The organism is Verrucomicrobiota bacterium (genome assembly GCA_021413925.1).
Classification (GTDB): domain Bacteria; phylum Verrucomicrobiota; class Verrucomicrobiia; order Chthoniobacterales; family UBA6821; genus UBA6821.
Map to the genome: position 1 here is coordinate 57672 of JAIOPL010000015.1, position 57671 is coordinate 115342.

Consider the following 57671-nt stretch of genomic DNA (forward strand, 5'->3'; position numbering starts at 1 on the left):
AAATACCCCCTCGATCGCCTTCGGGTCTACGTGAACAACGTCCCGGTCAATGGCCGTGACGGGGAACTCCTCCGCGACCAGAAGACTCAGAGCTTCGAGAAGACCATCCCCATCAAGCTCGCTGCTGGCCGGAACAAGATACAACTCTCTGTCCTCAACAGCGCCGGTGCGGAATCTCTCTATGCCAATGCCGAGGTGAACTGCACGGCTGAACGACCCAAGCCGATGCTCTACGCCGTAGCCCTGGGAGTCTCCCAGTATGACCGCCCCGAGTGGTGCCTGAAATACGCTGCCAAGGATGCCACCGACCTGATTGGCAAGCTCAAGGCCAAGTCCGGATCCAGCTACAGCGAGGTGAAGCCCCTGCTCCTGACTGATAAAGAGGTCACCAAGGAAAGCGCCGCCAAGATCAAGGAGTTCCTCTCCGGGGCTACCATCGACGATACGGTCCTCATCTTCATGGCCGGCCACGGACTGCTGGATGACAAGTACGACTACTACTTCGGCACGACCGACATCGATCCCGCCAAGCCATCTGAGAGAGGTATGCCCTACGAGGCGATCGACACCATCCTTGCCGAAGTACCCTCCCTCAAAAAGGCCCTCCTCATGGATACCTGCCATGCTGGAGAACTCGACGAAGACGAGAAGAAGGATCTCGCCGCATCAGATGGATCGGCAACACCCGCCGCGATCCCTGCTGCAGACACCAACTCATCTCCAATGGCTGGCAAGGTCGCCATGCGAGCCATCGGCACCCGAGGGATGAGTGTAAAGGCGCTCCAAGGAGCTAAGGGGAAGAGCGACTGGTACGAGAAGCTCCAGGACATGTTTGTCGATCTGCGTAGAGGCAGCGGAGCCACGGTGATCTCCTCATCCCAGGGAGCTGAATACGCCTTCGAGAGTAGCGAGCAGTCCAACGGCCTCTTCACCTACTCGCTCATGGAGGCCCTCGACGGGAAAGCCACCCCGAACAAGGATGGCCAGATCACCATCAGCAGCATCGGCGACTACGTCAAAAAACGCGTCCAAGACCTCACCAAAGGCAAACAGAACCCCAACCTCCGTGGTGTGAACCTAGAAGAAGACTTCAGTTTGGGCAAAGCCGAGAACTTTTTGCCATCTTCATCCACTTCCTCATTATCTGATGAGACTTCAAAGCTGTCCGAAGAGATGCTGCCAGACCCTTCGGCTCTTCCCAAAGCGGGTTCCTTAGAAACTGATAGCTCGTTTTCTCAGTCTGCTACAGGTCACAATAAGGTCCTAGAATTCGACGAGGCTCTGAGCCGTGCCGATGCAGGTGATGCCTACGCACAGGGGGTCCTCTCGATTTACTATGGTCTTGGATACAAGACCGAGAAGGAACTTGCCAAGGCCGTCGAGTATGCCTCGAAGTCTGCGGGCCAGAATAATCCGCTAGGTCAGTATCAGCTTGGCGTCCTGACCGCAGGAGGGGAGGGGGTTGAGAAAGATCCGGAGAAAGGCAAGTCGCTCAAGGTAGAATCCATCGAGGGACTGAACACAATGCCCGATGACCCCTACGCCCTGGCGTCGCTGGGAGCGATGGCGCTTCGAGGAGAGGGAGTGGCTAAAGACATTAAGATGGCCGCCAAGCTCTACAGAAGTTCAGCAGATCTCGGATATGCACCCGCCCAGATCCTCTATTCGATGATGCTTGCGAGGGGGGTGGGAGTCCCCCCAGATGCTTCTGCCTCACGGAAATACGCCTCCATGGCCGAGGCGCAGAACTATCAACCATAGTCAGACAGAAAAAACTCTAACCCCATACCCCTAAAACCCATGAAAACGACGATCACCAAATCCCTACTACTCGCCGCCCTTATGGGAGGCTTGAATACTCATACCCTCCGCGCCGATGAGACCGCCGATCTGATGCAGACAATCCTGCAGGCCTCCCCAACAGAGAGGGCCAAGGCACAAAAGATGGTATCTTCCTCGCCACGTAAATCTTCAGGATCCAAGAAGGCTACGGTTTCTAATTCTTCAATGGTGCCAAACCTAGGTATTCCCGAGAGCCAGCTCTTAGAGGTGAACTCAAAGTTCCCCAAGGACTTTGTAGGGAAATACGTTTATGGCCCTGTCAGTTTTAAATTAATTAGACAGGAGGGAAATGATGTCTGCATAGGGTTTACTGCCAAAGGATACCGTATGTTCGATCTCTACACTCGGGATCCTCAAGTCATTCAAGCCTTCAGTAGGTGTGGTTGGGGCGCCAAGTTTACAATTCCGAAAGATTGCCCTCTACGTGTTTTAACGAAAAATCTTATGACTTATGTGGTGAGATTACCATTTGATCAAGACACTACCACTCATTCACTAGGAGAAATCTTTCAACAGGATGGCAGGGATATGCAGAATATTCTTCAAGATACTGCGAATCGCGTTCGTAGTGACATGAATGGAATCCCCAATCAGTAAAAAGCAGGCAATTCTCATCAATGAAAACTCACCAATCCATCATCCTTGCCCTTGTTGCCGCTACAGCACTGGGATTCACATCAATACACGCCGCCCCAGTCACCGCTGAGGGGCGCACCGCTGGGGACTCGACCGCCGCCCGTGAACAAGCTCTCACCGATGCCCTTCGTGAGGCTGTGCGCCTCGGGGCCGGGGTGAATATCGCCAGCCAGAGCCAGGCCAGCAACTTCGCCCTCGATTATGACAGGGTCTTTGCTGCCGCATTCGGCTACGTGAAGAGTTATAAGGTGATCGAGTCCGGCATGGGCAAGGACGGGATCTACCATGTGAAGGTGGAGGCAGAGGTCTCTCCCGGCGATCCGAACATGAACAACACCATGGCCCTGAAGCAACTCGTGGCCCTGAAGGGCTCTCCCCGTATCGCCCTAGACATCCAGGAGAACATCACAGGCGTCCCTCCGAACTCCGGCTACGCCCAGGCATGGTTCGAGGAGGCGGCCAAGGACCTCCAGCTGAATATCGTCGATGTGGGCATGGCCCGTAATCAGGAGATGAAGCTCTCCCGCCGCGACGAGGCGCTTGGGAATGCGAACTCCGCGAACTTCCGCAACAAGGACATCACCCAGAAGGCCGACTTCATCATCCAGGGCAAGGTGACCGGCCGCTACGAGGGCCAGCAGAGCATGTACGGGGGGAACCCCCAGCACGTCTTCGGAATGAGCGCCGACCTCCGGGCCGTCCGCCCTGAGACCGGCGAGGTGGTTGCCTCCGCCACCATCCATCCTAACAACAATCTCGACAGCGACCAAGGCTCCCCCGAGATGGCCGCCAAAGACATTCTCTTCAAGCTCCTCACCGGCCGCGAGTCCAAGGGCCAACCAGGAGCCATCGGCCTCTTCCGCAAGATCTTCGCCCGCTGGTCCTCCGAGCTCGACCTAGGCCGCATGGTCCGCGTCGAGATCGTGAAGATCGACCAGCCCACCCTCACCGCGATGGAGGAGAAGTTGAAGGCCGACCCCCACATCAGCGGCGTCTGGCAGAGGGAGTTCGACGCCCAGGCCAGCACCTTCCTCGACCTTGAGACGCGCTTAAACTCTGCCGAGCTGACCAAATCTGTGACCGACGCCTCAGGAGGAGCCTACGGCATCGACCACGGAACGGAGAACTACCTCCTCTTCGTGAAGGGCGGCTCCGGATCAGCCGAGAAGAAAGGCTTCTTCGGGAAAATGTTCGGGAATTGAGGGAATAGGGGGGGTAGCCACAAGATGCACAAGAGACACAAAACATAATTAAAAACATGAACGATTCAATTTTCCCTGATTTTATTGAGAAAAGTTACATCGATGTTTCCATTCCCTTAAAAATTCCTGGTGTCAAAACGGAATTCCATTTAGGCGAAGGTAGTCCACTTGGTAAGGGAATATTGGTTTTTAATACCCGAGTTACTTATCAGTTCATTAGTGCAAAAAAAGAATCAGAAACACAGACAGAAGTTATTCTGAAAAGCAATGAACTCGGAAAACTAAAATCTAAAGATGAAACTTTTACGGTAGTTGGTAGAAATGTTCATGAGAGAGCTAGAGATCTTTGTTCGCAGATAAGAAAAATACATGGAGATGATAGCATGATCTCCACGCGAACTATAATGAACTAGTCAATAGTACTAATGATAAAAAGATATTTCAATATCGGATTATTTATAATAATATTCTTTGTTAATTTTGCCACCGCCCAAGTCCCTACCCAAGAGCAATGCCAGCAGGCCGATGCCCAGCTGAATCAGGTCTATCAGCAGCTCAGGGGGACTCTGAGTACGGATCAGAAACAGCAGTTGAAGCTAGCCCAGAGGGATTGGATCAAGCAGAGGGATGCATTTGTTGCTGCTAATCCGGGTAATCCTCAAGGAGCGCTCTATCAAGCAACGATGCAGAGGGCACAACAACTAGGATTAATTCTCGGAAAGACGCCACAAAATGGAATGCCCTCGTCAGCGGAGAGCATTTCCAAGATGCCACTCGATATTCGAATCGATGAGAAAGCGGTTTATCCGACTCCACAGGTCAATGATCAGAAATGGATAATAAGTACCACTTCCTCTGATAATGAAAGCCTGATTGCAGTAGCTCATCCAGAACTGGTGAAAATCTGGACAAAAAATTATGAATCGCTCGTAAGAAGTATCAATTGCAGAGCCGATGCGCTTAGAATTATTCCAGGAACGCATATTCTTCTAACCATTGGAAAACCTTTGGATGCTGAAAATACCACCACGGGCACAGAGATCAATGCAATGTGTCCCGTTGCGACATACTGGAACATTGAGGATGGATCCAAGTTGGCGAGTTTTACCCTCGTGTGTCCAAAAGGGGTAGATGTTCCCTATATTACGGGAGATTGCCATCACGTTATCTTTTGCAATAATGAAAGAACGGACTTGGATCGTGTGACCTTCTACGAAACCAAGTTGCCCTTGGTAGACCTTGAAGATCGTTCCTTAAAATCCTCCGGAGATATCCGTTTTGCTGACCCTCAGAAAAAGTGGGGAGACATATCAATTAATGTGGTGGGAAATCACGATAAGATTAAAAGCCGATTCCCGGAAATAGACGGTTCTCTCGATAAAAGTGGAAGAATTAGTAGTGATCTCATTAATGAATCCGCAAAAAATCTACGCAATTCTGGAGAGATTCTTATAGAAAATCTCTCGATCAATCAGGATGGGACAAAATTCTGCATCATGGGAAAGGGGCTCGTTCGTATTGTGGAATTCGAAATTGGAGTAGCAAAAGAAATCAAAATTCCCGATCAATGGATTGCTATTAGTGGTGCCTTTTCTTCTGATGGAAGTCATCTTGCTGTGCTGGCATCTCCAGCAGACGCGGGACAACAGCAAGAGGGAAACATCGTCTTCAAGGGATTCGTTATCGATCTCAACAATCAGACGGTGCTATTTGAGAGTACAATTCCAGCGGGAATTGTTCCCGCTGTGTGTTCAGGCAAACCTGAAATCCAATGGATCAGAGATAAAATATATATCTCCGATGGTGCAATCTTTGATTCGAAATTCTCACTCCAACAGCAAATCAAGGGGCTTTTTCTACCAACTTCCCCCTTGAAATCAGAGGTTCTTGTTAAAGCGGTCGAAGCTGGCAAGACGTCACCCCGCGGAAAGCCAACGGTCTTATCACTTGCGCTCTACGACCTCAATAATCTTGAGTCTGCTTCAGATTTGAAGCTGAAAGATTCAGAAAATGGTGATGGTGCATTGCCTTTTTACGGAGATCCCACATGCCCAAACCTGTCTCCATTTGATATCTCGCCGAATTGCGACGCGATCATCAAGTCTTGGAAGTATTGGAGGGGTGGCGGAGGGCTTTGTTTTGCGAATTCCGCAATCAACCAGTCTTTTGAGAACCTGCTATCTGGCAGGATGCCAACATTTGCCTCTTTTCTTCCAAACGGAAATATTCTGTGTGTTGAATTGACCGAAAAAGGTAGTGAAACACAGATTGTCATTATAGACCCAACTCAACCTCAAAAAGCATTATCAGTTCTCAAAACGCCGATTATCTTTTCATTAAAGATATCTCCTGATCGAAAGTCATTTTACGGGATTCAGAAGAGCGGATTCGTGGTTCGATATGAGATCCGTGATAATGCTGTGCTGCCCTGCGCGGAGTACCTATCAAACAGTCGTGACTCTTTGGTAATTACTCCAGAATTCATTTATCTTTCGCATGGCAACCCCAACAATCTCCTTCGTTTCACCAAAAAAGCAGAGTCCTACCCACTTGAGCAATTCGATCTTCGCCTGAACCGCCCCGACATCGTTTTAGAGCGATTGGGGGCTCCGAAGGAGGCCATCGAGACGGCTAAATCCCTCCGCGACAAACGCCTGAAGCGCATGGGAGTCACCGAGGAAATGCTGAAGCCTGACTTCCATCTCCCTGAGCTCCAAGTCGTGGGCGAGGTACCTGCGACAACTGCTAAGGTTCAGCTTGATCTCCAGATCAAGGCCACCGATGACAAGTATCCCCTCGATCGTCTGCGGGTCTACGTGAACAACGTCCCTGTGAATGGCCGTGACGGGGAACTCCTCCGTGATCAGAAGACCCAGACCTTAGAGAAAACCATCCCGATCAAGCTTGCCTCTGGCCGCAATAAGATCCAGGTCTCCGTCCTCAACAGCGCCGGTGCGGAATCCCTCTATGCCAATGCCGAGTTGAACTGCACGGCTGAACGTCCCAAGCCCAAGCTCTACGCCGTGTCCCTCGGAGTCTCCCAGTACGACCGCCCCGAGTGGTGCCTCAAGTACGCTGCCAAGGACGCCACTGACCTGATCAACAAGCTCAAGGAGAAGGCCAGCACCTCCTACTCAGAGGTGAAGCCCCTGCTTCTCACGGACAAGGAGGTCACCAAGGATAGCGTCGCCAAGATCAAGGAGTTCCTCTCGGGGGCAACCATTGATGACACCGTTCTGATCTTCATGGCGGGCCACGGCCTCCTCGATGACAAATACGACTACTACTTCGGCACTACTGACATCGACCCGGCCAAGCCATCAGAGCGTGGGATGCCCTACGAGGCGATCGACAACATCCTCGCTGAGGTTCCATCGCTCAAGAAAGCCCTCCTCATGGATACCTGCCACGCCGGAGAACTGGATGACGATGAGAAGAAGGAACTCGCCGCATCCGACGGAGCGGCAACCCCCTCCGCAATCCCAGCTTCAGACACCAACTCATCTCCAATGGCTGGCAAAGTCGCCATGCGTTCCATCGGCACACGTGGGATGAGCGTAAAGGCCGTGGAAGGAGCCAAGGGCAAGAGCGACTGGTACGAGAAGCTCCAGGATATGTTCGTCGATCTTCGCAGGGGAAGCGGAGCCACGGTCATCTCCTCCTCACAGGGAGCGGAATACGCCTTCGAGAGTAGTGAACAATCCAACGGCCTCTTCACCTACGCCCTCATGGAAGCCCTTGATGGCAAAGCCACCCCCAACAAAGAGGGCCAAATCAACATCAGCAGCATCGGAGACTACGTCAAAAAACGCGTCCAAGACCTCACCAAGGGAAAACAAAACCCCAACCTCCGAGGAGTAAATCTAGAAGAAGACTTTGTTCTGGGAACAGCCAAGTGACACGGCACTACTTTTCGGTTATTATTTTATCATGGATTTGAACGACGTACCGATGTCTTCGGATTCCCTGACGAGGGTGGCGCGGCGGTTATTCTGGTGGGTATCACCGACGGAGGCGCTACGCGACAGAAGCCGTTTCCTAGCCCAAGTCATGGCGCTGGGGACATGGGAGGATGTTGACGCTGTGCAAGAGGAATGTCCTGTGGAGGAGTGGCGCGATGCACTCCGTCGGGCGTCCCCCGGGGTCATCGATCCGAGAAGTTGGCATTTCTGGCATGTGAGGTTCGGGATGACTCCAATACCTCCGATGCCGGTGCGCCATTTGGGATGAACGGAGAGAGCCTCGCCATCAGCATGGATCTTCATCTTTCGACTCTACCCAAGTCCCAGCAGACGCTCTGGGGGGAACTGGATCAGGTGCCGACCGATTTTGTACTCTACGGCGGGACGGCGTTGGCTCTGCGCATCGGTCACAGAATCTCGGTCGACTTCGACTTCTTCAACGCATCGCCTTTCGAGCCCGATGAGTTGATCGCCCGGATACCCTTCGCCAAGGGATCCGAAATTCTCCAGAGCAGCGCCAATGCTCTGACGATCCTGGTGGATCGCGGGGCACCGGTGAAGGTCTCGTTCTTCGGCGGGCTTGGATTCGGCCGCATGGAGGATCCTGAGTCCGCCGCCGATAATAATGTGGCGATCGCCTCGGTGATCGATGTCTTCGCCAGCAAGCTCAAGACGATCCTTCAGCGTTCGGAGGCAAAGGACTACATCGATATCGCAGCGATCCTCGCTTCGGGAGTGTCCCTCGAGAAGGGACTCGGCGCGGCCCGGGCTCTCTATGGTGAGGGGATGAACACGCTCCTCCCCCTCAAGGCGCTCTGCTACTTCGGGGACGGGGATCTGGAGACTCTCAGCCTAGAGGTTCGGGAGCAACTCGTTGCCGCGGTCGCCGGGTTGGGAGAGATCCCCGGTATGGTACGCCGTTCAGGAAAATTGATCGGCTGATGATACCCGTCTTGTGCTCCGAGGGGGGGATGTTCTGGGTGGTTATGATCCGGAAAGGCTACAACTGCGGCCTTTTCGGGAAGTAAAGAATTGACCCTCACTGACTAAGAACCAATATCTAAGGCTCATATGAAAACCAAAGGCGCAAATATCGACATCCTCAAGCAATTCGCAGCTCTCGAGAAAAAGGCTTCTAAGCAGGTTCTCTCCGCAAAGGCCGCTATCGAGAAGAAGATCGCCAAGGAGGTAGCCTCCGTTCACAAGAAGTACGCCAAGGAGCTCGAGCAACTAGAGTCTATGCTTTCCCGTTTCGGTCTTTCAGCCAAAGCGCCGAAAGCGACCAAGGCTGCCAAGTCTACAACCACCGGAAAGCGCACCCGTCGCACACTTCCCAAGATCAACGATGAGGAAATCAAGACCCAGCTCTCTAAGATCCTCTCTGGAGGTAAAAAAGTCTCCTCAGCCGTGATTTTCAAAGAAGTCGGTCTGGCACGTCCCCGCTTCACTGCATTCCTCAAAGCCAGCAAAGGCTTCCTCCACATCGAGGGAAACAAGCGGAGCACCCTCTACTCGCTGAAAGGTTAGTCTCTTAGAAAGTTTTTCGGTTTGATTGACTGGAGCGGCTGGCACATCACCAGCCGCTCTTTTCATTGCTAGGATGGTCGGCATTTGGGCGATAACGCCTCCTCAGGGGTGCCGAAATGGGAATTTCTGCCAATGGTAGAAATTGCCCGATGAACGGTCGGGTCGGAAGTGTGATCGGCTTTAGAACCCCTTAAACACTCGATTTGAAGGGCTGGGTGGGTTGTCAAGAATCAGCAAATGGGCGTAGAGCTGATCCATGCAAACGACATCCCGAATCCCATCCTCCATCCGCAGGAAGTCCACGAAGACTCGAATCGGAAGCATCACCCTGATCCTAACAACCCTGCTTGCCATTGGGGTACCAACCTCGATTCTTCAAGCTAACCCCTACGGCTCCTACGGGGGCGGGGGAGGCAGAGGTTATTACCAGCCGCAGTGCGGCGGTTGGTCGGAAAACTGTAATCGCGGTGGCTGGCTAGGCACTGGAGTGCCGAATGGCCTCGGATGGACACTCTTTGGGCTATCTGCCGCCGCCGCGATCTCCCGCCCCACATATGTCGCACCCGCACCCGTAATCGTTGAGCAACCGGTCTATGTCCAGCAGCCCGTAGTGGTCACCCGTCCCCAAGTCGTCCAGGCCCCACTCGTTAATTGCAACGGCGTCCCCTGCTACTACATCAACGGCAACTACTACCCCGCAACTGCGATGCAGTAGTGGCAACAAAACGATCTTCAATCATGACAATGACATCACCACTCCCAACAAACAGCTTCTCTCGTAGACCCCTAACAGACTTGAGTCCTAATGACCCGATCGCCAGAAAAGAGGCCCAGCTACGGACCAAAATAGCGAAGCTTCAGGCTCAACAACGCCGCCAGAAACTCATTGAGGATCTGGAGGTGCCCAAGTGCTCCAAACCCAGGGGTTTTCGTTTCATCCATGCCTTCCTAGTTGTCCTGGGTCTCCATGTCGCAGCCGTTGGAGGCTTCTTCGGACTCTCTGCGCTGAGAAAGATGCACACCTCAGACAAAATGGCCCTGACTGAGAAAGCCCCAGCCTATGCAGGCGTGCCAAATCCTGAGCCTCAATCTGTCACTAGTTCAGCCCCAAATCATACTCCCAAACGCTCTGAAGGAAGCAACTCCAAGCACTACGCGAGCCTCGCCAAGAAAAAGAATACCGAGGATGCCGTAGCTGCCTCATCACCAGTGAGGGCATCGGCACCAGTAACCGAAAGCCCCAAGAAGGAGCAAGATCCAGTGCAGCAATCCGTCCAAAAGATCACCCCTGCAATCAAGGCACTCTTCACGCACCAGCCTGCACTGAAATCAACACCATCATCTAAGACCTCTGGTGTGGCTGATGCCCTTGCAACCATGGGAAGTCATGATTCTGCGGATGCATCCACCTCATCTGTGGTAGCCCCTTCTCATCCCCGTCCCCCAAACCCTTCGAGCTACGTCGTGGGGCCTGGAGACACCCTCTCCAAGGTAGCCTCCATGATGGGTATCCCCGCCGCGAAAATCAGAGAAGCAAATGGCCTGGAATCCGGCAACAGCCTGCGAGTCGGGCAAAAGCTAGCCATCCCTAGCCTGGACAAGACTCCACCTCCGCTCCAACTCGTGGAGAAAGAGCCCGAGAGCACTCCTAAAAAATCGGATCCCCCTGAAACCTTCACCCCGAAGCTAGAGCGCATAGCTCCCAACGGGGTCTACACAGTCCAACGTGGGGACAACTCCTACTCAATCGCCCATCGCCTCGGTGTCTCATTCACCGACCTGATGACTGCGAACAACATCACCAACCCAGCTGATGTGACGATCGGCATGCATCTCAAGGTGCCCAGCGGTGCTCTGGCCTCTAACTGAAACTCCACAAGACACACTTCGTGAACACAAAGAAAAAGCCCATCTATGACCCATCCTGCGACGAGGAGATAATGTCCATCGGAGGAAGTCTCAATCCCAAAGGCTATCTCATGGACATTAACGAGACCCTTTATCTATCTGCCACAAACGGCTTTTACCTACAGCGTCAGATTCGCCAAATCCGCAAGGGGAGAACATGGGAAACGTCCGAATTGGGAGAGTGCGATGAGTGCCCGGCATCCGGGAACATCAGGATTCTCAAAGTGCTGCGACCCATGAGCCGCACCCAGGTGATTCGGTATGTCGTCGATGCCTACATGCCGAGGCATGGAGGAGTTCATCTCGCTACTCACCTTGCTCTGGATAGCGCAGGCATTCCATCGAACTAACCCAAGTTCGTCATGCCCACCTCGCATCTATCGAATCCAACCAGCCGCACTCTCACATCATGACAACTGATATGCTGAGGATCGGGATCCTAGGGATCATGTGCCTTTTCGGCCTCTTCTCATGCCAGTCGCAGGGTGAGGAAGCAAATCGCGCAATTGAGCAAACAACTCTCGTCGTTAGCGTACGGGATCAGAAGATGGCGCTCATCAAGGAAGGTCGTCCACTTGTGATGTATCCCGTCTCGACATCCCGATTCGGAACCGGAGACAGACCGGGAAGCTACGCCACCCCACTGGGTCAACTGGTGGTACGTAAGAAGATAGGGAAGGGTTGCCGGTTGGGCACCGTCTTTAAGACAAGGATACCCACGGGCGAGGTGCTGCCTCCGAATGCACCAGGACGGGATCCCATCGTGAGTAGGATTCTTTGGCTTGATGGTCTGGAACCTCAGAACCGTCATGCCTTTGCCCGGTGCATCTATATTCATGGCACCCCACAGGAGAACCTACTTGGTAAACCCGTCAGCTACGGCTGTATCCGGATGCGCTCCAAGGATGTTGTATCCCTAGCCGATTCACTACCTACAGGGACACAAGTTATAATCACTTCCGACCATTTGCCAAAAGAGCACGCTGCTCATCAGAGACTTCTGGCGGCTGTGTTCTAATTATTTCCGTACTATCGAACTGGGCGGATTCTATGTGGTTTGCACGAGCAATATCGGCTCCCAGCAGCTGATGAGACCCACTCGGCTACCATTTGCAACACTGGAGAGGGCAGTACTGGCAGAGCTTCACCGGCACTTCAGGCCAGAACTGATTGGGAGGTTCGATGAGAAGATCGTTTTTAAGCCCCTCTCACCGGAGACCCGGAGGGAGATCGCGATGATCGTGATCGGCGAAGAAATCGAGCGTTATCGCAAGATGGGACTCGATCTCGCAGTGGATGCAGAAACCGTTGAAATGCTCGTCCGGAAGGGAATTACCAAGGGCTTAGGTGCCCGTCCCATGAAACGTACAGTTCAGAAGTTTTTGGGGGATGTTGTTAGGGAGAGGATTAAGAACTTAGGGGGCGTAGACTCGGCCATGTAGTTAGAAGAATCTCAGTAAATCCATGGGAGTCGAATGCTTCGAGATGAGTAATGGGAATTTGAAGACTCGTCGCGATAAGATTGGCATGATGCAATTCATTTTCTTGATGATGTTTGATATGAGCCTCATCAACATACACACCATCACGCTCTCTTAGGCGAAGGCTGATTAAATGAGGTAAATCATGGAAAACTACGATTGCATCGAGAGAAAGACGATTGAAAAACTCAATCGAGATTTCAACGATCTCATTGATGTCATTCAAAAGAGTAAAATGACCATCTAGAATAAGTTTTTGACCAATTAACACTAGTTTCCTGTGAACTCCATGAATTAGGATTTCCTGATTTGCGTTAGTGTTTTTTTGTAAATTCGAATCGACTAAAGCATTCTCTAAAGATTCGTTCTTGATAATCTCACTAGCGGTGAAATGTGGTATAAACAATTCTTTTCCGACCCGACTGCATATGGTCGTCTTACCAACACCATGTACCCCAGCTACAAATAATATACCCATCGTTAATTGAGATGTTTTTCCAAGCGGATCATGTCTTTTTTATTAACGTAACTAAAAGATTGAGGAGCCCGGAATCTCTTCCCAAAGATATTTATAGGCAGCAAAGGTTTTTTAAACGGGCGTACGGTGGTTAGCTCGATGCCGTAGGCCTTTTTCTTGCCATGAAGGTATGCGGTAAGTTTGTTTTTGGAGATTCCTCCGCCGACTTTAGCTGAAAGTTCGCATAATTTATTTGGTGAGGCTATCGTAACTTTTTTGACGCGAGCAACAGCAACTATATGTTGAACCGGGCTCGTAGCGTAAATCACGATTTTGTCGACAGGATACGCTGCCCAACAGCGCCTAAATTCAATACGCTTTTTACCTGAAAGAATCTGGTCAGTATAACACGGATGAATGGATATCAGAATTGATCTACTTTCCATATTTCATTATTAGATTAAGTGATTCATCTGAGATTTTAGTGATGCTTTGAGGGGACTTCTTTAAAACACAATTGCTTATGAGCCAATCGAGTGGTGCTTGATGTTCGAAGTGCTGAATTAAACGGAAAAGCATAACTCTTGTCTCTTTACATGCCATTAACTTTATTTCTTCCATCTTATAGACAGTCCGTCGCCTTACTTTGCTGGCGATTGCATCTGCGTCTTGAAGCGTATTATACGTTTCGACTACACCTAGACTTGTTACTGCTTGTTCATCTTTAGAGCGATAAAACAATACGATATCTCCAGGAGACATTGTCTTTGTTGGAGAATTGCATAAATAAGCTAACTTAATTGCATTTCCTGCAGAATTATCTTGAGTGAAGAAATCTAATTGTTGATTTTTCTGATTATAGTCTGGGAACAGTATATTGTGAAATCTAGGTAGTATAGGTACGATAAATTTTCCTATAGATGCATCTGATCGGAAATGCGGGAAGTATTTCTTTAGGTAAATGAAAGCATCGATCGCTTCACTAGGTGGCAGCACCGGATGCTGCTTTATATAAACTGCGTCTCTCCCATTAGAACCGGCATGGCTTCCAACTCGAGAAAAGCCGAAATCTTGCAGCATTTCAAAAAGGAAGTGATGTTGTTCGACATCTCCATGGATGAAGATATTTTGTATCTTATTAGCAGTTGCATAACGAAACGCTGCCTTTAAAAATAGCTCCCCGATCTTCCGTCCTCGCACTGATTCTCCCACTTTGAAGGTACATAACTTGAGAGCTGCACCCGGCAACCTCATTCCCTCAGCTGTAATGACCTCATCGTCCTGCTGTGCATAAATACAAAGCGCTCCAATACGACCTGAGTCCTCCCACGAAACCCAGGCCCTATTCCCATCTTTGGCTTTGGCATGAAACCAGTTGTCAAATGTTGGGTATCCTGCTCTTAAGCTAGTAAAGAAATCCGTTTCAAGGAGTGGAGTAAGCGAATAAAGAGGGACTTCCTCAATGTTTGGAAGCTCGACAGCGACTTTTGAGTGTAGACGCCGAAGTAAATCCTCCGCCGTCTGGATAGTGTAAACCTGTTCGACCAGCCCATATTTTTTGGCCTTCTCGTGAATTCCCTGATCCTCTGTTACCAGGGCATGAACTGCAGAGCATTTTAAGGCGTAGAGTATCTCATTGTCCGCTGCATCGTTTGGATTTGTCTCTGGTGTATTCCAGGGAGAGGCGGGGGCACGGTCAAGCCGAGGGTATTGTTTGATGCGATCCAGATTCTGCTTCAGCCGCTTCGGATCAGTATCGCGTCTAAAATCAGTTTCAGATGCAGGGTGATGGACTAGTTGATGCCCATTTTCGTTTGCCAAACGCACAAAGTTAGCCAGACCTGTTTTCAACACATGACTCGAGTCCTCAAGGGGAATAAGTATATTCGTATCGAGAAGAAAGCGCATCATGCGGTGAGATGTGTGACTTTTTTTCTAAGAGAATAAACGCAAGTCAAGATCAAGCAGTCGGATCTACTCGAGGACCTAGAGGTATCTATTCCGAAGGGGTTCTAGGTCGCTTGGCTGCCATGGATTATACATCAAGTCGCGATGCTGACGCATTTATTTTTCAAACCAATGACTTACGCTTTCACCATGGGTAGCTCCCCCCAGCTTGTCGTGTAGTGCGGGGAATGACGTTCGGCTTTCATCCTCCAGCCTTTACCTGATCGTTCTGTCCCCTGGGAGGCGCGGGTGATCACGGGGTTCTTGGGATCACCCATGCGGCGGTTGATCTCATCCACGATCTTGTCCACATCGATCCTGCCTGCTTGTGGCTGATCAAAGAGACTGGGTTGGTACTCATCCTCGGCAACGAGGTTGACCAGCTGAACCCCGGTCTTCTTGTAGCGGTAGCCTGGACGATAGATCTGACGGAGAAACTCCCTGGCAATAGTCATCAACTCCGCTGCTGAAGAGGTGGGTCTATCCAGCGTGATGGCAATCCCACGGGAATACTGGGGCTCATCCTTCTTGAAGCGGTTGGTCTGGAGGAAGACTTCCATCCTGGTAGCCAGTAGTCCGTATCGGCGGATCTTCTCGCTGGCGCGGGCAACATGGTTGGCAAGGGACTCTTCCAACTCCTCTAGGCCCTCTACAGGTCTTCCGAATGAGCGGCTGGCCATCACCCCCTTGCGATCAGGTGGCATCTCTTCCAGTTCCATGCAGGGAATGCCATTTAGTTCCCGGAGCATCCGCTCGCCTATCACCCCCATGCTCTTCCGGATTGCAGCTGGGTCAGCCTGTTTGAATTCCAAGGCGGTCTTGACGCCCATTCCCCTCAGCCGTTGAGCGAGGTTCTTCCCAACGCCCCAGAGGTCGCCGGTTTCCATTCCGGAGAGAATCCCATCCGGATCCCAGTAGCTGGTCAGATCAAAGACGCCCCCAGTGACAGCCTTGTTCTTCTTGGCGTGGCGGTTGGCTGCTTTGGCCAGCAGCTTGGTGGAACCAATTCCAATGCAGACGGGAATGCCAGTCCACTGCAGCACCTTGGCTCTGAGTGCTCGGGCCTGCTCCTCGGTGAATCCTGCTGAAACCTGAAGGAAAGCCTCGTCGATGGAGTAGACTTCGATGGCGGGAACCTCGTCCCTGAGGATGCTCATCACCCTGGCGCTCATGTCCCCGTAGAGTGTGTAATTGCTGCTGAAAACGTGGACCCCGTATTTTCGGATCACCGCCTGCGGTTCATGGAGGGGCGCACCCATGGGAATACCCAAGGCCTTGGCCTCGTCGCTGCGGGAGATGATGCAGCCATCGTTGTTGGAAAGCACCACCACCGGCTTCCCCATGAGCGCGGGGTTAAAGACCCGCTCGCAGGAGCAGAAGAAGTTGTTGCAATCGACGAGGGCAACTTTCACGAAATTAAATCACTAACTAACTGGCTTTTTTGCTTTGTTAATCCTTTTAGCAAGTTTTCCAAGATGGATCCGGTTTTTCAAAAACAACTCTTCAAGTGCATGTTCCATCAGTTTGAATGAACTGATAACATCCTTCCTGGCAGAAATAGAATGTGCTCCATCATTTCCTATCCACTTAATTGCTCTGAGCTTTTCTGCAACATCAGGCTTCTTTTCACTAAAAAAAGAAATTCTTTTATCAAGACATATTCTAACCCTCTTTTGTTTTTTATTTATAGCATACTTTTTAACCTTATAGTGATCCATTAATCTTTCCACAGCAATACGAACAGAATTAGCTGAAGATGATGGGCTTTTCCAAAATTGAGAAAAGGCCTCAAGTAAAGCCAGAGAAACATCTTCTGGATATACTTTATGTAATTTAAAGATGTGTATTGGAGGAGTGAAATATTCCGGAAATAATAAAGATGTGTATTGTTGTTGATTGGACAAGGTATTAATTTCCTCTTTAGTGTTAAAGTTTCCGACACAATATATATTTTCATTACATTCTTTATTTGGACATACAAGTCGTAAAAAAAATACTCCCGAATAATACTCAGGACTGCTATCAGCATACTCCATGCAAAACCAAGAATCAGCGGATTGAGCAAAATCAGGTTTTTTATTGTTAGCCCTAAGCTGAAAATCACACTTTGGGCATACAAATAAATTAAAATCATCGATGCTTAAGCTAGCCTTTAGTAATTGTGATTTTATCATTTAGCCTGATGGATGATGTAGGTAACAGATCCCCAGATCGTTAGTTCCTGATTCTCACCGACCTCAATGGGGGCGAAGGAATCATTGGCAGCCTCCAAGGTGATTCTGCCATTTACCTTGCGGAACCGTTTCACGGTGAATTCCCCGTCGATCATGGCCACCACGATCTGACGGTCAGTTGGGGTGACTGACTTATCGACGATCAGGGTATCTCCTGTATGGATTCCAGCATCACGCATCGATTCCCCTTTGACACGGACAAGGAAAGTTGCGGCAGGATTGCGGATCAGTTCCTCGTTAAGGTCGATCCCCCGCTCGAGGTGGTCGTCTGCTGGGGATGGAAAGCCTGCCTCCACGGACGCAGAAACCAGCGGGAGCTTCAGGCTTGTGCGCTTTTCAAAAGGGACGGGTGTGGAGAGAGACATGATCGTAAGGGCGAACGCTCATCAGATCTGTGAGAGCGATTCAATAGTTGCCGTCACATCTGCAAAAGTGTCTTTCCATTCTGATTCTACATCATAGTGGTGGGATACGAATCTCACACCGTCAGATTCCACACGGCTGAAAAAGTAGCAGGCATTTTTTGCACTACGAGGCGAAGGCCCAACCTGAATAAGAGGGAGAAGTTTTAAAGCTCCAGGGGAGCCCTTCTTATACAGATAAAGGCGCTCTACATCGAGCCAGATAGACATTGATCGATTCTCCTTCAGGAACTCGCTATTGCTCCCCATCTGAATTGAAACCTCATTTTCAAAGAGACCCCGTCTAGGGGTGCATGTTTGGGAGTGAATCAACTGCGTTTCTACCCATACATCCTCGAAGACCTCACGAAGCTTTTGGAGTTCTGCTAGAAGCATTTCATTCCTGTACCTTGCTTCCTCTGGGCTTACCAAGCCCCCGTGTCCTTTCCAGTCATTCCTCATTTTATTTGTGGCTGCAAAGATAGGTGAGAGCTCGGGACGGCTTAACATTCTTGGAAGAACCAGGGAGCGATCAGAGAATAACTCAGCACAAAGGTCTCTACTGTTGGCGGTTTCCTCAGGGTCCTTCTTCTCTGCTAAGAGTTCTCTTGTTCTAGCGCCAAGAAACTCGCTGACGCACTTCCATGTTCCAAATGTAGCGCGCCTGAATGTCAGGTTTTGCTTTTGCATGGCGTTATTGAGCCTTTCTTTGATGGGCGTGAAAATAGGCTCGTTAGAGCTATAGGCGCTCAGAAGAATAACGCTCAGAAACTCTGCTGTGCCCTCGAAGAAGTCGATCAGATGCTCGTATTTTGATTTGTAATCGTTACTCGGTGTGGCCTGCCATGCCCTCAGAATAGACGCCATTGGAAATGGAAGGGTCTCGAACCACTGATCGAGTCTCTCCGCTGCATGTTCTTTGACCCCGGTTCCAAGTCTCTTTGAAAGGACAGCTAGCTTTTTCTCAGCATCGGATGATGAGCTGGGATTTCCCCAAAGATCCCGGCGGATTTCACTCAACTCGCCTTGCAGCGCAAGCATCGTGTTTTGCTCCTCAGCAATACGGGCTTCTACATCAAGAACCAGTTGTTGTGTTTTTAGATCAGGAACAAAAACTCCTATGTACTGTAGCGACTCCTTGTTGAGTCTCGGAATAGTTGATCCCTTTTGGTTGCTGTATCGCAGCTCTTTGCCGAGGTCTGAATTCAGGAACCTTGCTACAAAAGCCGCGCTTGATCGGCTGGGGTCAATTGTAACCTGAGCATAGTTGTGTGTCTTGATGGCAAGCTCATCAATCGATGTAACGACATCACGGCTTCCGATTAGGGGGATGTAGAGCGAGTTCTCTCTATCCTCGAAAGCAAAGTCCTTGTCGATTCGTCCAAGTGTAATGGATGTCGAGAGATCGCACAGGGGGATAGCTGCCCCCCCAAATCTAGCTTCTGCCTCCTTGAGGCGTTCTTCTGCCCTTATTGATGCAAGCCCTCTATATGTGGTCGGTTCAACAAAGCGGCCCATTTCGAGAGAGCCGCCCTCTTTACGCAGGGTCATGTTCTCTAGGATCTGTGAGTTCATTTTTTGATCATTGGAGAGTTGACCCACAAACATTGGGCCGCTTTCAGAGCGCGTTATGATCACAAGAACAGTTGAAATCTCTGTATAGGGAGAAAAAGTCCCCTGAGGGAGGGTCAATGCCGCCTCTGCTTTCAGCCCTATTAACCCGAAATGTCTGAATACCGAACGGTTGCTGTTAAAAAACTGGGGTGTAACGATAAATGCACCTATTCCGGTTTCCGGTATCTGTCGCATGGTGTGAACCATCAACAGATGTGCAAAGTCATCACGAAGGGTGATTACCCCCTCCTCACCAGCATCTACCTCCAATGGTGAAGAATGCCGAAGACCAAATGGGAGAGATGAGATGATCAGGTCGTATTGTTTGAAATCCGACTCAAGCAATTGGTGTGTCCCCACACAATGCCACTCGATTTCAGGAAAGAGGATTTTTCCGAGGGAGTATTCACTCTGATTGACAGTAAATGCGGAAGCGCTCCTCGCTTCACATAGAAGATTCACATGCCCAATTAGGGATCCGTTACCTGCCCAAGGATCGCAAATTGCTTTCGCATTTCTGATTTTTGCGAATTCTCCGATGAAAGTAGCTAGCCAGCTTGGGGGTTGGCAGACTCCAGCACCTCGTCCTATACGGCTAGAGAATAGCATTCTGAACTGTTGCACCTGATCCTCGGGTAATGAGGACATCTTCCTTTTAATAAATCTCGCGAGTTCCTCCGCCCCGAGGAACTCGATCCCTTTCATTTCATCCAGCATAGCTTTCTGGCTTGGAGTAAGTCTTCTATCAGGGTTCATGGTTATCTATGTTTGATGGGATTATCCGACAGCCCGTGTTTTTACGTCATCAAGGATTGAAATAATCTGGTCAACCTGTGCTGGTTGAAAAACTCCATCCACGCCAAGGGGATTAAAATCAGTATAAGGTGATTCATACAGGCGACCTGCATCCATGATTCCATGTTCAGTCAGGTGATTCACTATCTCATCCAGAAACTCGATCTGGTTGGCCGTAAGGGCCTGCGTTGAGACAAAGGAATCCAATGCCCCTTTTGCCGCCTCACGATCCATGCCGACCAGTGAGCGAACAAAAATGCCGAGGCCATGGTTTTCCGCTTTGGCCTTCGCTACATCGGCAGCAGTCCCAATTCCATTCTCGGTCAAGATGCGCTCCAGCTCACAAAGATCAGAGGCCGTGAGCGGTTCATTGGTCCTCAGCTTGTGGATGGTAATGTGATCCTCATGCTCTCTCAGGAATCGCCTGGCCTTTTCACGGAAGCGTTCAAAATCCTGCCCCCCGACGACCCCTGGCAGCTCAATCGGCTTCTCTTCGCCCTTCTCATCCTCGAAGTCCGTATAGATCGGCTTCCGGTTCTTCTTTTCGATGAGCTTAATGAGCAACCGAAGGCGCTTCCTGACATTTTCCAGCAAAGGCACGGTGACATGCTCCCAGTATTCCTCCGTCTGGATCTGTTCGATCAGGACCATATGATCCCGTACCATCGGGATGCTTTCCTTCTCTTCAAGTAGCCCCGCTATGGCGATGACTTGATCTCGAAGACGTATAAAGCCTGGCCCCGTCGTGAGAACCGCCAGCTGGAGATTCAGGATCAACAGATCAAAGCGTTTGGCCTCCTCCTCGTCTGTTTCGATTTCTGATGGAAGTCCCGCAACCTGACGAGCCAGTTCCTCACCCTGTTCATTCGTGAGGACATCCCAGGAGCTAGGTTCCACATACTTCTCGATCAACCTCCGCTTGGGCCGCACCACAAAATTCTCCAGATTCATTCCACTCACCTCCTCATGGAGCAGACCAGCGGTTTCCTTCCGCAGTTCCTCCAGGGCGGTGTTACCCTCCTTGCCGCGAACCTCGGCACCGATCTTTTCATCGAGCTCAGCAATTATCTGAAGGCGCTTCACAAAGAGTTTCTTACCGAGCGAAGGAGCAACATTGCCCTCGGTGGCTTCAGGATTCTGACTGAAGAACTCTAGGTTCTGGCAAAAGTCGAAGATGTAGAAGAACTCCTTGTTCTGCCCGGGTCCGAAAAGATCAGGGCAGAGTCGCGTTCCTCGACCAATCATCTGCCAGAATTTCGTCTTCGAGCGCACGAGCTTGAAGAAAACGACATTTAGCACTTCTGGGACATCGATTCCGGTGTCGAGCATGTCTACCGAGATAGCGATATGGGGTGCGCCATCTTTGACGGAGAAGTCCTCGATCAGATCCTGAGCATACTCCGTCTTAAAGGTAATCACCCTGGCGAACTCTCCCCTGTAGTGTGGGTAGTTGGCATTAAAGCGCTCCCCGATGAACTCAGCATGGGCCTGATTCTTGGCAAAGATGATCGTTTTCCCTAGCCGGTCGCCACCAGCCACCTTCTGACCATGGGTCATCAGGTGCTCCAGCACTTTATCGACTGTGTCCTTGTTGAAGAGCCACTTGTTCACCATCTCAGCCTCCACTCGGGCTGGAGTGTTCCCCTCCTCATCCCACTCTAGGGCATCCCATGCCTCCTTCTCCTCCTCAGAGAGATCATCGTAGGAGATTCCCTCTCTTTGGAACTTCAGCGGCACTGAGACCGCCTTGGGCGGCACCAAATAGCCATCCTTCACTGCTTCCTCGAGAGGGTAGGCATCCGTGGGAACTCCATTCTCCAACTCAAACAGACTGTAGGTATTCCGATCCACCTCATCCTTTGGCGTCGCAGTCAGTCCGACCAAAAGAGAGTCAAAGTAGTCGAAGATCGCCCTGTATTTCTGGAAGACCGAGCGATGCGCCTCATCGATGATGATCAGGTCAAAGTGCCCTGGGCCAAATCGTCGCTGACCATCCTTCGTCTCATCTATCAGACCCATCATCGTCGGATAGGTCGACACATAGACGCGGCCCTCCGTCTCCTTCTCGGTCACGAGATTCACGGGCGCAGAGTCGGGCAGATATGCCTTGAAGGCATTCACAGCCTGCTTCACCAGAGCGATACGATCGGCTAGGAAGAGAACCCTTTTCGCCCAGTTGCAGCGCATCAGGAGATCCGAAAGAGCAATCACTGTACGAGTCTTGCCTGCCCCAGTGGCCATAACGATAAGGGCCTTGCGATCATGATCCTTTTGGAAGGCATCACCGATACGTCGGATGGCCCTCTCCTGATAGTAGCGCTCGACGATCCCCTTGTTAATCTCGGTCCCAGCAAGCGGCTTCCTTGAGGATCGGCGCTGAATCATCAGCTCCAGCTCATCCTTCTTGTAAAAGCCCTGCACAGGTCTCGGAGGATAGCTCGTGTCATCCCAGATCCAGTGTTCATAGCCATTGGTGTAGAAAATGACCGGCCTGCGCCCATACATCGCCTCCAGACAGTCGGCATAGAGCTTCGCCTGTTGCTGGCCGACACGGGGATCGCGCTTCGTCCGCTTGGCCTCTACGACGGCGAGAGGGAGCCCGTCATCTCCCCAGAGGACATAATCGACGAATCCCTCACTCTTCTCATTGGGCATCCCTGTCACAGGAAACTCCCGATCACGCTCCTGATCGAGAGCCCATCCGGATTCCTTCAGCAGCAGATCGATGAAGTAGTCCCGAGTCTCTGCTTCCGAGTAGTCGTGATCATCCTCCTGTTTGGCATTTGCCCTCCTGGCTTCCGCGACCTCAGCCCGGAGACGCTTGAGTTCATCATCGAGCCCTGCACGCTCCTCCAAGAGGGTTGAGAGTTTCTCATCCTTTTGCTTCAGATCCGATTCCAGCTTCTGAAGTTGTTCAGGATTCTGGGGCTCAGCTCCTGAGACTGCGGCAGCCTTCGGTAGCAGCTCCGGATTGAATGCAAGATCCGCAGCAGGCTTCGATCCCTTCCCATATGTCTGGACCAGCCAGTAGCTCAGATGAAAGAGTTCCTTCACCGCCATCAGGGCATCGTACTGCCGGATTGGTTTATGGCTGTGGACTGCTAGGTTGCCGACTTCCCTGATCAGTTGCACCTTGGCAAAGATCATTGGGCCAACTGTATTCCGGAAGCTCGGCTCATGAATCAGAGCGCTGAGATTTTCCTGATAGGGCAGCTTCAGATCCCCATCGTTCTTGTAGATCCAGTGGACTGCGAGTTCCAGTGACCTCCTCGCATAGAAGCAGGCCGCCCTCGGGTCGGGATAGACCAATGACTCTGACTTAGACGCTGCGTCCTGCAGAGCAGTCCATTCTGTGGCTAGGAAGGAGAATTGGCTCATGGGAAGGGTCTTTTTCTAGGTCCTAATTTTGGGAACTTTTACAACGACATCCAGCTTTCTGTGGATGAGGGATATCAGCGATAGGTAATCAGCCGCATCATCCTCACCCTCCCAAAGTATCTTTGGCTCATGAGCCAAAGGGTTTCTTACTGCGGCAAAACAGCCTTTAATTAAAGCGGCAAAACCCTTGTGTTCCGATTGTTCCGTCTCAGTCCGAAGGGAATTGATTGCTAAAATCGGGGAGTCAATGGAGAAGACGACATCAATGAGCTTGGCCCCGTCATAATGGAATCCTGAAAGGTCTCTGATACGCTGAGCGAGCCCCTTTGACGCCTCAAAAACGGCATGAAAATAGTTCTCTTGCAAAAGTTCTGCCTGACAGTACTTCAGCACCTCTGCATGGATCTTTCTTCCTTCAAACTTTGTGCGTATCGTGCGAGCTCTTTTCTCGGCTTCATCAAGGGTGCGTGCAGTGTCGCATTTCCTCATCTTTCCATCTTTCCCATATTCTAACCCAGAGAAGGAAAGAAGTGCGTTTAGCTGCTGCCGATGGGATTCAAACTCTTCATTGCGCCCAATAAACCGCGCAGGGATTAGGAAGGATTGGATAAAATCGATAATCTTGTTGGCGCAGGCATGCTGATGCTGGGTTTTAAGAAATACCCAATAAATCCTACGCCATTTTGTTGATTCACCCGACAAGTCTTCAAGACTGCGATCCTGGAAAACACGGGTGATGTCGGTTCCTGAACCACAATTACCGAGTAGTTTGGCAAGGCCCTCAATCTGGCCTTCGGGAAATGGCGGGATCTTACTCATGATAACGCCTTTGATTTAGGAAATCGGTGGTGACGAGCTTGGATTTCTTGTTTTGGGACATAGAGGGAGAATCAATCAATTGTGAACAGAGGATGGTCAATCAACCAAGCTCTCCAGAATCGCCCGGCTTGGGATCAAGATTCTGGAACTCGAATCGCGCTAGGTTGATTAACACGGATTGTACCTCCACGGCCTGCTTTTTGGCATCCTCACTAGAAGCGAGACCATTGCGTAGAATCATTTTGATCTCCTCATCCATTCCCCACCAGTAAGGGATCTCTTTTTCTCTATTCTTGTCTGGAAAGACAATTCTATGGAAGCAGTCCATAGCCACCTCCGGATAGTTGGCTGAGTATTCGGCCAGCGGCTTGATCACCATGAAGTCATGGCCATCGCCGATGAACGGGCGCAAAATCAGAACTCTTTGAAGAATCTTCACCGTCCACTCGGCATCCAGCTGCTGGGCGTCCACCCAGGTCCAGAAGCCCTCCAACTCTACAAGTTGGTCGCTTTTGATTCCGGATTGTTCCAGTTCTCTCAACCGCCACTCCATGAGATTACAAAAACGCTCTTGGACATCATTAGGGACCCCCTCTTTGGTGGTTCTCATACTCCTGCCGATAAAAGTGAGCAGGTGAGCCTTAAGAGCGACCGTCCCATTCTTGTAGAACCGATCTAGTAGATTGCCTGATGCATCTGGTTGATCAGGAAGGGGAAGATTTCCCCACCAGTAGTAAGCGGCCAGATGGTGGACGAGACCCTCGCCGGGATCCCACTGACGGGAATCCTTTTCACGAGGATCCTGAGAGATCGATCTGATTGCTCTGACATACTCTTTCCCAAGAGCCTCAAACGCAGTTTTCGTGGCCCCCTGCATCGTGACGAAGCAGCTCCAGACAGCATTCCTCTCTGCTACACGATCAGCAGGGAAGAGATCATCGAGGTGCGTCTCCACCCATTCACGATGGAAATGGAGGAGCATGCCCATCTTTTCTCCGTAGATTCCACGGCCAGCCAGCGTCGGCTCCGCCCTGAGACGCGCTTCCAGAAGCTCAAGCACGCGCTTCTTCAAGTCATCCCTCTGTGCCCCATCCTCAGAATGAAGAACTCGATCCAGGTCAAAGAGAGCACGCATAGCCACCAACCGCGTTGTATTCAGCGATGTCATGGCCAGCTCTCCTGGTGACTCCGTATCCTTTCCATCCTTCTCGGGATCCGGATGTTGTAGGAGCAGGGCGATACAGCCCAGCAACTGATCCCATGCAGTGCTTGGGAAGTTGACCTCCTTCTTGGAGATCGCTCCTTCCAGACCTCTGGCAATCTCGATTCCCAGGTTGCGATTCTCAGAGCCAGCCAGCTTCAGGATCACCCCATGGATGGCCCATGCAGTTTCTGTGAGCAGTGAAGACCAATCCAGCGGAGTGCCAGCGAAGGCTGCCTCGAAGCATCCTTGCAAGATGCTCAGATACCGATCAACAGAGAGACGCTCGTGATCGGATAGGATACGATACTTTTGAATGTCTTTGAGAAAAAACTCAGGCTGCTTGAGAGCAGCACTTTTCAGAGCCCCCTGCAGACCCCACTCATCAACCTCATCAAGGTGCTGTTTCTGCTTCCATGCCCTGATTTCAGAAAGGACCCAATCGTTCGGCTCAGTGAGAATGGTTTCTACCGTAAACGGACTTTCATTCGGCATGATTTGCACATCGCTCTTCCAAGACCTAAAGGCTGGATGCCCTGGAGTCTTGAAATGCTCATGCAATTCATTGAATCGTTCCTGCCATTGTTCGGGCAGTTTCCCATTCAGGAGAGAGAGTTGCTGATATTGCCAGTAACGTTTCCAGATATCGAGAGTTTCCTCGTCGGGAGGGGCTCCCTCGTGGTCCTGCATGTAATATTCAATGCGAGTAGAGAGATCAGGCCCTCCCTCGATCCATCCTAAAATCCTATTTTTGTCTTCTTCGACGAGACTGTCGAATTTCTCCTCGAGCATGACGAACCACTCGTGAGGGTTATCCGCTCCCAAAACAGCACCTGCATCCAATTCATTGTTAACCTGTTGGATTGCCCCAAATTCCCGAATTAGATGGAGATTCAATCGCTTAAAAATCAGCCAAGGGAAGGCCTTTAATATTTCAACTGCTTCATTTAATCGCGCAGGCCGTCCTGATATAACTCTTTCAGATAAGTCGCGGATTCCTATTACGAGATATTCCCTGTGGTCGTAGTCTCGAAGCTGATCACTAGGCTCTACGGAACCCATCCATATTTCTGAGTAATCATCCCACTTTCTGTCTTCAGAACCTTTATTTACGCCTGAATGAGTGATCGCATCCGATAAGAGATCACAGTAAATCTTCAGGAGATTCAGTACATCATCAGGCTGAACCTTCAGAGTTATTTCAGAAACTAAAGATTTGTAATCATATAGATCCCATATCGAATCGGTTTTTGATATTCTAACAAGTTGATCGAGATCACTTTGAGTATCTGAATCAGAATTTTCCTCTAATTCAAAGTCGAGACGTAGTACTGCGAGAATTAGATCCGCGACATCTTTGGTGAGACCACTTGAGATCAGATGAGCAATAAAGTTTTGGTATGATAAATGGGATCGCCCAGGATTTCTTTCTTTCAACCATGCTTTTGCATAGGAGATAAAGTCCGTAGCTAGATTGATTGGAAGTTGGCTTGCAATACCTAGCAGCCTCTGCTGGATGAATGGCGTTGCCCTCGTTGCTAGCTTCAGAGCAGCTTTCTGTGCTGGATCAGGCGTTTCGACTACAAACTTTTCCAAGAAAAAAACTTCGGGAAGTAGTGGGTTTGGTGAATCTGGATTAGGACCATATCTTTCCCCAACATCAAACCACCCGTTTTCCAAGAGAATATGAACCCACTTACTATCAGTAATGCATTCAAAGAAGAATACGCGCTCTGCCCATTGATCAAAAAGAAGATAGATTGCCTCTAATGTATCCCTTGATGGCAGAAATGTTAGTTCTACAATAGTTTTTATCTCATTAAACTTAGCAGGTTCATTGGGCCGAAGATATTTTAGAAGAATATTTTCAAGGCTCTCAATTTGTTTATTTAGTGGAAACCTAGATGCCCTAGACTTATGATGAGCATAATCAGTAAACCGATCATAGAGCTCCTTCCAACTGTTTATATCATCCTCAAACGAGGCTGGCTTAGGACGACTTTTCTGTAGTTTCCTGAGAGTTTTTTCAGCTTTGGCCAACTTCGGCCCTCGTTCGTTATCAATCCACGTACAAAAATCAAGGAATGAAGAAATAAAGCCTGATAGTATATTGCTATCTAAGTCTTTAAATGAAGGTTTCTTTTCAAGAAAATAGCTTTCATATTCACTTCGCAGGTTGTTTTCAACATATTGCCCCATGCTAATTCCTCCGCCTTCTCTTCCGATCCAGAAGTTAGCTTTCTCTATGACTTCCCGAAATCCATGGGCTGATAATGCTTCAAAATCAGAGCATTTGCTAAAACTAACCTCCAATGCCCCTCGATATATATGTGCTATTCTATTATCATGGTGACTCAATAAATTGAAAACTAATAGAGTTTTCCCTTCTAGTGAAAATTTTCTGGCTCCATCAGTATTACTATCTCCAAAGTCTGAGGGTTCAAAACTCATAACTTCCCTGAGAAAGCCCTGTGCTGAAGTGAGGCGAAGAGGGTGTCGAGTTCAACCAGGGAGGCGCGTTGGGTAGATTTGAGCTTTTTAACGGTAGTAACTCGATTGGCGAATTTGCGCTGCAACTCGATTGGTGGAACTGGAATAAGAAACGACCGAATATCGTCAAAGTTCAATCCAGCTTTCACTGCATGCCGATTCCTCCCAAATACTTGACGCTCACCAGCGGGAGAAGCGAAGTATGCAGAGAGAAATCGTGGAACGAGTGCTTTGCTTCTCAGAATCGAAAGATGCTGATTGATGTATGCAGTTCCAAGACCTTCAGGAACGACTGCCGTGCGGCCTAAATCAGCGGTGATGCTTAAAAGAACGTCTCCAGTCTGAACTCTGGTCCGTTTTGCTTCGGCAGTATCAGGTGCTTTGACAAAGGCAATGTCATCTAGAAGGAGATGATCTCTCCGGACATTTTGGATGCGAAGAAATAGATCGCCGGACTCAGAATAGTATTCTGCCCATCCACGAGAACCGCTCGTTAGAAATTCAAGTAACTCCCCCAACTTCTTGGTTGGCCATTTCTCTAAAATCGAGGAGGGATCCCCAAACATCTCCAGAAAGATGGATTGGGTTAGGGTGTCGAGTTGGGCGAGAGCGGCGCGGCGCTTGGCTCGAACTTCCTCAGCCTTATCTAGCACCTCGGCAATACGCTTCTGCTCTTCCAACGGAGGCAGGGGGATTAGCAGTTTCAGGCAACGGTCAAAATTGAGATTTGATATGTTGGTAGTCTTTTGACCAAAGCTTCTCAAAAGAGCCTGAATCTTTCCCGAAGCAAACCAATGATAGAGATATCGGTTGAATACTTTTCCTTTCTTTCCCCTAAGGACAGAAATGAAACCTCCAAAGCTAGCACGGTAAGGCAACTGAGGTATCCAGCAGCATTTCCCGACTAGGTTCCAACTGTTTGCACTCGACACAAGAATGTCGCCGCACTGAAGCATTTGCTCCTCTCTTCTCACAAAAACCTCCCCCACTGCCCATACGTCCGAGAGATGTATTTCCGTCTGAACATTTTTTGTGCGCATACACGCCACAGACCCTGGAGTATCCAAGGACACAACATCATCCGGCTTGAAATTGATACCTCGAATGAAGTCAGCAACCTCACCAAGCGCCACCATGGAGGGGGCTTTTGTCATGAGCCAATCATCTCCTCCAGTTCCTTCATCCCGAGGACGATTTCTTTCTCCAGCTCGGCGAGGCTGGCGATGATCTCCTTGGGTGGCTTGTGGGCCACCAACTCGTGGACGACTTCCTTGTAACGATTCAGCGAGAGGTCGTAGCCCTGGGCCGCGATGTCACCCTTTGGCACGCAGAAGCTCTGGGCCGTCCGGGGATTTCCTTTCTCTGATCCATCACGCTGGCTCCATCGGGTCAGGAGATCGGGGAGATTATTCTTGGGATGTTCCTCGGTGGAGAGCTGTTCCCGAGTGACGGAACCGAGCTTCTCAGAGGAGAGTAGTGGGGTGCGCTTGTCATCCAGGCTCCACCCATCAGCGGAGACATCATAGAACCAGACATGATCTGTGCCTCCGGAGTTTGTCTTGGTGAAGAGCAGGATCGCCGTGGAGACTCCGGCATAGGGCTTGAAAACACCTCCGGGGAGGGAGATGACGGCATCGAGCTTCTGCTCCTCGACCAGTAGGCGGCGGAGTTCTTTGTGGGCCTTCGACGAGCCGAAGAGGACTCCATCAGGAACGATGACGGCTGCGCGGCCTCCCGGCTTCAGCAGTCGGAGGAAGAGGATCATGAAGAGGAGCTCGGTCTTCTTGGTTTTGACAACTTGGAGGAGGTCTTTGGCACAGTTCTCGTAGTCGAGGGATCCGGCGAAAGGAGGATTAGCCAGAACGAGGGTGTATTTCTCCTCTTCCCCAGCATGATCCTGTCCGAGGGAGTCGCGGTAGCGGATGTCGGGATTCTCCACTCCGTGGAGCTGCATATTCATGCTGCCGATACGGAGCATGGTGTTGTCGAAATCGAACCCATGAAACATCCCCTCGTGAAAGTGCTTCCTTAGCGCGGTATCCCGCAGGATCTCGGGGTGGTGGTCACGGAGGTGCTCTCCCGCGGCCACGAGGAAGCCGCAGGTGCCGCTGGCTGGGTCGCAGATGACATCCTTCGCTGTAGGGGCCGTCAGCTCGACCATGAGCTGAATGATGTGGCGGGGTGTCCGGAACTGACCATTCCTGCCGGCCGAGGCGATCTTTCCGAGCATGTACTCGTAGAGATCTCCCTTGGTATCCCGGTCCTCCATGGGGATGTGGTCGATCATGTCGACGACCTTGGCCAGTAGGGAGGCCTTCGGGATGGTGAAGCGGGCATCCTTCATATGATGCGCGTAGGTGGAGCCATCTCCGCCGAGGTTGCGGAGGAAGGGGAAGACATGCTCACCGATCACCGCAAACATTTCTGCAGGGGCGAAGTTCCTGAACCGTGACCAACGCAGATCCTCATAGGAGCGTCCTTTGGGATCTTTCCCCTCGGGGAAAATACGTCTCTCAATCGACTTACCCAGGCGAGCCGCCTTGCTCTCCTCCAAAGTCTGAAGATCATCCAAGCGCTTCAGAAAGAGCAGGTAGGTGATCTGCTCGATGACCTCCAGGGGATTGGAGAGCCCACCTGTGGCAAACTCATTCCAGATACGATCAACTTGATTGCGAATTTCCCCGGTCAGCATGGTGTATGACAGATAGCGGTCAGAGTGGTAGGTGGCGAGGAGGGAATGGGCTAGTTAGTAAGGCGCTTTTGCCGGGCAACTGCCCTCTTTAGAAAGTCCGTGTCGGCCAAGGGGATGGTGGTCGTGAGGTCATTCATCCGGACCTCCACGCTCTGATGATCCTCGGAGAGGTGAGCTGGGAGGATGGTACCGGCAGAGACTGTACTTCGCACAGTACCTCCTGAAACGGAACCCGTGAACTCGACCGGCTTGAGCAATCTCACTTTCTTGGGCCAATAAGGGCTCTCAGGGAAGGGCAGAGGAGTCGCAGTAGGTGCCGGGGTAGGCTGGGGCGTGGGTGTGGCCGAGGCCTGCGGGGTTGCCGTTGGCTTTGCCGCGGGTTTCTTATCGGCGGGTGACTCTTTACCGCTGTTTACGCACATGCTGATGCCACCCAGAACGAGTAACAGCACGATGATCTGCCCAAGGCATCCGGCACATCCTGAGCTTTCTGTTGTTGAAGGAGAGGAGGAGTGACCTGAGGTCTCGGTGTAGGAAAGACCAGTGCCAGGAATTCCCACGGTGGTGCGACTGCCTCTGGGACCACCTACCGTGTAGTGGGCACCTTTGCCTCCAAAGCTGAGTGACGAGCTCTTCTTGCCAATGTTCCAAAGAACCCCGGGGAAGAGCTTGATGCTGCGGCGGAAGCGGAAGAAACCCATGGGAGGTCAACAAGATGTATCACGCCGCATGATGTGATCAATGGTCTGGGCGGAGGTATTCATTACGGCAGAGTACCAGGTAGACCCGACACAGAGTGTCCTAGGCACAGAAAATATTCTTTCTGTTTCTAAAATCTACCGGGGGTAGAAAACCCCCGTTGGGGGAGCCTTTTTGAGAAAAAGGGGCCAAGTGCAAGTTGCTCCCGATCGGGAGCACCAGATCCAATAGGAAATGCATTATCTGGGGGGTGAAGGAAAGAAGGACCTTCCAGATCAGCTATCAAGTTAAAGGCCTCAGCGCGGATTCAAAAAAGCGTGAAAGCCTCGGGGTGGCGTTTGCTGACGCCCCATGAATGCACTCAATATCATAGGTCCTAAAGTAAGTTGGCATCGCAACCGCATTGGCTGGTCCCAGGACATGCTGGCGGCAAAGTTACAAATCCTCGGGATGGAGAAGGTCAGCCGGGCAAAGGTCTCCAAGATCGAGGCGCAGATCATCTGGGTCTCGGATTCCGATATCTACTACCTGGCGGAGGTTCTCAATGTCGGCCTGCACGACCTCTTTCCCGAGGCTCTTAGCGACCCGAAGGTACTCGCGAACAACATGCGGGAACTGAGGAAGCGACGTGTCTTTAAAAAATGAGGATTTTGAAATGTTGCTCCCAACCGGGAGCACCAAACGCATTTTTCCCGTCTATGGTGCCGCTCCTATGCACCACTTCATCCTCGCTCAATCCACATCACTCGACGGCGCTTTATCCCAAGGACTAGGGATCATTGCAAAGTTCCTCTACATCATCGCAGTCATTGTCATCGCCCATGGCGGATGGCAGGTCCGCAGTGGCAATGCCGACATGGGCAAGATGTCGATTGTGGGAGGACTTCTCCTTGGTCTCTCGGTCCTGATCGCCCAGGCGCTATTCAATGCGGGCGGCATGCCCACCATCAGCGTGGGACAATGAGCCGGGGCGTGATTCCCACCCATGCGGGTGATGACAGCGACGGGAAAATCTGGGGTGTCGAAGGGATCAACATCCTCTTCCTGCTCGGAAGCGGGATGATCGGCCTCGGGCTCGCGCTGATGCTCTCGCACAGTCATGACCCGGCAAGCTGCGTAGTGATCGGAGCCATGCCGTTTGCGGTAACGGCTCTCTACATCTTCACCCTCCGTCAGGGGAAGCCGAAGTCCTTCGACACGGACCTGCTCGAAAGCCTCCTCTGCGGGAGCGGATGGACGGCCCCGCGTAAGCAACACCGCAACCCCCTCCATACCCATGCAGGCTCCTAACGGCTGGATCTCCCACGATCTGCTGATCTGGAACGAACTCGATAGCCGTGGAGCCGTCTCCAAGGGGTATGTAATCGACGCACCAGATCTGCGGCACGCAAGCGAACATACGCTCGATGGCTTCTACGAGTCTGTTCGGCAGTTCCTTCATTCGCTCGATGAATCAACCAGATGCCAAATCCGATGGTCGGTCGATTCCGATTACCGAGATGAGCTGATCGCCTACAAGGAAGTGACCGACGAGCGGTGTGATCCTGCGTCTTGGTCAGCAATCACACGCAACGAGCGCTTCAATCGCTACTGGAAGGCAATGCAGTCCGGGGGACTGCGCCGAGAAAAGCTCCTGCTCTTCTTATCCAAGAAGATCGATGCCGATCCTCCATCGTCCCCTTCCAGGAAGGGCCTGGAGGAGCACTACAACCGACTCCTCTTCCAATATAACGAGGCCTTCTCCCAGCACGGGAGGGTGATTGCCTCTCTCTTTGATGGGCATGGCTGCCGGGTGACAGCGATGGGGACGGAGGATCTCTATCGGCATTACGCGACCTTCTTCAATCCCTCCTACCTACGCCGGGATGGCTATGATCCGATCGGGCAGTTCCGTGAGGAGGAAACCATCCACCAGAACTGCTGGCACCAAGGGGTACAGGCTGGGAAGAACTTCGGGTTCTACTCGGATGGCTTCTACCACAATCTTGTAATCCTCAAACGCCGTCCGCAGAAGACGAGGAGGGGCATCTTTTGGGCACTGACCTCGCTTCCTTTCCTCGACTACGCGATCACGGTCAATCTTTACCCCCAGAACGTCCGCAGGGAGATCGACAAAGCGGAGAAGTCGCTTGAACGGGTACGAGGGGACTACGCGGCGGAGGGAAAACATTCGCTTTTAACTTCCAAGGGAGTGAAGGAGGAGCGCATCCGCAACCTCGCCCAAGGCGATACGGTTCCCTTCCTCTATGATTACGTGGTTCATGTATGGGACGCGACCGAGGAGGGTCTCGTCTCCAAGACACGGCAAATCGAAACCGCCTTCGGCCAGATGGAGGATGCCCAATGTTGGACGAGCAATCTCTCCTCGGCGGCAACGACAAAGAACATCTGGTATCAAACGTGGCCGGGATGGCTCTGGGGGAAATACACCCACCATGCTGACAGCGGCCTCGATGAATGGCTGGCTGACCTACTTCCTTTCTCCTCCACCTTCACAGGGCATCTGGAGGGAGCGGAGGCACTTTACGACGGCTCCAATCGGAACCTTGTGGGGGTAAGGAACTTTGTTTCAGGAACGCCGCAACTTGCGGTTCTGCTTGGGATGACGAGGGCCGGGAAGTCGGCCTTCATGTGCGATCTGTTATCGCAGACGGATCCCTACTACGACTTCACACTGATCGTGGAGGAGGGCCTCTCTTACGGGATCTGGACTCAGGCCCAAGGTTTGGGGAGTACCCCGATCATCATTCAGCCCGATGGGGATCTCTGCCTGAATTACCTCGATACCCAGGGAGCCCCGCTAACCAATCTACAGATCACGACCGCTGCGGCACTGGTGGCCAAGATGGCAGGCAATCCAGCCGATGAAGATCGTAGGAACCTGCGACTTGCTCAGATCACCCAGTACATCGAGCAGCTCTACACGGATCGCTTCGAGGAGTGGATCTCTGAGGATGGTACCCGGCTCGACATGGTGGCCCGCCATGCCATGGCGGTCCTGGAGTACAAATCCCGCCACATGCCGCTCTCGGCTACTTTTCTAGAGGCCTGGACGGAACTGAAGCACACGGCGACCGATGAAGAACGGCAGGACCTTCTAGTGGCGCCCAAGGGGGAGGATGTGTCGCGCTTCATTAAGTCGCATGACATGGAGCGCCATGTCCGCAACACGGCATTCGCGTTCTTCGGGCCTACGGACTACCCAACCCATGACATGCTCCAGCAGATGATGCTGGTGGCTCCCTTTGCGGAGCATAATCGGGATGAGATCAATCATCTGGCGACACTCCTCGCACCTTGGAACGAGCAACGGCTGCTCTGCGGTCACTCGACGCTCTCCATGACCGGACGGGTGGCTCACTTCGATCTGACCTACATCCCTGAGTCTAACAAGCAGCTCAAGGAGTTGGCGGGGTTCCTCATCGCCAACTACGGACGCCAACACATCATCACGCTCCCCCGAGGAGCTCGTAAGCGGGTGATCTTCGAGGAGGTGGCAAGAACCTTGGACGTGCCGGGTGGTGAGCAGCTAGTGAGCGAGTTCTATGCCCAGCTCTCGAAGTTCTCCACATGGATCATCTCGATTGTCCAGCAGTACAGCCGCTTCCAGAACTCGGGGATCCGTCCGATCGTCTTCGGTAACGCCAAGCAGTTCTTCTTCACCCGCATGAATGATCGCAGGGACATCGAGGATGTCGCACGGGATATCGACCTCTCGGATGCGACCAAGGAAGCGGTCTCCCGCTATCCGCTGCCGGAGCATTTGCCGGAGCACAACAAGTACGCAGCTCTCACCTACTACCACCTCGATGTGCAACAGGCGCGGTGCGGAACGATCCACAACCGGGTCTCTCCCGAGATGCTCTTCTGCTCCTCCTCAACGGGACAGGACTTTGATGAGCGCAGCAGAAAGCTCCGCAGTCACGACGACATCGTGGCTGGCATCCTCCAAGAAACCACCCAACCCCAACACAAATGAAACAACCAATCCTTCTGATCGGCCTCTGTGCCCTTGCGGGCTGTGCCAGTCGATCCCAATTCCAGAAAGGCTACGAGAAAGGAGCCGCCGATGCGGTGAAACGCCAGTACTGGATCGAGCAGAGCCTGCAAAAGCCTGGGAAGAACCCGGAGCGCCATCTCTCGGTTTACAAGCTGACTGTCCCTCCCGATCCCGATGCCAAGGTGAAGATAGTCCCCTATGAGATCGCGATTCCGATCTGCAACTAGCCATGAAAAAGAAGTACCTACTCCTTCTATCCCTGTTGGTAACTCTGCCCGCCAATGCGCAATGGGTTGTGAGCGATCCCGTGGTCGAACAAGCGACCGTGGCGAAGAACGCCTTCGACCAGTTGAAGTATGCCTGGGAGCAGACACAATGGGCTCAGCAGCTTTCGAGCCTTGCCCAGACGCTCGACACAGTGAAGAGCCAACTGGAGGTGGCCCAGCAGGTGAAGCAGGCCATCGGTAATCCGGCGGCGATTTCGGGTATGATCCAGAGCGGGCTTTTCTCGTCGTATTTGAGGAACTCGGGGATCACCGACACGCTGAGCGACCTCTCCAAAATCACCCAGCAGGGAGCCAAGCAGTCGGTGGCGATTCAGCAGATGTACCGGCCGATCGATATGAATGCCTACAAGCGGATCGAGACGCCGTTTGAGGGGACGGCCTCCTTCCGAGATGAGGGAGATCCCCTCAAGCAGTTCCGGGCGGTGGAGAACGCTTACGCCAACTTCCAGGACATGCTGAAGCAGGCGCAGGGAAAGAGGAAGGAACTCAACATCAAGATCGCGGCGCTGAACGATCAGCTCAAGAACGCGCAAGACGATGCCGAGGTGCAGAAACTTCAGGGATCGCTTACCACGGCCCAGACCTCGCTGAAGGATCTCGACGGGATCATGGATGGTGCAGAGCACCAGGTGAAGTTGCTCCACATGCTCAATGAGAACCGGGCAGCTACCGAGGCGATCGCTGCCGAGGAAATCAGTCGGGCACGCAACCGGGAGAGTGCCCAGATGGGCGCCGATGCGGAATCGTCTGCCACCAAGTCTGGCTCCCAGGGCAACGAGGGCTCTTTGCCTCCGGGATTTTGATCCATGATGCCGGCCCTCTCCAATCTGTTCGATTCGGCCAATCAGATCCGGATGCTGATGATGCCTTTTGCCTTCGTGCTCTGCATCTTGGGGATCGGGGAAATGGGCTTGAAGGCTGGATCGGATCCCAGAGCCCTCCTCGGAACGATCCTTAAGGTGACGATCATCGTAGCCCTAATCGCTGGGTATCCGACGATCATGAACAAAGGGATGGAAGCTTTTCAGGACATGCGTCAGAAGTTCACGAATGCGCAGGATGCCAAGTTCATCCAGTTGCTGACTTCGAGGATTCAGAACCAGCCGTCCGATTCGTGGACGGATCTTGGGAAGATCGTCCCGGCGGCGGTCGGGTACTTCTTTCAGGGTATCGGGCGCTTCATGATGGTGGTGCTCAACTTTTTTCAGCAGTTCGCGATCGCCGGGATGATTGCTATCTCACCGCTTCTGCTGGGGTTCCTCTTCTTCTCACCGACTCAATCGTTCGGGGTTCACTTCGGGGTGACCTCCTTCACTGTGATGCTCTGGTATCTAGGGATTTGCCTGGTCGACATCGTGATTGTCGCGATCAGCGACACCCTTTTCATCCCGATCACCTCGGGAGGGATCGTCCAAGTGGCTCAGAACGCGATCGTGGTTCAGAACTGGCTCCTCTTCCCGTTCATCATGGCCTTTGCCTCGATCATCACGGTCTTCTTCTATCTCTCGGTGCCCTTTGTGGCGGGGGCGATCATGAAGGGAGCCAGTGGCACGACCTCGGCCCTGACTGCCGGTATCAGCAATACGCTCCAAGCAGCCGGACTGGCGGCTGGAGCAGGAGCCTCCGTTGCAGGAGCTGCAGCTACCTTCGGAGGATCGGCGGCGGCACAGGCAGCAGTTGCCTCTGGAAAAGCTGCGGCAGGTGCCGCAAATGCCTCTTCCCGTATCGCCAATGACCTTGGAGGAGGTGCTGCGGAAAGCGCAGGAGGGAGTGTCCCAGCTCCGCCGGAATCAGAAAGCAGTGGAGGCATGGTCTTTAACCCTGCAAATCCGTCCATGGTGGCCCAGCAGACTTCTCCAGAGTCTTTCTCCGTAACCGATCAGTCCAAGGGGACGGTTTCCAATCATAAGGGGAGCCTTTCGACCCCTCAGGCTGCCCAAGCGGCATTCAACTCCCATGCCTCGAAGGCAAAACCCTCTTCGTCCCCTTCTTCCAAACCCGACAACACCAACCCATGAAGCTCACCGCTGTCACCTCCATCACCAACAACATCGTCGCCGCCAGATTCTGGATGGCGATTGCCCTCATCTGTGCGGCTCTGGCCGTCACCTCTCCCTACTTGACCATCAAGGCCATGAAACAGAAGGAGAAGGTCGTCATCCTCGATCAGGGAGGTACCCTGATCTATTCGCCGCTCTTGGGTTTTGAAGAAGCGGGGGAGCTTCATGCTTACCATGTTCGGCTAGCTTGTCTGGCGCTACTACAGCGCAATCCGATCGGGCCCGATCTGCCCGACCTGCTCAAGCGGATGTATCTGGAAGACCCCGCTCGCAAGAAAGCGATCGCCCTCTACAAAAAGCAGAACCCTGAATTTAAGGAGAAGGAGATCCACCAGAAGGTGGAGGTTTCCAAGCTCGATATCCTGGACACCCGCAAAATGAAGGATGGGTCCGGAGCCTCCTATGAGGCAGTTGATGTTGAGGCCGAGGGAAACCTCGTCCGAACTGGGACGGTCAACAAGATCGAGTTCCGCGAGGTGGCAAAGTTCAAGATCACCTTCTTCTTCGTCCGTAACCCCGACCTCATGGGAAACGGGCGTCTACCCCTCGTCGTTCAAGACTTCAAGTACGAGGAGCACCCTCTGTAGGAAGGTTTGCGGAGAAAAGCAGGGTTATTTACCGCAAAACTGCGGAGATTCTTGATTTGCGGAGATTGCGGACGATAATCTCCGCAAAGATACGGCGAATATCCCCATGACCTATATCCATCAGCGTAAAGAGTGGCCCGAGTTCCGATGGAACGAGGCGAGGCTGCTGCCACTTTTGGCAAAGGTCCGGCACCAGCAGGGTCGGCTGCTTGGACAAATGGAGGGACTCGGTTTCCATCTCCGTGGTGAGGCCAACCTTGAAAGCCTGACCAGCGAGGTGATCGGGTCCAGCGCGATCGAGGGGGAAAAACTCGATGAGGAGGAGGTGCGCTCCTCGATTGCGAGACGCCTGGGGATTGTTGATGCGGGGGTGGCTCCTGTGAATCGTCACGTCGAGGGGGTTGTTGAGATGATGCTCGATGCTACTCGCAAGTTCGGCGAAGCACTCACAGCCGAGAGACTCTTTTCATGGCATGCGGCTTTATTTCCAAGCGGGCGTAGTGGGATGAGACGCATCACCACGGGAGCATGGCGTACCGGGGAGGATGGCCCCATGCAGGTGGTCTCCGGAGCGATGGGGCGGGAAAATGTTCATTTTGAGGCCCCGGATGCAGACCTCCTTGATGAGGAGGTCTGCCGCTTCCTGGAATGGTTCGAGGGAAGCACGACGATTGATCCTGTTCTCAAGGCTGGCATTGCACATTTCTGGTTTGTGACGATCCACCCGTTTGAAGACGGCAATGGCCGTATTGCCAGGGCCATTGCAGAGTTGGCGCTCGCAAGGGCGGACGGCGTGGCGGAGCGTTTTTACAGCATGTCCACGCAGATCGAGAAGGAGAGGAAGCAGTATTACGATTCGCTGGAAAGCAGCCAGCGCGGAACCATCGACATCACCCTGTGGTTGGAGTGGTTTCTGGACTGTCTGGACAGAGCGCTTGAAGAGGCGCAGATAAGCCTTCGGGGAATCCTGCATAAGGCGAGGGTCTGGGAGCGCATCAACCAAGACGGCCCGGTGAATGAACGCCAGCATGCGGTGATCAACCGTCTGCTCGACGGGTTTGAGGGAAAACTTTCCACCTCCAAGTATGCAAAGATTGCGAAGTGCTCTGCGGACACTGCGCTTCGCGACATCAACGACCTGCTGACACGAGGCCTGATGCTTCGGGAAGATGGGGCAGGGAGAAGCACCGGCTATCGTCTCGCGGAGCCAGTTGCCGAGAAGACTCGAAATGAAACGTAGATCGAATCGTTTCTACAGACGGTCCGCCTCAGATCAGCTCTAAGTAAAAAATCATTAAGTTGCTCCCAACCGGGAGCACCAGAGGTGTGATTTTCTGAAAGTCTCGGGGGCATGAAGCTCCCAATCCTCGCTGCAATCCTATGCATGGGCTCGCTCGCCCACGCCGGATCCATTGTCCAGAAGCCACTCGATGAGTTCGTCATCTACGACATCCCGGTGGCCTCGAAGACGGGAACCACGACCGTCATGTTTCCCTCGGAAATCTCCGGGCTCTATGCCAAGTCGATTGCCGTTCAGGATCAGGAGAACGCAGGATTCCTGATCTCGTTCACTCCAGGGAACTTCTACTTCACGATCCGGGCGCTGAAGAAGGATGCGGAGGATCACCTGACCGTGATCTTCAACCGGAAGGCTTACGTGTTCCACCTAACGGCTTCGGATCATCCCTTCTACAATGTGACCCTCTACCAGGAGGAACGGAGTGGTAAGGAGGGGAAGATCAATGTCGTGCCCGAGCGGATCCTCTCGCTCATGGATAAGGCCAAGGCCTACCCGCTGCTGCTGAAGGCGGAGCATGATGCCTTGGCCGGGGTGCTCCATGCCTCGCCGGGGATCACCAATTACTACAAGGACTTCACGATCCGGATCCTCGATGTCTGGAGATTCGAGAAGGAGGACACACTCGTTTTTCGCCTGGAGCTGGAGAACGACTCCAACGAGGCGATCTACTACAAGCCGCAGGATCTGGCTGTTCGGCTGGATGAGCGGATCTACACGGAGTCCCTTGCCGATGCCTCCGGGGTGATGCCGCCGAAGTCGGTGACCACTGCATTCTTTGCCATCACGGGGAATGGGCAGGGTGGCCGTAATCACCTCGCCCCCGACAACAAATGGAATGTCCTCGTGGTTAGGGCAGAACCTCATCAAGCGGTGAGGAGTGCCAGTGCTAGTGGTACCTCCAACAAGAACGTCGTCCGATGAACCTCCGCGATTTCAAGACGGAGCTACTCAACAAGCCGACCGGGCGGCTGATCCTCTTCCTGTTTGCAGGAGGGGTGATTCTGGCCTTCATCCTGTTGCATCGAGGCGAAGGGAAGGTGAGCAAGGTAACCCCGGACATTCCGGTGCAGGCCACAGCAGCCAAGGGGTACACGATTGACGAGGGGATCCCTGACATCCAACCGGTGAGGCCGACGCCCACCCCGAAGCCTGCTGCCGTGCAGACTGATGGAAGACCCCTTGCGGTGAAGACCCCACCACCGATTCCGCAGGCGATCTTTGCCATGAAGGAGAACTCACTGAGTGAGAACTACCTTCCCTATGGACGACTCCTGAAATGCGAGTTGGTAAATACGGTGGACTCCATCAACCTGGATACACCGATCATCGGCCTGATTACTGAGGATGTCTGGAGGGATGGACGACTCATCATCCCGGCAGGGACGGAGGTTCACGGGGTTGCCAAGACCAGTGCCGCTAGAGATCGGGTAGGCTCCGAGCATCAGTGGATGCTCGTCTTCCAGAACGGGAAGCAACTCCCCCTAGCTGGCACGGTGCTGGACTACGCGCCTGATGAGAAGGAGCCAGGGCGCTGGAAAGATACTGATGGATCGGCGGGACTACGGGGCTATCAGATCGCCTCCGACAAGTATGCGGAGGCGAAGGCGATGTTAGCCTCGATGGTTGCCGCAGGGGCGGGAGCTTTCCCAGGGGTGACCAACATTATTTCCCCGCTGACGGGGGGAGCCACGCAGCTTCAGGGAGGAGGAATGACACAGGCCCTATCTGCAGGAATCCAAGCCGGTGGACAGCTCTATGCCCAGCGGCTCCTCGATGGGCTGCAGAAGAACCCCTACTACATCCGCGTTCCGGGCGGGACGCTCTTCTACCTCTACGTCACCCAGACGGTCGATCTCGACAAGGCCGCTCGCGGGCTTGCCGCAAATAACAACCCATCCGCCAAATGAAGTACCTCCTCTGCATTCCACTGATCTGCGCCGTCTCGGGCTGCGCCACACACAAAACCGTGAATCCCGAAAACTATCCTGCTGTTGCCGGAACCAGCGTTCCGCGGAGCACTCTTTCAAGAGTCCGCACTTCTGAAGTCGTGAAATCCTATCCGACGGGAAGGTACACCGATCCTGACTTCCCGGACGATATGCATGAGCGGCACACACTCTACCGCAAGGAGCAGTCTGCCGATTGGAACTACAGGCCGGGAGGGCCGTATGCCTACCCGCTGGTCGTTTCTGATCCGACCCCCTCTTATTACGTCAAGACGGATGGGGATCAGCGTAACTCCCAGCAGAAGGCCTATGCGGCGGCTCTGGAGGAACAGAACACCGCCATGAAGAAGCGGATCGAGTCCCTTCAGAAGGATTCGGACAAGGTGCCGATCCTTGAAAACCAGGTGAAGGATCTGAAGGAGCAGCTCGATGCCGAGCCCCTCGCATCACCTGCTCCCAAGAAACAGGACCCTTCGGAGGAAAAGCCCACAGGGTTTTCGGAGGCAGAGGATCCGCAGGGCGATCTTATTGCCGAGATGAAGCTCAACGATGAGCTCAACGGGGAACTTGATGCGCTGGAGGGAAGGCGGCGCTTGGTTCTGATGGACCTAGCCTTCCTTAACACACTTACACCATGAGCAAACCCACCACTGTCGCCATCAATCTGGATCCCGCGAGCTACGCGATTTTTCAAGAGGCTGTCTCCCTGACCGAGAGTGCCGGAGCAAAGGTCACGGTCAGCCAGCTCCTCCAACACCATCTTCATGACGAAATCCGGAAACAGAACCCCCGGAGAATCGCCCAGCGTTTCCTCAAGTCGGTCGTTCAGCAGATCAGGGTGACCCCTTTCGGGGAAACCCTTGGACGAAAGGTCTGAGGATTACCCGTCAACTTGCACGGCTACGGGAATCTAAACGCCGTGCGCCACAACTGAGATATATGGCCATCACATCACCGAAACAGAAAGAGGAACTGATGCAGCAGTTCAAAATCAACCCCGAGGTCAACGCGAAGCTGGAAGCCTTCATGAAGTCCGAGCCCGGACTTGTGGAGTTCGTAAAGCAACTCCCCAGGGAGCAACTGGAGCGTAAGTTCCTCCTGCGCAAGATGCAGGATTTAGATCAGCGGGAGGGCTACACAACCAAGGTGAAAGCCTGGTTGGAGAAGCCGGAACAAGCAGAAGTCCTGAAAGCCATCCGCTCCATGGTGAGCCCGCTTATGAAGCCTGAACGTCAGGAGCAGGTCATCGTCAACCAAGCCAAGAACTTCATCAAAAACACTGGAGTGAAGCTCAGCTGAGTTTGATCCGAAGTCTCAAGAGAGCCCCTGCCTGAAAGGGCAGGGGCTTTTTTGCCCATGCATGAAGTAACCCAAGAGAAGGATAGTGACGCCTTTGAGGGGGCTGCTCAGGCGGTCGTAATGATCAGTACATCTGAAGTCCCGAAAGGGGATCCGCCAGGTGTTCATCCTAGCGCAGAGTTCATCAGTTCAAAGGTCGCTGCGGCCTGGATGGGCCTGCCGCTCCGATCATTCCTTCAGTACGTCCAAATGGGTGAGCTTCCAAGTTATAAGATTGGTAAACACCGGCTATTTCGGCGCAGCGAGCTTCTTAAGGCGATAGGAGCGACTCGAAGAGCTACCTGGGACGAGATCCTTCGGTGATGCCTTTTTCTTGGGTTTCTTGGCAGATCCCTTCTTCTCGGGCTTTTTACCTGAATCATCTACCTGCCCGTTACCGGGTTTTTTCCTGATGCCCGGCATGATGCCGAACCACTCCTCTGCATCCTCCGGAGTGACCAACTCACGGTAGTTCTCAAAAAGCTTCCTGGGACTGTTTCCCATTTCCAAGGCCACCTGAGCCGCATTCTGGGTTTGAGCGAGCCTGTAGGAGGCAAAGGAATGGCGGAATCCATTGTGGACCCGGGCGAACCCCACGAGATCTGCTGATTGGCTGAACTTAGACATCAGGGTCGAGTCATGGGCAAACCGGGGACAGGGAGTCTCTCCCGTCTTGTCCTTGTATCGGGTGAGCCACGCTTTGAGGTTCGGCAATATCGGAACCAGCCTTCTGCTGGCTGTTTTGGCCTTCTGGGCAGCCACCTCGATGTAACCCTTTTCCAGCCATACATCTTTCCAATCCAGCCGGTGTAGTTCGGCTGACCTCATTCCCGTGAATGCAGCAATCGACACAAAGGGAACCCACCTGTCGTCGATTGATGAGAGGAGATTTTTGATCTCCTTCGGGGTGTAAATGCCCGGGGCCTTGTTCGCGGTCGCTTTGACTTTCTTGACCCTCTCGACAGCTGTCCTTTCATTTTCAGGCAAATAGCCCTGATTTCGGGCATAGGTGAAGAGACTGGCTAGAGACGTGCGGTAGTTATTTCTTGTCCTTCCCCTGGCCTTTATTGAATCCAACCACTCATCAATCTTGGTCGTTGTTATGTCTTGGACATCCGTTGAAAACGACTTCACTGCGAGTCTCAGGCGCGCCTGTGTATCCTGCTTGTAACGATAGGAGTTGTCCGTGATGGAGAGCAGGTACTTGTCCATCAGTTCCTTGAATTTTATCTGCGGGATTTTCCGCTTCTTGTCCTCCCGGACAAAGAACTGTGCCGCCTCGGAAAGGGTGCCTTGCCCTTTCAGAATTCTGAGGGCTTCAACATACTCACGCACGGCTCTTGAGATAGGTACGTCGAATGCCTTCAGAGATTCACCTACGTCTTTAAGGACTGCTGCCTGGGCAGCTGAAAATGTCACCCCTCCATGCGCCTTACCGCTGGCGAGTTCTTCAATGAGTTCCCTGGCCCTTTTTCTTGCCGACTCGATTGAGGAGGTTCTCTCCCTGTCGCGCTTACCTTCCTTGTAATAGGAGAGCTGAAAACTCGTCACCCCACGCACAGGGCTGCTATAGATAGGCACCTTGATACCCTTGCCTTCGATGACCTCAATCGGACCTCTCTTCTTTTTCAGTGATTTGGATGTCATGGGGGTACAACTCAAAGCTTATTTGTCCTGCATCTGTCCTGCAAGCCACTTTTTGAGGTTTTCCCTCTGTAGACCGAACGTGTTCGAATCCCGTTAGGGTGGCCAACTTTGTTGGCAATCGCCGTAAGGCGAATTCGAACTCGTAGGGTTTGACTGCCATGCTGCGATCAGCAGCAATTCTCTTTTCCGCAGGGAAACTGCAGAGCCTGCCATTGGCAGGATCATCCCGTTAGGGTGGCCAGCTTCTCGGTTAGATGGCGCGAGTGCCTTGACTCGCGGCTTACGTCGGGGAAGATACATGGATGAGCACGACCCGATCCGGACTTGATCTCCTACGCAGGATGCGGCGCAACCGCGCCACACCCGCCGTGCGTGCCCTGGTCCGGGAGACTGTTCTACGTCCGGAGGACCTGATTCAACCCCTGTTTGTCCGTGCGGGTGAGGGAGTTCCCGAGCTTGTGGAGTCGATGCCCGGAGTGGTCCGGCATACAGTGGATTCTCTGGTCGAGACGTGCCGTCACTTGGAGCAGGTCGGAATCAGGGCGATGGCGATTTTTCCCTGCATCGAGGGCTCGAAGAAGAACCCCGAAGGCTCCCATGCCCATGCCTCGGAGAATGTTCTTTTTTTAGCGATTCGAGCGTTGAAGGAGGCTTGCCCCGGCTTAGCCATCATCGCTGATGTGGCTCTCGATCCCTACACCGACCATGGTCATGATGGATTGCTGGATGTCCGTGGTGAAGTAGAGAATGATTCCACGGTGGAGGCGCTGAAGAGGCTGGCCGTAGCGCAGGCGGAAGCTGGAGCGGATATCGTCGCACCCTCTGACATGATGGATGGGCGGGTTAAGGCGATCCGCATGGCGCTGGATGCCGCCGGTTTTCAAGGGACTGGGATTCTGGCCTATGCCGCCAAATATGCCTCCGCTTACTACGGACCGTTCCGGGATGCGCTGAAGAGCGGCTCCGGTCAATCGACCCCCAAGCTCGATAAGCGCGGCTACCAGATGGATCCGGGCAATGTGCGTGAGGCTCTGCATGAGGTACAGCTCGACGAGGAGGAGGGGGCCGACATGGTGATGGTGAAGCCCGCTGGTCCCTACCTCGATATTATCCGTGCGGTGCGTGGGCACACGCTGCTTCCGGTCGCGGCCTATCAGGTCTCCGGCGAATATGCCCAGATCCATGCAGCCGCCCGGTTGGGATGGCTCGACTACCAGGCGACGCGGGATGAATCGCTGCTTGCCATCAAGCGAGCTGGAGCTGACATGATCCTGACCTATTTTGCGGCCGAGGTCGCGGCATCGCTGAAAGTATGATCAGGATCCGGAGTCTTCATTTGGTATCGTTTTCGGCGTTGCTTTGCGGAGTGGTGCTTTTTCTCTCGGGTTGCGCGGACACCCATCATTGCCTGATCGTGAGCGTTCCCGATCAGAAGATGCTCGTGCTGACCGATGGGAAGCCCGTGGCTCTTTACAAGGTCTCGACTTCGAAATACGGGACGGGTGACCACGAGGGAAGCTATGCCACGCCGGTCGGTCATCTTTGTATCCGTAAGAAGATAGGTGAAGGCTCTCCTCTGGGGTCTGTTTTTCATTCGCGCAAACCGACGGGGGAGGTTCTTCCGCCGGATGCTCCGGGACGTGATCCCATTGTGACGCGGATTCTTTGGCTTGATGGTCTGGAAGCGCACAACCGCAATGCCTTCAGCCGCTGCATCTACATCCATGGCACACCTCAGGAGTCACTACTCGGCACACCGGTCAGTTATGGCTGCATCCGGATGCGTTCAATCGATGTCAAAACACTCTATGAACTCGTCGGGACGGGAGCCCAAGTCGTAGTCACCGAAGGGCATCTGAAAGAGACGGGACTTTAAAAAAACCACCGGACCGAGTTGACGAGCTGCTCTTATAAGGCCAGCTTATCGGCTTGAGATATTTTTCCTATCTGTCCGCCACTTTTTTCCTGATCAGAGCCCTTCAGGCTGAAGGAGTTCAGCCTGTGGTGCCCATCCCTTCTGGCGATCCTCATCATGAGATCATTGTGAGCGTGAAGGATCAGCAATTACAACTGAGGATCGATGGCAAATCACAGGCCATCTATCCCGTCTCAACGTCCCGGTTCGGGGTCGGCGACCGCATAGGGAGCTATGCCACCCCTTTGGGTAAGTTCCTTGTCCGCATGAAAATCGGTATGGGACAACCACTTGGGGAAGTCTTCCGCTCACGCACACCCACCGGGGAGGTTCTCAAGCCGAACGCCCCGGGTAGGGATCCCATCGTCACGCGGATCCTCTGGCTGGAAGGGATGGAGGCAGGAAATAGGAACGCCTTCAACCGCGGGATCTACATCCACGGAACCCCGCAGGAGAGTGCCCTGGGGCGGCCGGCCAGCTACGGATGCATCCGGATGCGCTCCAAGGATGTCGCCACGCTCTGTGATCGTGTCGGTACCGGCGTGACGGTTCGCATTATCAACGACCACCTTCCCGAGCGGTCGGGTTGGGGTGGATTCCTAAATGCCAACCGCCTCGTAGCGGCGAATACCCGCACTCCAGAGTCCTCGGGCGAGAAGGAAGCAGAGTAGCACCCAGGTCGCCTGGATGATCAGGCCCTCCAAGAGCCTAGGGCCCTGGATCTTCTCCATCAGGACGGCCACGGGAAAGTAGAGCTCGTAGGGAAAGGGAAGCAGTCGCAACACCGTTCCGGCAACTCCCGGGACGGTATCGAGCGGGAAGAGCTTGCCGCTGAGGAAGTATTCGAACGAGTAGAGGATGAAGACGACGGTCGAGATCTCGAGGATCCAGAAGGCGAGCATCGCGAGCGAGTAGGCGATCAGGAACTGGATGGCGCCGGCCATTACCAGGCTGATGAGGAACCATGCCCAGGTAGAGGCATGAGCCGGCCACTGCAGATATTGCCCGTACCACCAAAAGACGCCGATCACGGGGAGTAGGGTGACGGCGGTGTAGAGAAGCCTGGAGCCAACAAAGATGCAGGAGCGATAGGCAAGGAAATCAAACGGCTTGAGCAGGAAGGAGCTGAGTTGGCCTTCTCGAATCTCCGCCGCGATCTGCCACTCGTCCTCCGTGGGGGTGATCAGGTTGTCGACCAGCAGGACAATCAGGAAGTAGAAGACCATCTCGCTGAAGTCGTATCCGGCGATCGATCCCGAGGTGCCGTCGAAGATGGCCCTCCAGACGAAGACAGTCCCGAAGAGCGGGATCAGGGCGAAGAGGGAGCGAAGCAGGAAATTCCAGCGGTAGACAAATGTGTTCTGCAGGCCGATGGAGAAAATGGCCCTGTATTTACCGAGAGTTTCAAGGATCACGTTCGATGGATGCGGTGCTTACTTCGCAGGAGGGAAGTATTGGTCGATCACGGGTTGGATGGCATCGGCCCAGATCTGGTAACCCTTCGCACTGGGATGAAGAAAATCCGGCATGATCTCCGGGCTCATGGTCCCGTCGGGTTCGAGGAATTTGTCTCCAAAATCAAGGAAGAGCAGCCTCTTCCCATCGGCATAACCGGCGACGATCCTATTGATCTCCTTGATGCGTTCGCGGATTGGATTTGTGGCACTCTGAGTGCGTGGAAAGATCCCTTGGACTATGATCACGGCATCCGGACAGAGGCTTCTGTATTGGTTGATGATAGCCTTGATTCCCTCGGCAATCTGCTCGTTCGAGTTCTTGGACAGATTGTTCGTCCCGATCATGAGGAGAATGAGCCTGGGATGGATCCCGTTCATCTGTCCCTGAGAAAGCCTCCATAGCAAGTGCTCGGTCCGGTCGCCGCTGATTCCGAAATCAAAGGCACCCAGCTTGGCATAGCGTTCCTGCCATACCAGTCTCCCCTTTGACTGCCACCCGTCGGTGATCGAGTCCCCGTCGAAGACCAACTGGATCGTGTTGGCGACTTTGGCCGCGTCGTTATTGTCTTTCTTCACGCGGCTGATCCAATCGAATTTTGGAAGTGGGCAGGCCGCAGAGTTTTCCCCGGTTGGTGTCATCACGCCTAGGAACCAATCAAGCCCAGGAGGTGGTGTCGGGGCGGGCGAGGCGGCTGGATCTTCGGCATGCAGGAATGAAGCCGCTGTCAACAGAAGGACAGTGAGGAAACGATGGTACATGGATCATTGAATATGTTGAACGCTTCGTGCCCTACAACTCAGAAATGTTGCCTGGGAAGGCGTTTGCAGTTTTTGTGGGCTGGGACAGATCCTTTCCGCTTTCCAGTTTCAGGGTTCTCGTTTCATCCTTCCCTTATGTCCACTCTCCTCGATTCCATCGCCGCAGCCGAAGCCGCGGGTTCCCTCTTGAAGTCCTCCGCGGAGAATATCCGTACCATGCTTGGACGCGGATCCTCGCCGCTGGCTGAGGACGTCATCACGGAGTTGGCGCAAGGCGGACTTTGGGACGAACTGAACAACCGCTTTTTCCGCGCCATGGCCTTTGGTACCGGCGGTCTCCGCGGCAAAACAATCGGTGAGGTGGTGACCAAGGCGGAAGCCGGACTCGGTCGTCCGGATGGCCGTCCCGAGCATGCCTGCATCGGCACCAACGCGATGAACGACTACAATATGGTCCGCGCCACACGTGGGCTTGCCACCTACGTGCGAGGGTGGCACGAGCGGAATAACCGCCCCGGCCGGCCCGCCATTGCGATCAGCTACGACACACGCTTCTTCTCCCGGGAATTCGCCGATCTGGCCGCCAAGGTGATGACCGACCTGGGTTGTGATGCGCTCCTCTTCGAGGGGCCACGTTCCACTCCGGAGCTCTCCTTTGCCGTCCGTTACAAGAGTGCCGCCGCCGGCATCAATATCACGGCCAGCCACAATCCCCCGGGCTACAACGGCTACAAGGTCTACTTCGACGACGGAGGGCAGGTGGTCGCGCCGCATGATCAAGGAATCATCGATTTGGTGAATGCCGGTGATGATTCCTACGACCCCCTTCCCGAGGCGCAACGAGGTCAGGTGATCAAGATCGGCCGTGAAATCGATGAGGCTTACATGGAGCGATTGGAGAAGCTGATCGTTGATCCGGAGCTTTTTCATCGCAAGCCGAAGCTCAAGACCGTCTTCACCCCACTACACGGAGTTGGAGGAGTGATCATTATCCCGATGCTCCATCGCCTCGGTGTCGAGTGTTGGCCTGTTCCCTCCCAGATGGTTCCTGACGGTCTCTTCCCCACGGTCAAGTCCCCGAACCCCGAGTATCCCGAGGCTCTCAAGCTCGGGATGGAACTGGCTGACATCGAGAAAGCCGATCTCGTCCAAGCGACCGATCCCGATGACGACCGGATGGGTGTCGCTGCCCGCGATGCTTTAGGAAAACTGGTGCTGCTCACCGGCAATCAGATCGGTTCGCTCATGGTCTGGTACCGTCTCAAGAGTCTCTTTGAAAAGGGTATCCTAACCGAGGCCAACCGCGATCATGCCGTCGTGATCAAGAGTCTTGTGACCACGGATCTTCAGAAAGCGATCGCTCTTGGCTTCGGCGTGAAGTGCGTCGAGACCCTGACCGGTTTCAAATACATCGGTGCCAAGCAACGCGCCTACGAGGAGAAGCTTCCGGCGAAGATCCAGGCCAACTACCGCAACCTCTCCGAGGAGGAGACCCGGGAGGCGCGACTCAAGGATTCCCTCTTCTTTGTCTTCGGCGGAGAGGAGAGCTACGGCTACAACACTGGGGACTTCGTCCGCGACAAGGATGGCAATGCGGCCGTCATCTGCTTCGCTGAGGTTGCGGCCTTTGCTGCCAGCGAGGGAATCACGGTCGTGACACTGCTCGATCGGATTTACTCGGAATACGGTTTCTATCTTGAGCGGGGAGAATCGCTCACCTTCGACGGGGCCGAAGGTGCTGCGAAGATCAAGAAGCTGGTCGATTCCTATGCCGGCAATCCTCCGGCGGAAATCGCCGGAGCCAAGGTTCTCTCTGTTCTCAACTATGCCACCCAGGATCTCTATGACTCGGAGGGAGAGTTGATTCCGAAGGAGGCGATGATCACTTTCGAAACCGAAGGCGGCTGGAAAGTCACAGTTCGTCCCTCTGGTACCGAACCGAAGATCAAATACTACCTCTACGCCGCTGAAAAACCCTCTTCTGGAACCTTTACACCCGATGAGCTCGCCTCCACCAAGTTGCGAGTTGCCGAGGGACTCGAGACGCTCTGGCAGTGGCTCAAGGCGGATGCCGCGCTACGCGCGGCCTGATTGGGCATCGGTGATAGGTCATGGGGCATAGGGAAGAAGACGCAACCCATCAACCGAACGCAGCCTCTTTTCTTTCCCCATCACCCAGCTCCTAATACTTACTCCCTAAATCCTATGCTGGCCTCCACCACCTTTGACATTCCCGGCTACCGAATCACCGCCCACAAGGGGATGGTTCGTGGCATCATCGTCCGCTCGCCGACCATCGCCCAGGGAATCCTCGGCGGACTCAAGAGCATTATAGGGGGCCGCATTGGAGCCTACACCGAGATGTGCGAGCAGGGACGCCAGCATGCCTACGATGCCATGGTCTCTCATGCTGCGGAACTCGGTGCCAACGCCATCATCGGAGTCCGCTACGATGCCTCCGATCTCGGCGACTCGGCTACTACTGAGGTCCTTTGTTACGGAACTGCAGTGACGGTGGAATCTGCTAAAGCGTAGCTTGGAGCATTCCCCTCCCATCTAGTTCTTTTGCTTATTTACACAGCGGTAACGGGACGCTTCTTGTGCGGTGGTCTGACGGGGTTAGGCTGAATCTGGTTTGAGAGATTCTACTGACCCTATGAGGATTGCTTTTCTTGGCGATTATTTGCCGAGGTTGTGTGGAATTGCGACGTTCACACACGATCTGTGCGAGTCAATCGCCTCGATTGTCCCAGATTGGGATTGCTTTGTCGGGGCAGTCAATGACCGCCCTGAGGGCTACGCCTACCCACCTCGCGTGCGCTTTGAGATCACGGAGAAAGATCTGGCCTCCTACCGGAGGATGGCCGATCTCTTGAACTTCAATAATACCGACCTGCTCTGCGTCCAGCATGAGTTCGGCATCTACGGGGGGGCGGCCGGCAGTCATCTACTGGCATTGCTGAAGGAGGTTCGGATGCCTGTGGTGACGACACTTCATACGATACTCAGCGATCCCGATGCTGTGCAGCGCAGGGTAATGGAGACCCTGCTGGCGCGCAGCAGTCGTCTCGTCGTGATGTCCCGCAAGGGGCGCGAGATCCTGAAGGAAACCTACGGGGTCTCCGATGAGAAGGTGGATGTCATTCCGCACGGCATACCTGATCTCGACTTTGTGGAATCTAGACTCTGCAAGGAGCAGTTCGGCGTGGAAGGACGCCAGGTGCTTCTCACCTTCGGCCTCATCGGTCCGGGCAAGGGAATCGAGCACGCAATCGAAGCCCTACCTGAGATCGTTCGGAGGCATCCGAATGTCGTGTATCTGGTACTTGGAGCAACGCACCCACACCTGATGGCCAGCGAGGGGGAGCGTTACAGGTTGAGTCTCGAGCGACTGGTCCAGGAGCTGGGCATGAAAGAGCATGTGATCTTTTACAACCGATTTGTCTCATCGGATGACCTGAAAGATTTTGTGGGTGCGACCGACATTTATCTTACCCCTTATCTTAACGAGGCGCAGGTCACCTCGGGCACCCTCGCCTATGTGATCGGAGCGGGGAAGGCCGTTGTCTCCACTCCTTATTGGCATGCACAGGAACTGCTTGCGGATGGACGTGGCGTCCTGGTTCCGTTCCATAATCCCCAGGCTATCGCGGAGGGAGTTTGCGGCTTGCTCGATAATCCTGTGCGAATGGAAAAGATCCGCAGAGATGCCTATGCTATGGGGCGAGAAATGATCTGGCCGACTGTCGCCAAGCGCTATCTTCAAACCTTTGAGGAGGCCCGACGAGATCGCCGCCATGATCCCCAGATTGCAGTTCCCTTCGATCGCAGGACCACTCCGCGTGCGGCTTTTGCGGGCTGGACGCTTGCCAGTCGCCCCCTGGAGCTCCCTCCCCTGAGGCTCGACCACATCATCCGCATGAGTGACGGCACGGGTATCTTCCAGCACGCCATTTTCAACGTTCCCAACTTTCACGAGGGCTATTGCACGGATGACAATGCGCGGGCCTACATACTCTGCAATCTGCTCGATGAGATCGGTGCCCAGCCTCCCATGGAGAATCTGGCCGCCCAGTCCACCTGCTATCTTGCCTTTCTGGCTGCAGCTCTTGATCGGAAGAGCGGACGCTTCCGTAACTTTATGAGTCACGGGCGCCAGTGGCTTGAGGACGCCGGTAGCGAAGACAGCCATGGGCGTGCCCTGTGGGGTCTGGGCTCAGGAGTGGGACGTTCGCGGAATGAAGGTCATCGGAAGCTGGCCGCACAGATTTTCGAGCTCGGGCTTGCAGCTGTTGAAGAATTCACCTCACCCAGGGCCTGGAATTTTGCCCTCCTGGGGATTCACGAGTATCAGCGCCGTTTTCCGAACGAGGAAAAGACGAGCCTCCTGCGCGAAGTCCTCGTGGAAAGGCTCATCAGTCTCTGGAAAGAGTATTCATCGGAGGACTGGCCCTGGTTTGAGGCGAGTCTCACCTATGACAATGCCCGCTTTTCGCAGGCGATGATCCTCAGCGGAGACTCCATGAACCATGAAGAAGCTCTCGCCATAGGACTCAAATCCCTTCGCTGGCTTGCCTCGATCCAGACAACTCAGCGTGGATGCTTCCGTCCCATCGGCAGCAATGGATTCTACCGTCGCGATGGCGCGCGCGCAGATTTCGACCAGCAGCCCTTGGAGGCCCTTGCTATGGTGTCGGCCTCCTGCGAGGCATTCCGGGTAACCGGGGATGCCATCTGGTCGCCGGAGGCAAGACGTTCCTTCGAGTGGTTCCTAGGACGCAATGACCTGGGTCTCCCTCTCTACGATTTCAGCACGGGCGGATGCAGTGACGGGCTCCATCACGACAGGGTTAGTGAAAATCAGGGGGCAGAATCCTCGCTAGCCTTCCACCTTTCGCTCGCAGAAATGAAATCAGCTGAACATATCACGCCCCTCATGCCTCTCCAACCCGTATCCACGCGATGAACTCCATCAGTATCCGACGCCATGAGGTGGTACTTCTACCGGATAGCGCGCGCGTCATTATCCGCCCCTTTATTCCCGAGGATACCTTTCGGATCACCACCATTATAGGTCGCGCGCTTGCCCTGAGTGATGAGGAGGTCGGAAGCGAACTGGATTCCGTCCTGAGCGAGTTCGACTCACGCCATTTCGATATTGAGTCGTTACTCGAAGGGCACTTTGCAAAGGTGAGTCACCATGTCTTCACTCAGCGGCCGCTTTCCCGTGAGCGTCAGTTGCTTATAGGGGCGCTCTTCTCGGGAGAATATGCGCTCGAATCAGCGGCCATCTTCAACCCCTCTATCGTCCCTCATCCGGATCAAGGCGGAGTCCCGGAAGGTGGACTTCGGTTCATTATGAGCCTTCGAGCCACGGGAGAGGGTCATATCTCCTCCATTGAATTTCGATCAGGAATTATCGCCAACGATGGAGGGATCACCCTAGATCCCGTCTCACGTTTCGTTACGGTTCCCGAAGTCCTGCCCAATCCCAGCTACTACAAAAAACGTTTTACTATCAAGCTGGCAGAGATGGGATTCGGTGAAAGAAACGAAAAGGGAGAGCGTCGTGAAAGCCATGCCGCCGCGGTGATGGATCAGCTTTCGGAAAACTTCACGCGTCATGATCTGAACGCGAGGGTGGATGCCGTGCGAGTTCAAACCCAGCCCCCGACTCGCGACCTCGACCGGACGCTGGACTGCATCCAATGGTTGGCCGATTCCAATTACGAACTCTGTTTTTCGGACAAGCTCGCAATGAGCGAACGGATCATCTTTCCGGTTTCGTCTAGCGAGTCCTCCGGCATTGAGGACGCGCGGTTCGTCCGGTTCATCGAGGATGACGGTTCGGTCATGTATTATGCGACGTACACGGCTTATAACGGACGATCCATTCTGCCACAGCTCATCGAAACCAAGGATTTCCTGCACTTCCGCATCCTGACGCTCAACGGGAGTGCCGTGCAGAACAAGGGGATGGCACTTTTTCCCCGTCGCATCAACGGGCGTTACGCCATGCTCTCTCGCCAGGACGATGAGAACCTCTTCATCATGTTCTCGGATAGCCCTCATTACTGGAGTGATCCGCAAGTGATCCTGCGCCCTTCCGAAATGTGGGAGTCGGTGAAGATCGGCAATTGCGGCTCACCCATGGAGACGGAGGCCGGTTGGCTGGTCATCACACACGGGGTCGGGCCCATGAGGAAATACTGCATCGGCGCCGCCCTGCTCGACCTGAACGATCCTACGAAGGTAATCGGGCGTCTTCGTGAGCCACTGCTCTCTCCCGTGGGGGCGGAGCGTGAGGGATATGTCCCCAATGTCGTCTACAGTTGCGGTTCGCTCCTCCATGGTCATGAACTTATTCTTCCATTTGCTGTGAGCGACCGTGCCTCGGCCGTGGTCAGCGTTCCGCTGGATCCCTTGATCGCGTTGCTGAAGTCCGGTTAGGGAACGGTTTATCAGAGGTGCCCTAGACGCTTCTTGCACATTCCCGACCAATAAGGGTAAGGTATTTCACCTCCGGGGCGTAGCTCAGCTTGGTAGAGCGCTTGGTTTGGGACCAAGAAGTCGCAGGTTCGAATCCTGTCGCCCCGATTTTTCTTTCGACAGGATGAGAACTTCAGTTCGACTGCCCGCGCTGTGCGCATTGTTCCTGAGCGAAGCGATTTTTGCAGAGCCCAGCCTGCTGGGATAATCCTGTCGCCCCGATTTTTTTACTGCTTCCTACTCTGTTTCCGCTCTGCGCGGATGCATGAAAGCATTTACACGTCCGACGATTCCTGCGATTTTCCCAACAGAAAGCAATGGCCAGAGACCTCTTCCAGAAGTGCCGAGAGTATAGCGATTCGGCAGATGCCCGAGCTCAGGGATTCTACCCGTATTTCCGCTGCATCGAGCAGAGCTACGGGAACCATGTTGTCTGCGGCGGTGAGGAGAAAATCATGATCGGGTCGAATAACTACCTCGGCCTGGCCCAAGATCCCCGTATTGTCGAGGCGGCCTGTGAGGCGACTCGCCAGTTTGGTGCCGGATGCACCGGTTCCCGCCTGCTCAATGGCACGATCTCCCTCCATAATGAACTGGAGGAGGCGTTGGCTGCTTTCCTTGGCCGCGAAAGTGCTCTGCTTTTTTCCACCGGATTCTTTGCCAACCAAGGTGCCCTTGCCGCCCTGACCGAGGCCGATGACTTCATCCTTTGCGACCGCGAGAACCATGCCTCCATTATCGAGGGGTGTCAGGTAGCCCCAGCCAAGCTGGTTCCCTACCGTCACAACTCTGTGGATGCTCTTCGCAACCGACTCAAGCGCATCCCTGATGAGTCGGGCCGTCTCATTATCATGGATGGCGTCTTCAGCATGTCCGGTGATATGGCCGACCTGCCGCCAATGGTGAAGGCAGCCAAGGAATATGATGCCATCATGTATGTCGACGAGGCCCATTCACTCGGTGTGGTCGGCCCTCAAGGGCGCGGCGTGGTCCATCACTACGGGGTCAATGACGATGTCGAAATCGTCATGGGAACCTTTTCCAAGTCCTTCGGCTCCATGGGTGGTTTCATCTCCGGTTCGCATGAGATGATAGAATTTGTGAAGCATAAGGCCCGTTGCTTCATCTTCACCGCCTCCCTTGCTCCTGCCGTGGTGGGTGCCGTTCTCAAGGCCCTCGAAATCATGCAGTCCGAGCCTGAGCGCATCGAAATGCTCTGGCGCAACACTCGCAAGATGCACGAAGGGTTCAGGTCGATCGGATTCAAGATCGGCTCGACCCAGAGCCCGATCGTTCCGATCCTTATAGGCAGCGAGGCCAAAGCGTTCGCCTTCGCCCAGCGCCTCTTCGAAGAGGGAGTCTTCGCCACGCCTGCCATCTATCCTGCCGTCCGTTATGGCGAGGCGATCGTCCGCACCAGCTTCATGTCGACCCACAGTGAGGAGGATCTCGACAAGGTGCTCGACATTTTCGCAAAGATTGCGAGAGAACTAGGGACTTTCGATGACCCAGCATACACAGAACCAGGCCGCCGCCGGAACGTTTTCGATTTTGCCCTGCCACAGCGCGGCGGACCTGAAGAAGTTCGAGTCGATTCCGGAAATTCTTCACGGAACGGATCCGAGCTTCACGCCGCCGTTTCCCGGTAGTGTCGTCGGCCTTATTGGCCCAAAGTCCGTTTTCTTAAAGAAGCACGGGGAGATAATTCCTCTCATCGCTTACCGAGACGGAAAGCCTGTCGGGCGTATCGCCGCCATCGTCAACCGCTCTCACAACAACTATAACAAGGACACGGTCGGCTTTTTCGGATTCTTTGATTTCATCAACGACTCCACGGTGGCAAGAGCGCTTGTCGATGAGGCAGCCAAGATCCTGAAGGAGAAGGGCCTGACCATCATGCGCGGTCCCTACAATCCCACCATCAACGACGATTGCGGGGTGCTGACCGAGGGGAATGACAGGCCGACCTCTGTTTCGATGCCTTGGAATCCCCCTTATTATGAGGAGGTCTACAAGGCAGCGGGCCTGGAGGTCGTACGCACTCTTGCCGCCTATGATGTTCCGCTGCACAACGATCCTCCTGAGCGAGTGAGCAAGATCGTGGATCGCATTAAAAATCGTAACAGCGTTACGGTGCGGTCCCTCGATATGAAAAATCTGCCGAAGGAGATGGAGATCATCCACCGGCTCTACAACATCACACTGGATCGGAACTGGGGCTTCTATCCGATCGCGTTGGATGATTTGCTTCACTCTGCTGATGACCTTAAGGCGATCGCAGATCCCAAGATGATTTTCTTTGTCTGCATGGATGGAAAGGAGGTCGGATTCTCACTCACCCTCCCGAATGTGAACGAGGTGTTCCATGCCTCCCGAGGCCGCAAGGGGATCCTCCGCTTTCTGGAGATGGCGCTACGACTACAGATCTGCAAGCCAAAGACCAGCCGCCTTTGCGTATTGGGTGTCGAGCCCGATTATCGCGACAAGGGACTGAGCGCCCTGCTCTTTTATGAGAGCTTTATGGTTTCAAAAGTGAAGCACAGCGTGGTGGAAGTCTCCTGGGTAGAAGCCAACAATGTGGAGATTCTTGAGGCCGCGAAA

Annotated in this window: 51 protein-coding genes, 1 tRNA gene and 2 pseudogenes (2 of these 54 cut by a window edge); 37 read left to right on the top strand and 17 right to left on the bottom strand. The window is 53.4% G+C overall.

What is annotated here, in order from left to right:
* The 5 genes in view from K8R57_07395 to K8R57_07415 are tightly spaced (at most 56 nt apart) and all read left to right on the top strand, a layout consistent with a single transcriptional unit that may run on beyond the window.
* On the top strand, positions 1-1761 hold the 3' end of the coding sequence (locus K8R57_07395) for a hypothetical protein (GenBank protein ID MCE9588122.1). Its footprint begins 2682 nt before the window's first position; the window shows 1761 of its 4443 coding nt (coding positions 2683-4443); its start codon lies off the left edge, out of view; the stop codon is at positions 1759-1761.
* Between the two features lie 39 nt (positions 1762-1800).
* On the top strand, positions 1801-2439 hold the full coding sequence (locus tag K8R57_07400) for a hypothetical protein (protein MCE9588123.1): 639 nt from the start codon (positions 1801-1803) through the stop codon (positions 2437-2439).
* A gap of 20 nt (positions 2440-2459) precedes the next feature.
* Positions 2460-3680, top strand: a complete 1221-nt coding sequence (locus tag K8R57_07405; GenBank protein MCE9588124.1) for a hypothetical protein — start codon at positions 2460-2462, stop codon at positions 3678-3680.
* Between the two features lie 56 nt (positions 3681-3736).
* The gene (locus K8R57_07410; protein ID MCE9588125.1) at positions 3737-4093 is read left to right on the top strand and encodes a hypothetical protein; all 357 of its coding nucleotides are present in this window, start codon (positions 3737-3739) and stop codon (positions 4091-4093) included.
* Between the two features lie 12 nt (positions 4094-4105).
* A complete protein-coding gene (locus K8R57_07415) occupies positions 4106-7579 on the top strand; it encodes a caspase family protein (protein MCE9588126.1) in 3474 nt (1157 codons plus the stop codon).
* Between the two features lie 21 nt (positions 7580-7600).
* Here the strand turns inward: K8R57_07415 and K8R57_07420 are convergent, their stop codons facing one another.
* Positions 7601-7945, bottom strand: coding sequence for a hypothetical protein (locus K8R57_07420; protein ID MCE9588127.1), 345 nt, complete (start codon positions 7943-7945; stop codon positions 7601-7603).
* Between K8R57_07420 and K8R57_07425 the strand changes: the two genes are divergently transcribed.
* The 7 genes and pseudogenes from K8R57_07425 to K8R57_07455 all read left to right on the top strand — a co-directional run bounded on the left by K8R57_07425 (position 7934) and on the right by K8R57_07455 (position 12519).
* Positions 7934-8584 (top strand): nucleotidyl transferase AbiEii/AbiGii toxin family protein, encoded by a 651-nt coding sequence (locus tag K8R57_07425; GenBank protein ID MCE9588128.1) that lies wholly within the window; start codon positions 7934-7936, stop codon positions 8582-8584. The genes K8R57_07420 and K8R57_07425 overlap by 12 nt on opposite strands.
* A 129-nt stretch (positions 8585-8713) precedes the next feature.
* Entirely contained in the window at positions 8714-9169 is a 456-nt protein-coding gene (locus K8R57_07430; GenBank protein MCE9588129.1) for a hypothetical protein, read from the top strand.
* A gap of 313 nt (positions 9170-9482) precedes the next feature.
* Positions 9483-9671, top strand: a pseudogene (locus tag K8R57_07435) (hypothetical protein).
* A gap of 293 nt (positions 9672-9964) precedes the next feature.
* A complete protein-coding gene (locus K8R57_07440; protein ID MCE9588130.1) occupies positions 9965-11038 on the top strand; it encodes a LysM peptidoglycan-binding domain-containing protein in 1074 nt (357 codons plus the stop codon).
* 20 nt (positions 11039-11058) lie between these two features.
* Positions 11059-11427 carry a hypothetical protein gene (locus K8R57_07445; GenBank protein ID MCE9588131.1) on the top strand — a complete coding sequence of 123 codons (369 nt, stop codon included), beginning with the start codon at positions 11059-11061 and terminating at the stop codon, positions 11425-11427.
* A gap of 98 nt (positions 11428-11525) precedes the next feature.
* The gene (locus K8R57_07450) at positions 11526-12095 is read left to right on the top strand and encodes a L,D-transpeptidase (protein ID MCE9588132.1); all 570 of its coding nucleotides are present in this window, start codon (positions 11526-11528) and stop codon (positions 12093-12095) included.
* Positions 12096-12129: 34 nt separating this feature from the next.
* The gene (locus tag K8R57_07455) at positions 12130-12519 is read left to right on the top strand and encodes a hypothetical protein (protein ID MCE9588133.1); all 390 of its coding nucleotides are present in this window, start codon (positions 12130-12132) and stop codon (positions 12517-12519) included.
* Here K8R57_07455 and K8R57_07460 read toward each other — a convergent pair.
* The 13 genes and pseudogenes from K8R57_07460 to K8R57_07520 form a co-directional block, all read right to left on the bottom strand.
* Positions 12485-13036 (bottom strand): AAA family ATPase, encoded by a 552-nt coding sequence (locus K8R57_07460; protein MCE9588134.1) that lies wholly within the window; start codon positions 13034-13036, stop codon positions 12485-12487. The genes K8R57_07455 and K8R57_07460 overlap by 35 nt on opposite strands.
* A 2-nt stretch (positions 13037-13038) precedes the next feature.
* Positions 13039-13461 (bottom strand): ASCH domain-containing protein, encoded by a 423-nt coding sequence (locus tag K8R57_07465; GenBank protein MCE9588135.1) that lies wholly within the window; start codon positions 13459-13461, stop codon positions 13039-13041.
* Positions 13451-14923 carry an EVE domain-containing protein gene (locus K8R57_07470; protein ID MCE9588136.1) on the bottom strand — a complete coding sequence of 491 codons (1473 nt, stop codon included), beginning with the start codon at positions 14921-14923 and terminating at the stop codon, positions 13451-13453. Before K8R57_07470 ends, K8R57_07465 begins: the two co-directional genes overlap by 11 nt.
* Positions 14924-15099: 176 nt before the next feature.
* Positions 15100-16365, bottom strand: a pseudogene (locus K8R57_07475) (Y-family DNA polymerase).
* A 21-nt stretch (positions 16366-16386) separates the two neighbouring features.
* Positions 16387-17136, bottom strand: a complete 750-nt coding sequence (locus K8R57_07480; GenBank protein MCE9588137.1) for a DUF4145 domain-containing protein — start codon at positions 17134-17136, stop codon at positions 16387-16389.
* Positions 17133-17561 carry a translesion error-prone DNA polymerase V autoproteolytic subunit gene (umuD, locus tag K8R57_07485; protein MCE9588138.1) on the bottom strand — a complete coding sequence of 143 codons (429 nt, stop codon included), beginning with the start codon at positions 17559-17561 and terminating at the stop codon, positions 17133-17135. The genes K8R57_07480 and umuD overlap by 4 nt, the downstream gene beginning before the upstream one ends.
* Positions 17562-17582: 21 nt before the next feature.
* A complete protein-coding gene (locus K8R57_07490; GenBank protein ID MCE9588139.1) occupies positions 17583-19967 on the bottom strand; it encodes a hypothetical protein in 2385 nt (794 codons plus the stop codon).
* A 21-nt stretch (positions 19968-19988) separates the two neighbouring features.
* The gene (locus K8R57_07495; GenBank protein ID MCE9588140.1) at positions 19989-23384 is read right to left on the bottom strand and encodes a DEAD/DEAH box helicase family protein; all 3396 of its coding nucleotides are present in this window, start codon (positions 23382-23384) and stop codon (positions 19989-19991) included.
* A 15-nt stretch (positions 23385-23399) separates the two neighbouring features.
* Positions 23400-24203, bottom strand: coding sequence for a TIGR02391 family protein (locus K8R57_07500; protein ID MCE9588141.1), 804 nt, complete (start codon positions 24201-24203; stop codon positions 23400-23402).
* 100 nt (positions 24204-24303) lie between these two features.
* Positions 24304-27855: a hypothetical protein gene (locus tag K8R57_07505; GenBank protein ID MCE9588142.1), complete on the bottom strand. Its 3552-nt coding sequence runs from the start codon at positions 27853-27855 to the stop codon at positions 24304-24306.
* Positions 27852-29048: a restriction endonuclease subunit S gene (locus K8R57_07510; GenBank protein ID MCE9588143.1), complete on the bottom strand. Its 1197-nt coding sequence runs from the start codon at positions 29046-29048 to the stop codon at positions 27852-27854. Before K8R57_07510 ends, K8R57_07505 begins: the two co-directional genes overlap by 4 nt.
* The gene (locus K8R57_07515; protein ID MCE9588144.1) at positions 29045-30586 is read right to left on the bottom strand and encodes a type I restriction-modification system subunit M; all 1542 of its coding nucleotides are present in this window, start codon (positions 30584-30586) and stop codon (positions 29045-29047) included. Before K8R57_07515 ends, K8R57_07510 begins: the two co-directional genes overlap by 4 nt.
* Positions 30587-30636: 50 nt before the next feature.
* The gene (locus tag K8R57_07520; protein ID MCE9588145.1) at positions 30637-31287 is read right to left on the bottom strand and encodes a DUF4236 domain-containing protein; all 651 of its coding nucleotides are present in this window, start codon (positions 31285-31287) and stop codon (positions 30637-30639) included.
* A 349-nt stretch (positions 31288-31636) separates the two neighbouring features.
* On the opposite strand from K8R57_07520, the gene K8R57_07525 reads away from it, so the two are divergent.
* The 15 genes from K8R57_07525 (at position 31637) to K8R57_07595 (ending at position 43127) form a co-directional block, all read left to right on the top strand.
* Positions 31637-31930 carry a helix-turn-helix domain-containing protein gene (locus tag K8R57_07525; GenBank protein ID MCE9588146.1) on the top strand — a complete coding sequence of 98 codons (294 nt, stop codon included), beginning with the start codon at positions 31637-31639 and terminating at the stop codon, positions 31928-31930.
* A 10-nt stretch (positions 31931-31940) separates the two neighbouring features.
* On the top strand, positions 31941-32249 hold the full coding sequence (locus K8R57_07530; GenBank protein MCE9588147.1) for a hypothetical protein: 309 nt from the start codon (positions 31941-31943) through the stop codon (positions 32247-32249).
* Positions 32246-32575: a hypothetical protein gene (locus K8R57_07535; protein ID MCE9588148.1), complete on the top strand. Its 330-nt coding sequence runs from the start codon at positions 32246-32248 to the stop codon at positions 32573-32575. Before K8R57_07530 ends, K8R57_07535 begins: the two co-directional genes overlap by 4 nt.
* Positions 32562-35264 (top strand): hypothetical protein, encoded by a 2703-nt coding sequence (locus tag K8R57_07540; protein ID MCE9588149.1) that lies wholly within the window; start codon positions 32562-32564, stop codon positions 35262-35264. Before K8R57_07535 ends, K8R57_07540 begins: the two co-directional genes overlap by 14 nt.
* A complete protein-coding gene (locus K8R57_07545; GenBank protein MCE9588150.1) occupies positions 35261-35512 on the top strand; it encodes a hypothetical protein in 252 nt (83 codons plus the stop codon). The genes K8R57_07540 and K8R57_07545 overlap by 4 nt, the downstream gene beginning before the upstream one ends.
* A gap of 2 nt (positions 35513-35514) precedes the next feature.
* The gene (locus tag K8R57_07550; GenBank protein MCE9588151.1) at positions 35515-36375 is read left to right on the top strand and encodes a hypothetical protein; all 861 of its coding nucleotides are present in this window, start codon (positions 35515-35517) and stop codon (positions 36373-36375) included.
* 3 nt (positions 36376-36378) lie between these two features.
* On the top strand, positions 36379-37590 hold the full coding sequence (locus K8R57_07555; GenBank protein MCE9588152.1) for a hypothetical protein: 1212 nt from the start codon (positions 36379-36381) through the stop codon (positions 37588-37590).
* Complete coding sequence (locus tag K8R57_07560; protein ID MCE9588153.1) at positions 37587-38219, top strand: hypothetical protein; 633 nt, start codon at positions 37587-37589, stop codon at positions 38217-38219. Before K8R57_07555 ends, K8R57_07560 begins: the two co-directional genes overlap by 4 nt.
* Before the next feature lie 106 nt (positions 38220-38325).
* The gene (locus K8R57_07565; protein MCE9588154.1) at positions 38326-39459 is read left to right on the top strand and encodes a Fic family protein; all 1134 of its coding nucleotides are present in this window, start codon (positions 38326-38328) and stop codon (positions 39457-39459) included.
* A gap of 111 nt (positions 39460-39570) precedes the next feature.
* Positions 39571-40440, top strand: coding sequence for a hypothetical protein (locus K8R57_07570; GenBank protein ID MCE9588155.1), 870 nt, complete (start codon positions 39571-39573; stop codon positions 40438-40440).
* Positions 40437-41426: a TrbI/VirB10 family protein gene (locus K8R57_07575; protein MCE9588156.1), complete on the top strand. Its 990-nt coding sequence runs from the start codon at positions 40437-40439 to the stop codon at positions 41424-41426. Before K8R57_07570 ends, K8R57_07575 begins: the two co-directional genes overlap by 4 nt.
* Complete coding sequence (locus K8R57_07580) at positions 41423-42103, top strand: hypothetical protein (protein MCE9588157.1); 681 nt, start codon at positions 41423-41425, stop codon at positions 42101-42103. Before K8R57_07575 ends, K8R57_07580 begins: the two co-directional genes overlap by 4 nt.
* Positions 42100-42342, top strand: a complete 243-nt coding sequence (locus K8R57_07585; GenBank protein MCE9588158.1) for a hypothetical protein — start codon at positions 42100-42102, stop codon at positions 42340-42342. Before K8R57_07580 ends, K8R57_07585 begins: the two co-directional genes overlap by 4 nt.
* Positions 42343-42404: 62 nt before the next feature.
* Positions 42405-42764: a hypothetical protein gene (locus K8R57_07590; protein ID MCE9588159.1), complete on the top strand. Its 360-nt coding sequence runs from the start codon at positions 42405-42407 to the stop codon at positions 42762-42764.
* Positions 42765-42884: 120 nt separating this feature from the next.
* The gene (locus K8R57_07595; GenBank protein MCE9588160.1) at positions 42885-43127 is read left to right on the top strand and encodes an excisionase family DNA-binding protein; all 243 of its coding nucleotides are present in this window, start codon (positions 42885-42887) and stop codon (positions 43125-43127) included.
* On the opposite strand, the gene K8R57_07600 is transcribed toward K8R57_07595, so the two are convergent.
* Positions 43053-44450 (bottom strand): tyrosine-type recombinase/integrase, encoded by a 1398-nt coding sequence (locus K8R57_07600; GenBank protein ID MCE9588161.1) that lies wholly within the window; start codon positions 44448-44450, stop codon positions 43053-43055. The genes K8R57_07595 and K8R57_07600 overlap by 75 nt on opposite strands.
* 302 nt (positions 44451-44752) lie before the next feature.
* On the opposite strand from K8R57_07600, the gene hemB reads away from it, so the two are divergent.
* From hemB to K8R57_07615, 3 genes are all read left to right on the top strand, one after another.
* Positions 44753-45766, top strand: a complete 1014-nt coding sequence (gene hemB, locus K8R57_07605) for a porphobilinogen synthase (GenBank protein MCE9588162.1) — start codon at positions 44753-44755, stop codon at positions 45764-45766.
* Positions 45763-46326 carry a L,D-transpeptidase gene (locus K8R57_07610; GenBank protein MCE9588163.1) on the top strand — a complete coding sequence of 188 codons (564 nt, stop codon included), beginning with the start codon at positions 45763-45765 and terminating at the stop codon, positions 46324-46326. The genes hemB and K8R57_07610 overlap by 4 nt, the downstream gene beginning before the upstream one ends.
* Before the next feature lie 134 nt (positions 46327-46460).
* Entirely contained in the window at positions 46461-47036 is a 576-nt protein-coding gene (locus tag K8R57_07615; GenBank protein MCE9588164.1) for a L,D-transpeptidase, read from the top strand.
* Here the strand turns inward: K8R57_07615 and K8R57_07620 are convergent.
* Entirely contained in the window at positions 46965-47777 is an 813-nt protein-coding gene (locus K8R57_07620) for an ABC-2 family transporter protein (GenBank protein ID MCE9588165.1), read from the bottom strand. The two genes, K8R57_07615 and K8R57_07620, sit on opposite strands and share 72 nt — an antisense overlap.
* 21 nt (positions 47778-47798) lie before the next feature.
* Positions 47799-48350: a GDSL family lipase gene (locus K8R57_07625; protein ID MCE9588166.1), complete on the bottom strand. Its 552-nt coding sequence runs from the start codon at positions 48348-48350 to the stop codon at positions 47799-47801.
* A gap of 366 nt (positions 48351-48716) precedes the next feature.
* On the opposite strand from K8R57_07625, the gene K8R57_07630 reads away from it, so the two are divergent.
* From K8R57_07630 to K8R57_07660, 7 genes are all read left to right on the top strand, one after another.
* On the top strand, positions 48717-50672 hold the full coding sequence (locus K8R57_07630; GenBank protein ID MCE9588167.1) for a phospho-sugar mutase: 1956 nt from the start codon (positions 48717-48719) through the stop codon (positions 50670-50672).
* 114 nt (positions 50673-50786) lie between these two features.
* Positions 50787-51116: a YbjQ family protein gene (locus tag K8R57_07635; protein MCE9588168.1), complete on the top strand. Its 330-nt coding sequence runs from the start codon at positions 50787-50789 to the stop codon at positions 51114-51116.
* 121 nt (positions 51117-51237) lie between these two features.
* On the top strand, positions 51238-53547 hold the full coding sequence (locus K8R57_07640; protein MCE9588169.1) for a glycosyltransferase family 4 protein: 2310 nt from the start codon (positions 51238-51240) through the stop codon (positions 53545-53547).
* Complete coding sequence (locus K8R57_07645; protein MCE9588170.1) at positions 53544-55031, top strand: glycoside hydrolase family 130 protein; 1488 nt, start codon at positions 53544-53546, stop codon at positions 55029-55031. The genes K8R57_07640 and K8R57_07645 overlap by 4 nt, the downstream gene beginning before the upstream one ends.
* Positions 55032-55104: 73 nt before the next feature.
* A tRNA-Pro gene (locus tag K8R57_07650) sits at positions 55105-55178 on the top strand.
* Positions 55179-55387: 209 nt separating this feature from the next.
* A complete protein-coding gene (locus tag K8R57_07655; protein MCE9588171.1) occupies positions 55388-56719 on the top strand; it encodes an aminotransferase class I/II-fold pyridoxal phosphate-dependent enzyme in 1332 nt (443 codons plus the stop codon).
* A protein-coding gene (locus K8R57_07660; GenBank protein MCE9588172.1) for a hypothetical protein crosses the window boundary here: on the top strand, positions 56622-57671 show its 5' portion. It continues 54 nt past the right edge of the window; the window shows 1050 of its 1104 coding nt (coding positions 1-1050); it begins with the start codon at positions 56622-56624; the stop codon falls past the right edge of the window. The genes K8R57_07655 and K8R57_07660 overlap by 98 nt, the downstream gene beginning before the upstream one ends.

Excerpts from the sequence above, each read along its gene's own strand:
- hemB (MCE9588162.1), top strand. The coding sequence starts at position 44,753 with ATGAGCACGACCCGATCCGGACTTGATCTCCTACGCAGGATGCGGCGC.
- K8R57_07565 (MCE9588154.1), top strand. The coding sequence starts at position 38,326 with ATGACCTATATCCATCAGCGTAAAGAGTGGCCCGAGTTCCGATGGAAC.
- K8R57_07480 (MCE9588137.1), bottom strand. The coding sequence starts at position 17,136 with ATGATAAAATCACAATTACTAAAGGCTAGCTTAAGCATCGATGATTTT.
- K8R57_07630 (MCE9588167.1), top strand. The coding sequence starts at position 48,717 with ATGTCCACTCTCCTCGATTCCATCGCCGCAGCCGAAGCCGCGGGTTCC.
- K8R57_07420 (MCE9588127.1), bottom strand. The coding sequence starts at position 7,945 with ATGAAGATCCATGCTGATGGCGAGGCTCTCTCCGTTCATCCCAAATGG.
- K8R57_07610 (MCE9588163.1), top strand. The coding sequence starts at position 45,763 with ATGATCAGGATCCGGAGTCTTCATTTGGTATCGTTTTCGGCGTTGCTT.
- K8R57_07425 (MCE9588128.1), top strand. The coding sequence starts at position 7,934 with ATGGATCTTCATCTTTCGACTCTACCCAAGTCCCAGCAGACGCTCTGG.
- K8R57_07635 (MCE9588168.1), top strand. The coding sequence starts at position 50,787 with ATGCTGGCCTCCACCACCTTTGACATTCCCGGCTACCGAATCACCGCC.
- K8R57_07460 (MCE9588134.1), bottom strand. The coding sequence starts at position 13,036 with ATGGGTATATTATTTGTAGCTGGGGTACATGGTGTTGGTAAGACGACC.
- K8R57_07560 (MCE9588153.1), top strand. The coding sequence starts at position 37,587 with ATGAAGCTCACCGCTGTCACCTCCATCACCAACAACATCGTCGCCGCC.
- K8R57_07580 (MCE9588157.1), top strand. The coding sequence starts at position 41,423 with ATGAAGTACCTCCTCTGCATTCCACTGATCTGCGCCGTCTCGGGCTGC.
- K8R57_07550 (MCE9588151.1), top strand. The coding sequence starts at position 35,515 with ATGAAAAAGAAGTACCTACTCCTTCTATCCCTGTTGGTAACTCTGCCC.
- K8R57_07470 (MCE9588136.1), bottom strand. The coding sequence starts at position 14,923 with ATGCGCTTTCTTCTCGATACGAATATACTTATTCCCCTTGAGGACTCG.
- K8R57_07400 (MCE9588123.1), top strand. The coding sequence starts at position 1,801 with ATGAAAACGACGATCACCAAATCCCTACTACTCGCCGCCCTTATGGGA.
- K8R57_07575 (MCE9588156.1), top strand. The coding sequence starts at position 40,437 with ATGAACCTCCGCGATTTCAAGACGGAGCTACTCAACAAGCCGACCGGG.
- K8R57_07535 (MCE9588148.1), top strand. The coding sequence starts at position 32,246 with ATGAGCCGGGGCGTGATTCCCACCCATGCGGGTGATGACAGCGACGGG.
- K8R57_07545 (MCE9588150.1), top strand. The coding sequence starts at position 35,261 with ATGAAACAACCAATCCTTCTGATCGGCCTCTGTGCCCTTGCGGGCTGT.
- K8R57_07585 (MCE9588158.1), top strand. The coding sequence starts at position 42,100 with ATGAGCAAACCCACCACTGTCGCCATCAATCTGGATCCCGCGAGCTAC.
- K8R57_07415 (MCE9588126.1), top strand. The coding sequence starts at position 4,106 with ATGATAAAAAGATATTTCAATATCGGATTATTTATAATAATATTCTTT.
- K8R57_07570 (MCE9588155.1), top strand. The coding sequence starts at position 39,571 with ATGAAGCTCCCAATCCTCGCTGCAATCCTATGCATGGGCTCGCTCGCC.
- K8R57_07525 (MCE9588146.1), top strand. The coding sequence starts at position 31,637 with ATGAATGCACTCAATATCATAGGTCCTAAAGTAAGTTGGCATCGCAAC.
- K8R57_07430 (MCE9588129.1), top strand. The coding sequence starts at position 8,714 with ATGAAAACCAAAGGCGCAAATATCGACATCCTCAAGCAATTCGCAGCT.
- K8R57_07490 (MCE9588139.1), bottom strand. The coding sequence starts at position 19,967 with ATGAACCCTGATAGAAGACTTACTCCAAGCCAGAAAGCTATGCTGGAT.
- K8R57_07640 (MCE9588169.1), top strand. The coding sequence starts at position 51,238 with ATGAGGATTGCTTTTCTTGGCGATTATTTGCCGAGGTTGTGTGGAATT.
- K8R57_07595 (MCE9588160.1), top strand. The coding sequence starts at position 42,885 with ATGATCAGTACATCTGAAGTCCCGAAAGGGGATCCGCCAGGTGTTCAT.
- K8R57_07450 (MCE9588132.1), top strand. The coding sequence starts at position 11,526 with ATGTGCCTTTTCGGCCTCTTCTCATGCCAGTCGCAGGGTGAGGAAGCA.
- K8R57_07655 (MCE9588171.1), top strand. The coding sequence starts at position 55,388 with ATGGCCAGAGACCTCTTCCAGAAGTGCCGAGAGTATAGCGATTCGGCA.
- K8R57_07600 (MCE9588161.1), bottom strand. The coding sequence starts at position 44,450 with ATGACATCCAAATCACTGAAAAAGAAGAGAGGTCCGATTGAGGTCATC.
- K8R57_07505 (MCE9588142.1), bottom strand. The coding sequence starts at position 27,855 with ATGAGTTTTGAACCCTCAGACTTTGGAGATAGTAATACTGATGGAGCC.
- umuD (MCE9588138.1), bottom strand. The coding sequence starts at position 17,561 with ATGTCTCTCTCCACACCCGTCCCTTTTGAAAAGCGCACAAGCCTGAAG.
- K8R57_07520 (MCE9588145.1), bottom strand. The coding sequence starts at position 31,287 with ATGGGTTTCTTCCGCTTCCGCCGCAGCATCAAGCTCTTCCCCGGGGTT.
- K8R57_07410 (MCE9588125.1), top strand. The coding sequence starts at position 3,737 with ATGAACGATTCAATTTTCCCTGATTTTATTGAGAAAAGTTACATCGAT.
- K8R57_07645 (MCE9588170.1), top strand. The coding sequence starts at position 53,544 with ATGAACTCCATCAGTATCCGACGCCATGAGGTGGTACTTCTACCGGAT.
- K8R57_07515 (MCE9588144.1), bottom strand. The coding sequence starts at position 30,586 with ATGCTGACCGGGGAAATTCGCAATCAAGTTGATCGTATCTGGAATGAG.
- K8R57_07500 (MCE9588141.1), bottom strand. The coding sequence starts at position 24,203 with ATGAGTAAGATCCCGCCATTTCCCGAAGGCCAGATTGAGGGCCTTGCC.
- K8R57_07510 (MCE9588143.1), bottom strand. The coding sequence starts at position 29,048 with ATGACAAAAGCCCCCTCCATGGTGGCGCTTGGTGAGGTTGCTGACTTC.
- K8R57_07555 (MCE9588152.1), top strand. The coding sequence starts at position 36,379 with ATGATGCCGGCCCTCTCCAATCTGTTCGATTCGGCCAATCAGATCCGG.
- K8R57_07405 (MCE9588124.1), top strand. The coding sequence starts at position 2,460 with ATGAAAACTCACCAATCCATCATCCTTGCCCTTGTTGCCGCTACAGCA.
- K8R57_07540 (MCE9588149.1), top strand. The coding sequence starts at position 32,562 with ATGCAGGCTCCTAACGGCTGGATCTCCCACGATCTGCTGATCTGGAAC.
- K8R57_07495 (MCE9588140.1), bottom strand. The coding sequence starts at position 23,384 with ATGAGCCAATTCTCCTTCCTAGCCACAGAATGGACTGCTCTGCAGGAC.
- K8R57_07590 (MCE9588159.1), top strand. The coding sequence starts at position 42,405 with ATGGCCATCACATCACCGAAACAGAAAGAGGAACTGATGCAGCAGTTC.
- K8R57_07530 (MCE9588147.1), top strand. The coding sequence starts at position 31,941 with ATGTTGCTCCCAACCGGGAGCACCAAACGCATTTTTCCCGTCTATGGT.
- K8R57_07465 (MCE9588135.1), bottom strand. The coding sequence starts at position 13,461 with ATGGAAAGTAGATCAATTCTGATATCCATTCATCCGTGTTATACTGAC.